This window comes from Micromonospora sp. NPDC005305 (assembly GCF_040607315.1).
Taxonomy (GTDB): Bacteria; Actinomycetota; Actinomycetes; order Mycobacteriales; family Micromonosporaceae; genus Micromonospora.
Window position 1 is genome coordinate 351,845 of sequence record NZ_JBEXGL010000001.1, and the last position, 57,247, is coordinate 409,091.

At 73.8% G+C, this 57,247-nt stretch carries 52 protein-coding genes, 1 tRNA gene and 1 other RNA gene (2 of these 54 cut by a window edge); 38 read left to right on the forward strand and 16 right to left on the reverse strand.

The annotated features are described in order from the left end of the window. The 5 genes from manA to efeB form a co-directional block, all read left to right on the forward strand. On the forward strand, positions 1 to 608 hold the 3' portion of the coding sequence (manA, locus tag ABZS80_RS01680; protein WP_355053941.1) for a mannose-6-phosphate isomerase, class I. It extends 544 nt beyond the left edge of the window; only the last 608 of its 1,152 coding nucleotides appear in the window; the start codon falls outside the window, past its left edge; it ends in the stop codon at positions 606 to 608. 300 nt (positions 609 to 908) lie between these two features. Beyond that, the gene (gene ahcY / locus ABZS80_RS01685) at positions 909 to 2,408 is read left to right on the forward strand and encodes an adenosylhomocysteinase (RefSeq protein WP_355053942.1); all 1,500 of its coding nucleotides are present in this window, start codon (positions 909 to 911) and stop codon (positions 2,406 to 2,408) included. Positions 2,409 to 2,619: 211 nt separating this feature from the next. Then, positions 2,620 to 3,561, forward strand: coding sequence for an iron uptake transporter permease EfeU (gene efeU, locus ABZS80_RS01690; RefSeq protein WP_355053943.1), 942 nt, complete (start codon positions 2,620 to 2,622; stop codon positions 3,559 to 3,561). Between the two features lie 28 nt (positions 3,562 to 3,589). Continuing rightward, positions 3,590 to 4,720: an iron uptake system protein EfeO gene (gene efeO, locus ABZS80_RS01695; protein WP_355053944.1), complete on the forward strand. Its 1,131-nt coding sequence runs from the start codon at positions 3,590 to 3,592 to the stop codon at positions 4,718 to 4,720. A gap of 23 nt (positions 4,721 to 4,743) precedes the next feature. Further along, on the forward strand, positions 4,744 to 6,045 hold the full coding sequence (gene efeB, locus ABZS80_RS01700) for an iron uptake transporter deferrochelatase/peroxidase subunit (protein WP_355053945.1): 1,302 nt from the start codon (positions 4,744 to 4,746) through the stop codon (positions 6,043 to 6,045). 5 nt (positions 6,046 to 6,050) lie between these two features. Here efeB and ABZS80_RS01705 read toward each other — a convergent pair whose 3' ends face one another. Continuing rightward, positions 6,051 to 7,019, reverse strand: coding sequence for an RDD family protein (locus ABZS80_RS01705; RefSeq protein WP_355053946.1), 969 nt, complete (start codon positions 7,017 to 7,019; stop codon positions 6,051 to 6,053). 41 nt (positions 7,020 to 7,060) lie between these two features. Between ABZS80_RS01705 and ABZS80_RS01710 the strand changes: the two genes are divergently transcribed. Next, entirely contained in the window at positions 7,061 to 8,014 is a 954-nt protein-coding gene (locus ABZS80_RS01710; RefSeq protein ID WP_355053947.1) for a stage II sporulation protein M, read from the forward strand. Here ABZS80_RS01710 and ABZS80_RS01715 read toward each other — a convergent pair. Genes ABZS80_RS01715 through ABZS80_RS01735 form a run of 5 tightly spaced genes read right to left on the reverse strand, consistent with a single transcriptional unit; the run spans position 7,992 to position 13,030 of the window. Further along, positions 7,992 to 9,302, reverse strand: coding sequence for a DUF58 domain-containing protein (locus tag ABZS80_RS01715; RefSeq protein WP_355053948.1), 1,311 nt, complete (start codon positions 9,300 to 9,302; stop codon positions 7,992 to 7,994). The genes ABZS80_RS01710 and ABZS80_RS01715 overlap by 23 nt on opposite strands. Next, the gene (locus ABZS80_RS01720; RefSeq protein WP_151463966.1) at positions 9,299 to 10,288 is read right to left on the reverse strand and encodes a MoxR family ATPase; all 990 of its coding nucleotides are present in this window, start codon (positions 10,286 to 10,288) and stop codon (positions 9,299 to 9,301) included. The genes ABZS80_RS01715 and ABZS80_RS01720 overlap by 4 nt, the downstream gene beginning before the upstream one ends. After that, a complete protein-coding gene (locus ABZS80_RS01725; protein ID WP_355053949.1) occupies positions 10,285 to 11,574 on the reverse strand; it encodes a DUF4350 domain-containing protein in 1,290 nt (429 codons plus the stop codon). Before ABZS80_RS01725 ends, ABZS80_RS01720 begins: the two co-directional genes overlap by 4 nt. Next, positions 11,571 to 12,200 (reverse strand): DUF4129 domain-containing protein, encoded by a 630-nt coding sequence (locus ABZS80_RS01730; protein WP_355053950.1) that lies wholly within the window; start codon positions 12,198 to 12,200, stop codon positions 11,571 to 11,573. The genes ABZS80_RS01725 and ABZS80_RS01730 overlap by 4 nt, the downstream gene beginning before the upstream one ends. Beyond that, entirely contained in the window at positions 12,197 to 13,030 is an 834-nt protein-coding gene (locus ABZS80_RS01735) for a hypothetical protein (RefSeq protein ID WP_355053951.1), read from the reverse strand. The genes ABZS80_RS01730 and ABZS80_RS01735 overlap by 4 nt, the downstream gene beginning before the upstream one ends. Positions 13,031 to 13,238: 208 nt before the next feature. Here ABZS80_RS01735 and mtrA point away from each other — a divergent pair, with 208 nt between their 5' ends. From mtrA to raiA, 5 genes are all read left to right on the forward strand, one after another. Then, positions 13,239 to 13,928: an MtrAB system response regulator MtrA gene (gene mtrA, locus ABZS80_RS01740; RefSeq protein WP_046564340.1), complete on the forward strand. Its 690-nt coding sequence runs from the start codon at positions 13,239 to 13,241 to the stop codon at positions 13,926 to 13,928. Between the two features lie 79 nt (positions 13,929 to 14,007). Further along, on the forward strand, positions 14,008 to 15,696 hold the full coding sequence (mtrB, locus tag ABZS80_RS01745) for an MtrAB system histidine kinase MtrB (protein WP_355054190.1): 1,689 nt from the start codon (positions 14,008 to 14,010) through the stop codon (positions 15,694 to 15,696). A gap of 23 nt (positions 15,697 to 15,719) precedes the next feature. Continuing rightward, on the forward strand, positions 15,720 to 17,519 hold the full coding sequence (locus ABZS80_RS01750; RefSeq protein WP_355054191.1) for an LpqB family beta-propeller domain-containing protein: 1,800 nt from the start codon (positions 15,720 to 15,722) through the stop codon (positions 17,517 to 17,519). Positions 17,520 to 17,526: 7 nt separating this feature from the next. Next, positions 17,527 to 18,222 carry a ComF family protein gene (locus ABZS80_RS01755; RefSeq protein ID WP_355053952.1) on the forward strand — a complete coding sequence of 232 codons (696 nt, stop codon included), beginning with the start codon at positions 17,527 to 17,529 and terminating at the stop codon, positions 18,220 to 18,222. A gap of 251 nt (positions 18,223 to 18,473) precedes the next feature. Further along, entirely contained in the window at positions 18,474 to 19,124 is a 651-nt protein-coding gene (gene raiA, locus ABZS80_RS01760; protein ID WP_355053953.1) for a ribosome-associated translation inhibitor RaiA, read from the forward strand. A 60-nt stretch (positions 19,125 to 19,184) separates the two neighbouring features. Here the strand turns inward: raiA and ABZS80_RS01765 are convergent, their stop codons facing one another. Next, positions 19,185 to 20,291 carry a GNAT family N-acetyltransferase gene (locus ABZS80_RS01765; protein WP_355053954.1) on the reverse strand — a complete coding sequence of 369 codons (1,107 nt, stop codon included), beginning with the start codon at positions 20,289 to 20,291 and terminating at the stop codon, positions 19,185 to 19,187. After that, positions 20,288 to 21,454 carry a GNAT family N-acetyltransferase gene (locus ABZS80_RS01770; protein ID WP_355053955.1) on the reverse strand — a complete coding sequence of 389 codons (1,167 nt, stop codon included), beginning with the start codon at positions 21,452 to 21,454 and terminating at the stop codon, positions 20,288 to 20,290. Before ABZS80_RS01770 ends, ABZS80_RS01765 begins: the two co-directional genes overlap by 4 nt. Positions 21,455 to 21,614: 160 nt before the next feature. Between ABZS80_RS01770 and secA the strand changes: the two genes are divergently transcribed. After that, entirely contained in the window at positions 21,615 to 24,524 is a 2,910-nt protein-coding gene (secA, locus tag ABZS80_RS01775) for a preprotein translocase subunit SecA (RefSeq protein WP_355053956.1), read from the forward strand. 233 nt (positions 24,525 to 24,757) lie between these two features. Here secA and ABZS80_RS01780 read toward each other — a convergent pair whose 3' ends face one another. Together ABZS80_RS01780 and ABZS80_RS01785 are read right to left on the reverse strand one after the other, a co-directional pair. Continuing rightward, positions 24,758 to 25,429 (reverse strand): Rv3235 family protein, encoded by a 672-nt coding sequence (locus ABZS80_RS01780; protein WP_355054192.1) that lies wholly within the window; start codon positions 25,427 to 25,429, stop codon positions 24,758 to 24,760. Between the two features lie 102 nt (positions 25,430 to 25,531). Further along, positions 25,532 to 25,759 (reverse strand): helix-turn-helix domain-containing protein, encoded by a 228-nt coding sequence (locus ABZS80_RS01785; protein WP_355053957.1) that lies wholly within the window; start codon positions 25,757 to 25,759, stop codon positions 25,532 to 25,534. A 207-nt stretch (positions 25,760 to 25,966) separates the two neighbouring features. Here ABZS80_RS01785 and ABZS80_RS01790 point away from each other — a divergent pair, with 207 nt between their 5' ends. Then, entirely contained in the window at positions 25,967 to 26,476 is a 510-nt protein-coding gene (locus ABZS80_RS01790) for a hypothetical protein (RefSeq protein WP_151464289.1), read from the forward strand. A 6-nt stretch (positions 26,477 to 26,482) separates the two neighbouring features. Here ABZS80_RS01790 and ABZS80_RS01795 read toward each other — a convergent pair whose 3' ends face one another. Beyond that, positions 26,483 to 27,493, reverse strand: a complete 1,011-nt coding sequence (locus ABZS80_RS01795) for a hypothetical protein (RefSeq protein WP_355053958.1) — start codon at positions 27,491 to 27,493, stop codon at positions 26,483 to 26,485. 417 nt (positions 27,494 to 27,910) lie between these two features. Between ABZS80_RS01795 and pruA the strand changes: the two genes are divergently transcribed. The 10 genes from pruA (at position 27,911) to ABZS80_RS01845 (ending at position 36,546) form a co-directional block, all read left to right on the forward strand. Next, positions 27,911 to 29,539: an L-glutamate gamma-semialdehyde dehydrogenase gene (gene pruA / locus ABZS80_RS01800; RefSeq protein WP_355053959.1), complete on the forward strand. Its 1,629-nt coding sequence runs from the start codon at positions 27,911 to 27,913 to the stop codon at positions 29,537 to 29,539. Positions 29,540 to 29,715: 176 nt separating this feature from the next. Next, a complete protein-coding gene (locus ABZS80_RS01805; RefSeq protein WP_355053960.1) occupies positions 29,716 to 30,231 on the forward strand; it encodes a helix-turn-helix transcriptional regulator in 516 nt (171 codons plus the stop codon). Positions 30,232 to 30,276: 45 nt separating this feature from the next. Further along, positions 30,277 to 31,398 (forward strand): peptide chain release factor 2, encoded by a 1,122-nt coding sequence (prfB, locus tag ABZS80_RS01810; protein WP_151464292.1) that lies wholly within the window; start codon positions 30,277 to 30,279, stop codon positions 31,396 to 31,398. Between the two features lie 118 nt (positions 31,399 to 31,516). Beyond that, positions 31,517 to 32,197, forward strand: a complete 681-nt coding sequence (ftsE, locus tag ABZS80_RS01815; protein ID WP_151464293.1) for a cell division ATP-binding protein FtsE — start codon at positions 31,517 to 31,519, stop codon at positions 32,195 to 32,197. A gap of 65 nt (positions 32,198 to 32,262) precedes the next feature. After that, entirely contained in the window at positions 32,263 to 33,138 is an 876-nt protein-coding gene (ftsX, locus tag ABZS80_RS01820) for a permease-like cell division protein FtsX (RefSeq protein ID WP_355053961.1), read from the forward strand. 109 nt (positions 33,139 to 33,247) lie between these two features. Further along, the gene (smpB, locus tag ABZS80_RS01825) at positions 33,248 to 33,727 is read left to right on the forward strand and encodes an SsrA-binding protein SmpB (RefSeq protein ID WP_355053962.1); all 480 of its coding nucleotides are present in this window, start codon (positions 33,248 to 33,250) and stop codon (positions 33,725 to 33,727) included. A gap of 104 nt (positions 33,728 to 33,831) precedes the next feature. After that, positions 33,832 to 34,207, forward strand: a transfer-messenger RNA (tmRNA) gene (gene ssrA / locus ABZS80_RS01830). Positions 34,208 to 34,288: 81 nt separating this feature from the next. Then, a complete protein-coding gene (locus ABZS80_RS01835) occupies positions 34,289 to 34,951 on the forward strand; it encodes a hypothetical protein (RefSeq protein ID WP_355053963.1) in 663 nt (220 codons plus the stop codon). 117 nt (positions 34,952 to 35,068) lie between these two features. Next, positions 35,069 to 35,521, forward strand: coding sequence for a hypothetical protein (locus tag ABZS80_RS01840; RefSeq protein ID WP_355053964.1), 453 nt, complete (start codon positions 35,069 to 35,071; stop codon positions 35,519 to 35,521). A gap of 41 nt (positions 35,522 to 35,562) precedes the next feature. Next, positions 35,563 to 36,546 (forward strand): hypothetical protein, encoded by a 984-nt coding sequence (locus ABZS80_RS01845; protein ID WP_355053965.1) that lies wholly within the window; start codon positions 35,563 to 35,565, stop codon positions 36,544 to 36,546. 3 nt (positions 36,547 to 36,549) lie between these two features. On the opposite strand, the gene mdlC is transcribed toward ABZS80_RS01845, so the two are convergent. Together mdlC and ABZS80_RS01855 are read right to left on the reverse strand one after the other, a co-directional pair. Further along, on the reverse strand, positions 36,550 to 38,145 hold the full coding sequence (mdlC, locus tag ABZS80_RS01850; protein ID WP_355053966.1) for a benzoylformate decarboxylase: 1,596 nt from the start codon (positions 38,143 to 38,145) through the stop codon (positions 36,550 to 36,552). Positions 38,146 to 38,255: 110 nt separating this feature from the next. After that, entirely contained in the window at positions 38,256 to 39,059 is an 804-nt protein-coding gene (locus ABZS80_RS01855; RefSeq protein ID WP_355053967.1) for an S-methyl-5'-thioadenosine phosphorylase, read from the reverse strand. Positions 39,060 to 39,190: 131 nt separating this feature from the next. Here ABZS80_RS01855 and ABZS80_RS01860 point away from each other — a divergent pair, with 131 nt between their 5' ends. The 4 genes from ABZS80_RS01860 (at position 39,191) to ABZS80_RS01875 (ending at position 41,764) form a co-directional block, all read left to right on the forward strand. Beyond that, the gene (locus tag ABZS80_RS01860; protein WP_091259972.1) at positions 39,191 to 39,781 is read left to right on the forward strand and encodes a YqgE/AlgH family protein; all 591 of its coding nucleotides are present in this window, start codon (positions 39,191 to 39,193) and stop codon (positions 39,779 to 39,781) included. An 89-nt stretch (positions 39,782 to 39,870) separates the two neighbouring features. Then, positions 39,871 to 39,943 (forward strand) — tRNA-Ala (locus ABZS80_RS01865). A 133-nt stretch (positions 39,944 to 40,076) separates the two neighbouring features. Further along, positions 40,077 to 41,384, forward strand: coding sequence for a low temperature requirement protein A (locus ABZS80_RS01870; RefSeq protein WP_355053968.1), 1,308 nt, complete (start codon positions 40,077 to 40,079; stop codon positions 41,382 to 41,384). A gap of 38 nt (positions 41,385 to 41,422) precedes the next feature. Next, positions 41,423 to 41,764, forward strand: coding sequence for a VOC family protein (locus ABZS80_RS01875; protein ID WP_355053969.1), 342 nt, complete (start codon positions 41,423 to 41,425; stop codon positions 41,762 to 41,764). Positions 41,765 to 41,782: 18 nt separating this feature from the next. Here ABZS80_RS01875 and ABZS80_RS01880 read toward each other — a convergent pair whose 3' ends face one another. Then, on the reverse strand, positions 41,783 to 44,011 hold the full coding sequence (locus ABZS80_RS01880) for a DUF4153 domain-containing protein (protein WP_355053970.1): 2,229 nt from the start codon (positions 44,009 to 44,011) through the stop codon (positions 41,783 to 41,785). 175 nt (positions 44,012 to 44,186) lie between these two features. Between ABZS80_RS01880 and ABZS80_RS01885 the strand changes: the two genes are divergently transcribed. Beyond that, complete coding sequence (locus ABZS80_RS01885; RefSeq protein WP_355053971.1) at positions 44,187 to 45,116, forward strand: lytic polysaccharide monooxygenase; 930 nt, start codon at positions 44,187 to 44,189, stop codon at positions 45,114 to 45,116. A gap of 10 nt (positions 45,117 to 45,126) precedes the next feature. Here ABZS80_RS01885 and mgrA read toward each other — a convergent pair whose 3' ends face one another. Beyond that, entirely contained in the window at positions 45,127 to 46,116 is a 990-nt protein-coding gene (gene mgrA, locus ABZS80_RS01890) for an L-glyceraldehyde 3-phosphate reductase (protein ID WP_355053972.1), read from the reverse strand. A gap of 95 nt (positions 46,117 to 46,211) precedes the next feature. Here mgrA and ABZS80_RS01895 point away from each other — a divergent pair, with 95 nt between their 5' ends. From ABZS80_RS01895 to ABZS80_RS01935, 9 genes are all read left to right on the forward strand, one after another. Then, on the forward strand, positions 46,212 to 47,180 hold the full coding sequence (locus tag ABZS80_RS01895; RefSeq protein WP_355053973.1) for an aldo/keto reductase: 969 nt from the start codon (positions 46,212 to 46,214) through the stop codon (positions 47,178 to 47,180). Positions 47,181 to 47,185: 5 nt separating this feature from the next. Further along, complete coding sequence (locus ABZS80_RS01900; protein WP_355053974.1) at positions 47,186 to 47,683, forward strand: hemerythrin domain-containing protein; 498 nt, start codon at positions 47,186 to 47,188, stop codon at positions 47,681 to 47,683. 57 nt (positions 47,684 to 47,740) lie between these two features. Further along, positions 47,741 to 48,991, forward strand: coding sequence for a histidine kinase (locus ABZS80_RS01905; RefSeq protein WP_355053975.1), 1,251 nt, complete (start codon positions 47,741 to 47,743; stop codon positions 48,989 to 48,991). Continuing rightward, positions 48,988 to 49,638: a response regulator transcription factor gene (locus ABZS80_RS01910; protein ID WP_355053976.1), complete on the forward strand. Its 651-nt coding sequence runs from the start codon at positions 48,988 to 48,990 to the stop codon at positions 49,636 to 49,638. The genes ABZS80_RS01905 and ABZS80_RS01910 overlap by 4 nt, the downstream gene beginning before the upstream one ends. Positions 49,639 to 49,713: 75 nt before the next feature. Next, positions 49,714 to 50,748: a hypothetical protein gene (locus ABZS80_RS01915; RefSeq protein WP_355053977.1), complete on the forward strand. Its 1,035-nt coding sequence runs from the start codon at positions 49,714 to 49,716 to the stop codon at positions 50,746 to 50,748. An 87-nt stretch (positions 50,749 to 50,835) separates the two neighbouring features. Beyond that, positions 50,836 to 52,272: a magnesium chelatase gene (locus tag ABZS80_RS01920; RefSeq protein ID WP_355053978.1), complete on the forward strand. Its 1,437-nt coding sequence runs from the start codon at positions 50,836 to 50,838 to the stop codon at positions 52,270 to 52,272. 2 nt (positions 52,273 to 52,274) lie between these two features. Next, the gene (locus ABZS80_RS01925) at positions 52,275 to 54,227 is read left to right on the forward strand and encodes a VWA domain-containing protein (protein ID WP_355053979.1); all 1,953 of its coding nucleotides are present in this window, start codon (positions 52,275 to 52,277) and stop codon (positions 54,225 to 54,227) included. A gap of 697 nt (positions 54,228 to 54,924) precedes the next feature. Then, on the forward strand, positions 54,925 to 55,467 hold the full coding sequence (locus ABZS80_RS01930) for a hypothetical protein (RefSeq protein ID WP_355054193.1): 543 nt from the start codon (positions 54,925 to 54,927) through the stop codon (positions 55,465 to 55,467). 201 nt (positions 55,468 to 55,668) lie between these two features. Beyond that, positions 55,669 to 56,145, forward strand: coding sequence for a hypothetical protein (locus tag ABZS80_RS01935; RefSeq protein WP_355054194.1), 477 nt, complete (start codon positions 55,669 to 55,671; stop codon positions 56,143 to 56,145). A 47-nt stretch (positions 56,146 to 56,192) separates the two neighbouring features. Here ABZS80_RS01935 and ABZS80_RS01940 read toward each other — a convergent pair whose 3' ends face one another. Further along, positions 56,193 to 57,185, reverse strand: a complete 993-nt coding sequence (locus tag ABZS80_RS01940) for a helix-turn-helix domain-containing protein (protein ID WP_355053980.1) — start codon at positions 57,183 to 57,185, stop codon at positions 56,193 to 56,195. Between the two features lie 52 nt (positions 57,186 to 57,237). Here ABZS80_RS01940 and ABZS80_RS01945 point away from each other — a divergent pair, with 52 nt between their 5' ends. Beyond that, positions 57,238 to 57,247: the beginning of an MFS transporter gene (locus ABZS80_RS01945; RefSeq protein ID WP_355053981.1), read on the forward strand. It continues 1,286 nt past the right edge of the window; only the first 10 of its 1,296 coding nucleotides appear in the window; the start codon lies at positions 57,238 to 57,240; the stop codon falls past the right edge of the window.

Here is a 57,247-nt window from a genome sequence, read left to right on the forward strand (position 1 = left end):
GGCCGGCGGCGGAGCGGGCCGGGCTGGTGGCGGACGTGCTGGCCGCGGAGGTCGCCGGGCCGGACGCCGACCTGGCCCGGGCCCTGGCGGCCGACTACCCGGCCGACCCGGGCGTGGTGGTGGCGCTGCTGCTGCACCACGTCCGGCTGGCGCCGGGCGAGGCGATCTGGATGCCGGCCGGCAACATGCACGCCTACCTGCGGGGCACGGGCGTGGAGATCATGGCGGCGAGCGACAACGTGCTGCGCGGTGGGCTCACCCCGAAGCGCGTGGACGTGGACGAGCTGCTGCGGGTGCTGCGCTTCGAGGTGCTCGACGAGCCGGTGGTCCGGCCGGAGCCGGTGGCGCCCGGGGTGGTGACCTGGCCGGTGCCGGTGGAGGACTTCGCCCTGCACCGGGTCGAGGTGACGCCGGGCGGCCCGGAGGTGCGGCTGCCGCTGCCCGGCCCGCGGGTGGTGCTCTGCCGCGCCGGCGAGCTCGTCGTCGACGACGGGGTGGGTCGCGTCACCCTGACGGCCGGCCGGGCGGCGATCGGCGCGGCGGTGGGTGGCCCGCTGGTGCTCGGCGGCGACGGCGAGGCGTTCGTCGCCACCGCCGGCGTGCGCTGACCCTGATCCAGGCCCCGCAGAAGTCCGACTTTCCCGAAATGGCTTGACGGGGTCGTGACGCGGTGTGACTCTATGGGTACGCAGCGTTGTCGCGACGAAGGTCTCGGTAACGCGCGGGGGAACCAAACCGGGGGGATGCACGGGGCGGCCGGGCCGTGAGCGGAAAGTCCGTTCACGACCGACCGCCCCGTGCGCTGTCCGCCGACCGGGCCACCGTCTTGTCGGCCAACCGGGCAGGGGAGGAGAAATCCACGCGCGTAAGGTGGAAGGCTGCGCAGTCTTCGTTCGACAGGAGCTTCCATGACCAGCACCCTCCCGGCGGCCCCCCGTGGCGCGTCGTCCGGAGCCCGGCCGAGCACCCTCGCCGAGGGCGACTACAAGGTGGCGGATCTGTCGCTCGCCGCGTTCGGGCGTAAGGAGATCCGGCTCGCCGAGCACGAGATGCCCGGGCTGATGGCGATCCGTCGCGAGTTCGCCGAGGCCCAGCCGCTCGCCGGCGCCCGCATCACCGGCTCGCTGCACATGACCATCCAGACCGCCGTCCTGATCGAGACCCTGGTCGCGCTCGGCGCGCAGGTCCGCTGGGCGTCCTGCAACATCTTCTCCACCCAGGACCACGCCGCCGCCGCGATCGTCGTCGGCCCGGAGGGCACCCCCGAGGCCCCGGCCGGTGTCCCGGTCTACGCCTGGAAGGGCGAGAGCCTGGAGGAATACTGGTGGTGCACCGAGCAGGTGCTCACCTGGCCCGACGGGCAGGGCCCGAACATGATCCTCGACGACGGCGGCGACGCCACCCTGCTCGTGCACAAGGGCGCCGAGTTCGAGAAGGCCGGCGTCGTGCCGCCGGTCGAGTCGGCCGACTCCGAGGAATACGCGGTGATCCTCCAGCTGCTGCACCGCTCGCTCGCCGAGGACGGCCAGCGCTGGACCCGGATCGCCGCCGGCATCAAGGGCGTGACCGAGGAGACCACCACCGGCGTGCACCGGCTCTACGAGATGCACCGGGCCGGCACCCTGCTCTTCCCGGCCATCAACGTCAACGACTCGGTGACCAAGAGCAAGTTCGACAACAAGTACGGCTGCCGCCACTCGCTCATCGACGGCATCAACCGCGCCACCGACGTGCTCATCGGCGGCAAGATGGCCGTCGTCATGGGCTACGGCGACGTGGGCAAGGGCTGCGCCGAGTCCCTGCGCGGCCAGGGCGCCCGGGTCGTGGTGACCGAGGTCGACCCGATCTGCGCCCTGCAGGCGGCGATGGACGGCTACCAGGTGGCCACCCTGGACGACGTGGTCGAGCAGGCCGACATCTTCATCACGGCCACCGGCTGCTTCGACGTCATCACCCACGAGCACATGGCCCGGATGAAACACCAGGCCATCGTCGGCAACATCGGCCACTTCGACAACGAGATCGACATGGCCGGCCTGTCGAAGCGCTCCGACGTGACGCGGGAGAACATCAAGCCGCAGGTCGACGTGTGGCGCTTCGAGGACGGCCACGCCATCATCGTGCTCTCCGAGGGCCGCCTGCTGAACCTCGGCAACGCCACCGGCCACCCGAGCTTCGTGATGTCGAACTCGTTCGCCAACCAGACCATCGCCCAGATCGAGCTCTTCACCAAGACCGACGAATACCCGGTCGGCGTGTACGTGCTCCCCAAGCACCTGGACGAGAAGGTCGCCCGGCTGCACCTGGGCGCGCTCGGCGCCAAGCTGAGCACGCTCACCAAGGAGCAGGCCGCCTACCTTGGCGTGTCCCAGGAGGGCCCGTTCAAGCCGGAGCACTACCGCTACTGAGTCCACGCCCGGAGGGGATCGGTGCCGGCCGCCGCGCGGCCGTCCCGGTCCCCTTCGCGTACGCGGGGGAAAGCCGCGGTGATCTGCGTGTGTCGGGCTGCGGACGGTCCGGGTGACATGGCCATGAACGACTTGACGACCGGCCCGATCAGGAGGAAGGTATGGCTGCCCTAAGTTAGCTGAGGCGTGCCTTACCGACTACGGAGTACCGATGTTCGCCACGTACCTGATCGGCCTGCGCGAGGGCCTGGAAGCGACCCTGGTGGTCAGCATCCTGGTCGCCTTCCTCGTGAAGTCGCAACGGCGTGACCGGCTGCCGCAGGTGTGGGCCGGTGTCGGCCTGGCCGTGGTGCTCTCCGTCGTCTTCGGCTGGCTGATCGAGTACACCTCGACCTCGCTGCTGGCCCGCTCCGAGGACCGCGAGCTGTTCGAGGCCGTCACCTCGGTGGCCGCCGTGGTCTTCGTGACCTGGATGATCTTCTGGATGCGCACGGCCGCCCGCACGATCGCCGGCGAGTTGCGCGGCAAGCTCACCGACGCGCTCGCCGTCGGCTCCCTCGCGGTCGCCGGCATGGCCTTCCTCGCGGTGATCCGGGAGGGCCTGGAGACCGCGCTCATCTTCTACTCCGCCGCGCAGAGCGCGGCCGGCGGCACCGGCGCCGGCGCGCTGCTCTCCCTGGCCGGTGGCGTGGCCACCGCCGTGGTGATCGGCTTCCTGCTCTACCGCAGCGCCCTGAAGATCAACCTGAGCAAGTTCTTCACCTGGACGGGCGCGCTGCTCATCCTGGTCGCCGCCGGCATCCTCAAGTACGGCGTGCACGACTTCCAGGAGGCCGGCGTGCTGCCCGGCCTGAACAACCAGGCCTTCGACATCTCCTCGACGCTCGACCCGAACGCCTGGTACGGCGCGCTCCTCGCGGGCATGTTCAACATCACCGCCGCGCCGACCGTGCTGGAGATGATCGCCTGGGTTGCCTACGCGGTCCCGGTGCTCGTCCTCTTCCTGCGCAAGCCGGCCACCCCGGCCCGCCCCGCCGCCCCGCCGGCCACCGCCGGCGCGCCCGCGCCGACCCCGGCCGGCGACGCCGTGAGCACGCCGGCCGAGCCGGCCGACACCGAGGCTTCCACCGACACCGCGCCCCAGCGCGCCTGACCCGCCCGTTTCCGAGGAGACACCACCGATGCGTACCACTCGATTCGTCGTGCCCGCCGCCGCCGGGGTGCTCGCCGTCGCCGGACTGGCCGGGTGCGGGGGCGGTGACGACTCCGACGCCAAGGCCGGCGGCCCGATCGCCGTCAAGGCCACCGACAGCGCCTGCGAGGTCGACAGCACCGAGGTCGAGGCCGGGCAGGTGACCTTCAAGGTGACCAACTCCGGGTCCAAGGTCAACGAGTTCTACGTCTACGCCGCCGGCGACCGGGTGATGGGCGAGGTGGAGAACATCGCCCCCGGTCTGAGCCGCGAGCTGCGCGTCGAACTGCCCGCCGGCACGTACGAGACCGCCTGCAAGCCCGGCATGAGCGGCCGCGGCATCCGGGGCGCGCTGAAGGTCAGCGGCACGGTCGCGACCGTCGCCCCCGACGCCGCGCTCAGCCAGGCCACCGCCAGCTACCAGCGTTACGTGCAGAGCCAGACCGCCGCCCTGCTCACCAAGACCGAGGAGTTCGTGGCCGCGGTCAAGGCCAACGACGTGGCCCGGGCCAAGGAGCTGTACCCGGTGGCCCGCACCTACTGGGAGCGGATCGAGCCGGTCGCGGAGAGCTTCGGCGACCTCGACCCGAAGATCGACGGCCGCGAGGAGGTCGTCGAGGAGGGCATGCAGTTCACCGGCTTCCACCGGATCGAGAAGGACCTGTGGACGACCGGCGACGTCAGCAAGGACGGCGCCATCGCCGACCAGCTCCTCGTCGACGTGAAGGCGATCGTGGCCAAGGCCAACGCCGAGAAGCTCACGCCGCTCCAGCTCGCCAACGGCGCCAAGGCGCTCCTCGACGAGGTCGCCAGCGGCAAGATCACCGGCGAGGAGGAGCGGTACTCGCACACCGACCTCTGGGACTTCAACGCCAACCTGGAGGGCTCGAAGGCCGCCATCGCCGCGCTGCGCCCCGCCCTGGAGCAGCGCTCGCCCGACCTGGTCAAGCAGCTCGACACCGAGTTCGCGGCCGTCGAGACCGCCCTCGGCAAGCACCGGGCCGGCGACGGCTGGAAGCTGCACACCCAGCTCAGCAAGACCGAGCTCAAGGAACTGTCGGACAGCATCAACGCCCTGGCCGAGCCGATCAGCAAGGTGGCCGCGGTCGTCGCCCGCTGACGACCGGGTCCGGAGGTGACGTGATGAGCGAACCGAGCACCGACGACGCGACCCGCCGGACCGGGCTGTCCCGGCGCCGGGCCATCACCCTGGCCGGAGCCGGCGCGGCCGGCGTCGCCGGGGTGGCGGTCGGCGCAGGCGCCCTGTTCGGCGGCGGCGACCAGGCGTCCGCCACCGAGACAGCGGCCGGCGCGGTCCCGTTCCACGGCGAGCACCAGGCCGGCATCACCACCCCCGCCCAGGACCGGCTGCACTTCGTCGCGTTCGACGTCATCACCAAGGACCGGGCCCGGCTGGTCGCGCTGCTCCAGGAGTGGACCGCCGCCGCGGCCCGGATGACCGCCGGCAAGGACGCCGGGCTGATCGGCGCGGTCGACGGCGTGCCGGAGGCCCCGCCGGACGACACCGGCGAGGCGCTCGGGCTGCCCCCGTCGCAGCTCACCATCACCGTCGGATTCGGCCCGACGCTGTTCCGCGACGCCCAGGGCCGGGACCGGTTCGGCATCGCCGACAAGCGGCCCGCCGCCCTGGCCGACCTGCCGCACTTCGCCGGTGACGCGCTCAAGCCGGAACTCTCCGGCGGCGACATCTGCGTCCAGGCCTGCGCCAACGACCCGCAGGTGGCGGTGCACGCCATCCGCAACCTGGCCCGGATCGGCATGGGCGTGGTCAGCGTCCGCTGGTCCCAGCTCGGCTTCGGGCGTACGTCGTCGACGTCGCGGGGGCAGGCCACCGCCCGCAACCTGTTCGGCTTCAAGGACGGCACCGCGAACCTCAAGGCCGAGGAGACCGACCTGCTCCGCGAGCAGCTGTGGGCGCAGCCCGGCGACGGCGCCGACTGGATGACCGGCGGGTCCTACTTGGTCACCCGCAAGATCCGGATGCTGGTCGAGACCTGGGACCGCAGCCCCCTCGCTGAGCAGGAGATGATCGTCGGGCGGACCAAGGGCGCCGGCGCGCCGCTCGGCAAGCGCGCCGAGTTCGACGAGCCGGACTTCGCCGCCAAGGGCGACGACGGCGAGCCGGTCATCGCCGAGACCGCGCACGTCCGGCTCGCCCACCCCGACCAGAACGACGGCGCCCGCCTGCTGCGCCGCGGCTACAACTTCGTGGACGGCTCGGACGGGCTGGGCCGGCTCGACGCCGGGCTCTTCTTCATCGCCTACCAGCGGGACCCGCGCAAGCAGTTCGTGCCGATCCAGACCCGGCTCGCCCGCAACGACGCCATGAACGAATACCTGCGGCACGTCTCCAGCGGCCTGTTCGCCTGCCCGCCCGGCGTCCGCGACGCCGCCGACTGGTGGGGCCGCGCGCTCTTCTCCTGACCGGGTCAGCGCCGGACGTCGACCGAGGTGGGCTGTCCGCGTACCGGACCGGGCTGGCTCGGGACGGCGGGTGACGGCGCGGCGGGCCGCAGCACGGCCGGTGCCGGCGCGCTGGCCGGCGCGGGCGCCAGCTCGGGCCAGAGCGTGGCGGTGACCGCCCGCGCGCGGCCCAGCCGGTACGCGGCCCGGCGGCCCCGCTCGGCCAGCACGGCGGCCAGGTACGCCGACTCGGGCGCGGCCCACGGCGGGGGCGGCGAGGTGACCGCCGCGACCTCCGCCCACAGCTCCCGGCCCAGCCGGAACCGGTCCGGCTGAGCGAGCTGGTGCAACCGGCCCAGATACTGCCGGACGGCCAGCGCGAGCCCATCGTCCACCCGGGTCAGGTCGAGGGTGCCCGCCCAGCCGAGCAGCGGGGGCACGGGCTGCGGTGCCGGCCGCCACCCCCCGGCGCCCCGGGTGTGCACCACCAGCGTTCCGGCCACCAGATCGCCCAGCCGCCGCCCGCGCGGGTCGGTCAGCATCACGGTCACGCTCGCCGCCCAGCTCAGCAGCGGCAGCACCAGCCCCGGCCACTCCACCGCCACGCCCACCAGCGCGCGGGTCAGCGACTGGCCGACCCCGACCGGGCCGCCGTCGGCGCGGACCACCCGCAGCCCCACGGCCAGCTTGCCCACCGTCCGGCCGCCGACGAAGCGCTCCATCAGCACCGGGTAGCCGACCAGCACCAGCACCAGCAGCACGAGCTGCATCCCGCCGGCCAGCGCGGCGTCCATGATGTCCCCGGGCAGGCTGAGCACCAGCACCGACAGCACCGCGCCGAGCAGCAGCGCCACCGCGAGCTGGACCACCAGGTCGATCAGCAGGGCGAGCACCCGCGAGCCGAGCCGGGCCGCCCGGACGTCCAGCTCCACCGCCTCGCCGCTGACCAGACCGGCGTCGGCCCACGGTGCCGGTGGGGGAGGTTGCGCGCGCACTCCGACAGTGAACACTATGGGCGCCGGACGGGGGAGGACGAGTGGATCTCGACGCGTACGTGGCCGAGCACGGCGCCGAGTGGCGGCGGCTGGAGCAGCTGACCGGCCGGCGCAGGCTGGACGCGGCGGAAGTGGACGAGCTGGTGGCGCTCTACCAGCGCGCCGCCACCCACCTCTCCGCGCTGCGCAGCCGGGCCCCGGAACCGGCGCTGGTCGGCCGTCTCTCCCACCTGGTGCTCGGGGCGCGGGCCCGGATCACCGGCCGTCCCCGGGCCTCCTGGGCGGCGGTGGGCCGGTTCCTCGTCGCCGACCTGCCGGCCGCCCTCTACCGGGCCTGGCCCTGGTGGTGCGCGGTGGCCACCGCGTTCAGCGCGCTCACGGCCTTCCTCATCTGGTTCGTCGCCGGCCACCCGGACACCGCCGCCGCGTTCATCGGGGCCGAGGCGGCCCGGCAGCTCGTCGACTCCGGCTTCGCCGGCTACTACACCGAGTTCACCGCGCCGACCTTCGCGTTCCACCTGTGGACGCACAACGCCTGGCTGGCCGCGCAGTGCCTGGCCGCCGGGGTGCTGGTGGTGCCGGTGCTCTGGCTGCTGTGGCAGAACGCGCTCAACGTCGGCGTGGTCGGCGGGGTGATGGTCTCCTACGGCCGCGCCGACGTGTTCTTCGGCATGATCACCCCGCACGGGCTGCTCGAACTCACCGGCATCTTCGTGGCCGCCGGGGTCGGGTTGCGGACGGCCTGGGCCTGGATCGCGCCGCCGGCCCAGCTGAGCCGCGGCCGGGCCGTCGCCGAGGCGGGTCGCTCGGCCATCGTGGTCGCCGCCGGCCTGGTCGGGCTCTTCGCGGTCTCCGCGCTGCTGGAGGCGTTCGTGACCCCGGCGCCGCTGCCGGTCGCCGTCCGGGTGGCGATCGGCGCCGTGGTCTGGCTGGCCTTCCTGGCGTACGCGCTGCTGCTCGGCGGGCGGGCCGTCAGAGCTGGCCGAGGGACTTGAGCCGCAGGTAGGTGTCGGCGACCGCCGGGGCGAGCCGGTCGGCGGGCGCGTCGACCACGGTCACGCCGTGCCGGGACAGGGCGGCCCGGACGCGGTCCCGCTCGGCGAGGGCCCGCCAGGCCGCCGCGGCGGCGTACGCGTCGTCGGGGGTCGCGGGCGGGGCGGTGGTGAGCCCGGCCAGCACCGGATCGTGGCTGGCCGCGAGCACCACCCGGTGCCGGGCGGCCAGCCGCGGCAGCACCGGCAGCAGGCCCTCGCCGAGTGCCCCCGCCTCCAGGGCGGTGAAGAGCACCACGAGGCTGCGCTGCCGTTCCCGGCGCAGCACCTCACCGGCGATCAGTTCGAAGTCGGTCTCCACGAGCGCCGGCTGGATCGGCGCGACGGCGTCCACCAGCCGGGCGAGCAGCGCCGGCCGGCCGCTGCCGGTGACCCGGGCCCGGACCGCCGTGTCGGCGGCGAGCAGGTCGACCCGGTCGCCGGCCCGGGCGGCCAGCGCCGTGAGCAGCAGCGCCGCGTCGATCGCGGTGTCCAGCCGGGGCTCGTCGCCGAGCCGGACCGCCGAGGTGCGCCCGGTGTCCAGCACGCACACCAGCCGCCGGTCCCGCTCCGGGCGCCAGGTGCGGACCAGCACGTCGGAGCGGCGGGCGCTGGCCCGCCAGTCGATGGAGCGGACGTCGTCGCCGACCACGTACTCGCGGAGCGTGTCGAACTCGGTGCCGTGGCCGCGTCCCCGGGTCACCTGGACGCCGTCGATGATCCGCAGCCGGGCCAGCTTCTCGGGCAGGTGCCGCCGCGAGTCGAAGCGGGGCAGCACCCGCAGCGTCCACGGTGGTGTGGCCGGGTGGCCGGCGCGTTGCCGGAAGGCCAGCCGCAGCGGCCCGAGGGAGCGTACGGTCAGCGCCACCGCCGGCCGGTCGCCGCGCCGGGCCGGGGTGAGCCGGACCGGCAGGGTGGCCGTGCCGCCCGGCGCGACGGTGAGCACCCGCGCGGCGGGGACGTCGGGCCGCGCCCCGGCCGAGGGCACCCAGGCGTCGCGCACCTGGGCGTGCAGGGTGCGGGCGGAGGTGTTCGCCAGGTGCAGGGTGACCGTGGCGGTGCCGCCGAGCCGGACCGCGCGGTCCCCGGCGCGGGTGGCGGTGAGCCCGTGCAGCGGCGCCGCGAGGGCCCAGTCGAGGGCGACCAGCAGCAGCACCGCCGCGGTCAGCACGGCGACGCCGAGGAACGGCGCCGGCCAGGCCGGCAGGGTGGCCGCGCTCGCCGCGAGCAGCAGACCCGCCCGCCAGGTCATCGCGGTGTCGGCACGGTGGCCAGCACCGCGTCCAGCACGGCGTCCACGGTGACGCCCTCCAGCTCCACCTCGGGGCGCAGCCGCAGCCGGTGCCGCAGGGTGGGCCGGGCGACCGCCTTCACGTCGTCCGGGGTGACGTGGTCCCGGCCGGCCAGCCAGGACCACGCCTTGGCGGTGCCCAGCAGGGCGGTGGCGCCCCGGGGCGAGGCGCCCAGCTCCAGCGCCGGGGCGACCCGGGTGCCCCGGCACAGGTCCACGATGTAGCCGAGCACGGGCTCGGCCACGTGCACCGCCTGCACCGCCGTCCGGGCGGCGGCCAGGTCGGCGGCGGTGGCCACCGGGCGTACGCCGGCGGCGCGCAGGTCGCGCGGGTCGAAGCCGGCGTGGTGCGCGCGGAGCACGCCCAGCTCCTCGTCCCGCCCGGGCAGCGGCACGGTCAGCTTGAGCAGGAACCGGTCGAGCTGCGCCTCGGGCAGCGGGTAGGTGCCCTCGTACTCGACGGGGTTCTGGGTGGCCGCCACGATGAACGGGTCGGGCAGCGGGCGGCGCTCGCCCTCGACGGTGACCTGCCGCTCCTCCATGACCTCCAGCAGCGCCGACTGGGTCTTCGGCGGGGTGCGGTTGATCTCGTCGGCGAGGAGCAGGTTGGTGAAGACCGGCCCCTCCCGGAAGGTGAAGGCGGCGGTGCGCGGGTCGAAGATCAGCGACCCGGTCACGTCGCCGGGCATCAGGTCGGGGGTGAACTGCACCCGCTTGGACTCCAGGTCCAGCGCGCTCGCCACGGTGCGCACCAGCAGGGTCTTGGCGACCCCGGGCACGCCCTCCAGCAGCACGTGCCCCCGGCAGAGCAGCGCGATGACCAGGCCGGTGACGACGGCGTCCTGGCCGACGACGGCCTTGGCCACCTCGGCCCGCAGCCGGTGCAGGGCGGCGCGGGCATCGGGCTGCGCGGTGGGCGACGCGGCGGCGATGACGGGTCCGGTCACCGTGGGTCTCCTTCGGTCGGGTGGGGGGCCAGGGTACGGGTCAGGGCGTCCAGGTCGCGGGCCAGCGCCAGCAGCTCCCGGTCGTCCTCCGGGGCAGCGCCGTGCAGCAGCTCGGCCACCCGCTCCGGGTCGGCCCCGGCGTGCGCGGCGACCCGGGCGGCCACCTCGTCGGGCGGCGTGTCCGGGGGCAGGTTGAGCCGGGGCAGCAGCCGGTCCAGCGCGGCGGCGCGCAGCGTCGCGGCGGTGGTGTCCCGGGCGCCGGCGCGGCGGTAGAGGCGGGCCCGGCCGAGCACCGTCTCGGCGGCCCGGACCGTGACCGGCAGCGGCTCCGGCACGGGCGGGCCGAGCCGGCGGGCCCGCCACAGCACCAGCAGGAGCCCGGCCACGGCGAGCTGGGCGAGTATCGCCCAGAACCAGGGCGGGAACGCGTCCCAGAGCGGGTTGTCCCGGTTCGGCGGCGGGTCGGCCCGGTCGTCGCGGCCGCCGGTCCGCCGGGGCACCGGCGTTCCGCCGTCGTCCGGGGTCGGCGACCAGCTCCGGCCGGTCGGTGCCGGCGCGGGGCCGGGCAGGTCGAGCCAGACCAGCGGGCGGTTGCCGCCGAGCAGGCCGGTGGCGAGGGCGCGGTTGCCCCACTCGTCGATGCGGTCGTTGCGGAACGGGTCGCTGGCGCCGACCACCACCACCTCGGTGCCCCAGGTGATCCGCCGCAGCGCGCCCGCGTAGCAGCGGTCGGTGCCGGACGGCCCGGCGTAGCGCTGGCCGTCGACGGCGGCGGTGCCGGCGCGCAGCGCCTCGGGCAGCCGGCAGGGCGCGCCGTCGGCGTCGGGCGGCACGGCCCGGGTCGCCCACCGGCGGTCGGTCGGTTCGAGCGGCAGGCCCACCCCGGTCAGCACCCGGCGGGACGGCTCGACCAGCACGAGCCGGCTGCCGGGCGGCAGCACGGTCAGGGCGGCCAGGGTGTCCGGGTGCACCAGGTCCGGAGCGGGCACGAAGAGGGTGGTGGGGCCCGCTCCGGCGGCCCGCAGGGCGTGCAGCGTGTCGGTCTCCCGGCGGATCGGCACCCCCTGCGCGCGCAGCGCGTCGGCCAGCCGGCTGCCCCCGTCGTCACCGGCGGCGACCGGAGCGAGGAAACCCGGGTCGTCCGGGTCGGGCTGGTCCACGGCGTGCAGGACCAGCGTGGTCACGATCAGCAGCACCGCCAGCCCGATCGGGACCAGCAGCCGGTGCCACCGGCGGCGGGGCGCGGGCGGGGCCGCCGGCCGGGCCGGGTCGAGGGTGGCGGTCACCGGGGCTCTCCCTCGGCGGCCAGCTCGCGGCGCAGGTCGGCGGCGAGATCCCGCATCCGGTGGTCGTGCGCGGCGGTGGCCGGGCGCTGGGCGTACCAGAGGTCCGAGAAGATCGATCCGGCGGTGTGCAGGGTGGGCCGCACCTCGGGCCGGACCCGGGCCACGGCCGTGGTCAGCTCGGTGACGGTCAGCCCCGGGCGAGGCTCCACCAGTTGCCGCGCCACCAGCAGGCGGACCATCTCGCGCAGCCGTTCCCGGACCGCCTCGGCGTACCGGCCCTCGGCGGCGAGCCGGTCGGCGAGGCCCGCCTGGGCGGCCGTCGCCGGCTCGGCCGACCGGGGCGTGGGCACCGGCACCGCGGGCGCGTCCCGTCGGGTCCGGCGCCGCCGCCGGGGCAGCCGCAGTCTCGGCAACCGCAGCTTCGGCCGCCGCAGCCGGGGCAGGCGCAGCCAGAGCCGGGGGAGCCGAGGCCGGCCGATCCGGGGCAGCCGGCGGGGCACCCAGGCCGGGAAGAAGTACCAGGCCAGCGCGACCAGCAGCGCTCCGGCCAGCAGGAGCAGGGCGGCCAGCGGCAGCGGTACGGCGTCCCCCAGCGCGGCGACCGTCTCGGTCCACCACCGGCTCACCGGGGCACCGCCAGCAGGACGGGCTCCGGGGCCGGGTTCCGAGAGAGCCGGATGTCCAGCCCTTCGGTGCGCATCCGGGTCTCCAGGTGCAGCACCGCGTCCAGGCAGGCCAGCGCCGGGTACGCGACCGCGTTCACGGCCACCCACGCGACGATGGCGACCGGCAGCGCCCAGGCGGAGACGTCGAACAGGCCCAGCAGCCCGAGACCGTGGTAGACGCCCAGCCCGATGCCGAGCCGGATCAGCCACCAACCCAGGTAGCCGAGCAGCCGGATGGCGGCGGCCCGCCCACCGACCCGGACCGCCAGCCGCAGCGCCCGCCCCGGCGCCCGGTACGCCGGAACCCGGTCCACCACGAGCACCGGCACCACGGCGCCGAGCAGCCCGTACGCGACGAACCAGGCCGGCCCGGCCAGCCCGGCGAGCAGGACCGTGCAGCCGACCACGGCTCCGGCCAGCAGGGTGGGCCCCCAGCGGGCGTCCGCCAGCAGCTCGCGTGGCCCGGTGCGGCGGCCCAGCAGGGCGGCCCCGGCGGCCCGGGCGGCCGGGTTGCCGAGCAGCGCGATGATCATGGCCTCGGTGCCGGCGCCGAGGGCGAGCAGCAGCCAGTACCACCCGAACCGGTCCGGGTCGGGCCACCACTCGGGCGGCCGCGCGCCGGCCAGCACCCGCAGCGGATGCAGCAGGGCCTGCTCGCCGAGGGCCAGCAGGACGGCGAGCGGGACGAGCACCCGCGCCTGGTCGCGCAGCAGCAGGACGGCCGAGTCGAGCAGTTCGCCGACGGTCAGCGGGCGGCGCGGGAGCACCGCGGTCGGGCCGACGTCGGGCACGGGTACTCCTGGCGGGCGGGAGGTGGCGGGCGGCGACACACCCGAGGGATCATGGTTGCACGGCGCGTCCGCGTCCGGTGGACCCGTCCGCCCAGGCGCGCCACGCGGGCGACCACGCCGTCAGCTGTGGTGCCGGACCGCCCTCGGCGCTACGGTGCCGTGAAGACGCCGAACCTCTTCAACGAACGGGGATGGAACGATAAACCCCATGAGAGCCCGGGTACTGGTGGTCGACGACGACCCCGCACTCGCCGAGATGCTCGGCATCGTCCTGCGCAGCGAGGGCTTCGTGCCGTCCTTCGTGGCGGACGGAGAACGGGCACTGGCCGCGTTCCGGGACAGCCGGCCCGACATCGTCCTGCTCGACCTGATGCTCCCCGGCATGAGCGGCATCGACGTGGCCCGGGCCATCCGGGGCGAGTCCGGCGTGCCGATCGTGATGCTGACCGCCAAGAGCGACACCGTCGACGTGGTGCTCGGGCTGGAGTCCGGCGCCGACGACTACGTGGTCAAGCCGTTCAAGCCCAAGGAGCTGGTGGCCCGGATGCGGGCCCGGCTGCGCCGGGGCGAGGACGTGGCGCCGGAGCTGCTCACCATCGGCCCGCCCGGCAACCAGATCACCATCGACGTGCCGGCGCACACGGTCAGCCGGGACGGCGAGGAGGTCAAGCTGACCCCGCTGGAGTTCGACCTGCTGGTCGCGCTCGCCCGCAAGCCGCGCCAGGTCTTCACCCGCGAGGTGCTGCTGGAGCAGGTCTGGGGCTACCGGCACGCCGCCGACACCCGCCTGGTCAACGTGCACGTGCAGCGGCTCCGCGCCAAGATCGAGCCGGATCCGGAGCGACCCGAAATCATCCTCACCGTGCGAGGCGTGGGTTACAAGGCGGGCACCGGATAGCCTGGTCAGCACTGTGGTGACCTCCCCGCCCCCCGACTCGCCGACCGTCGCGTCCCGCCGCCTCCGCGCCGCGCGGGCGCTGTGGCGTGTCCTGGCGGGCCGCACGGCCCGGTTCGCCGCCGGGGCCCACCAGACCTGGCGGAGGTCGCTCCAGCTTCGTGTGGTGACCATCACACTGGTGGCGTCCAGTCTGCTGGTGGGCGGTTTCGCGTACCTGATCGCGGACAAGCTCACCAACATCCTGCTGGAGAACGCCGAGACCGACGTCCTGCTGCGCCTGCAGAACGGCAGCGACTACGCCTCGAAGCAGTTCAACCTCTACAGCCAGCCGCAGGAGGCCCAGCTCCAGGACACCATCGACGGCACGGTCAACTACCTGGCCGGCGGTGACCCGGCGCAGACCAGCGGCGTCGTCGTGGCCATCACGGCCGACAGCTTCGCCGGCTTCATCGAGGCGCGCACCTCGCCGGACGTGCAGGTGCGACCGCTGATCAGCGCGGAGCTGCGGGCGTCGGTGGCGGCCGGGAACGTCGCCCACCAGGTCCGCACCGGCACGCTCGACGGTGAGCGCACCAAATTTCTGGTCTACGGCTCCCCGGTGCCGACCCGGTTCGGGCAGCTGGAGCTCTACTACCTCGTACCCCTGACCCGGCAGGACGCCACGGCGGCCGACGCCCGGGCCACCGTGGTCGCCACCGGCGTGGCCCTCGTGCTGCTGCTCGGCCTGCTGGCCGCCCTGGTCACCCGCCTGGTGGTGACCCCGGTACGGGTGGCCGCCCGGACCGCCCAGCGGCTCTCCGCGGGCCTCCTCGACCAGCGGATGGTGGTCAACGGCGAGGACGACCTGGCCCTGCTCGCCGCCTCGTTCAACCAGATGGCCACCAACCTGCAACGGCAGATCCTCCGGCTGGAGGAGATGTCGCGGCTGCAACGCCGTTTCACCTCCGACGTCTCCCACGAGCTGCGCACGCCGCTGACCACGGTGCGGATGGCCGCCGACCTGATCTTCGCCGAGCGGGACGACTTCGACCCGGCGGTGGCGCGCAGCGCCGAGCTGCTCCAGGCCGAGCTGGACCGGTTCGAGGAGCTGCTCACCGACCTGCTGGAGATCAGCCGCTTCGACGCCGGCTTCGCGATGCTCGACAGCGAGCCGACCGACCTGGTGCCGGTGGTGCACCGGGTGACCGAGCGGCTGGCCGGGCTGGCCGAGCGGGTCGGGGTGGCCATCGAGCTGGACCTTCCGGACAGCCCGGTGATCGCCGAGGTCGACCCCCGCCGGGTCGAGCGGGTCCTGCGCAACCTCGTCGGCAACGCGGTCGAGCACGGCGAGGCCAAGCCCGTGCGGATCACCCTGGGCATGGACCAGAGCGCGGTGGCGATCACCGTGCGGGACCACGGCGTCGGCCTCAAGCCGGGCGAGGAGAAGCTGGTCTTCAACCGGTTCTGGCGGGCCGACCCGTCCCGGGCCCGACAGACGGGCGGCACCGGGCTGGGCCTGTCGATCAGCCTGGAGGACGCCCGGCTGCACGGCGGCTGGCTGGAGGCGTGGGGCGCGCCGGGGCAGGGGGCCCAGTTCCGGCTGACCCTGCCGGCCCGCGCCGGGGACCGGCTGACCACCTCACCGCTGCGGCTCGTGCCGGCCGACGCCACCCTGCCGTTCGGCGGTCCGCGCGACGGCGGCCCGCTCGCCATCGGGCCGGGCAGCGGCGCGGGCGCGCTGGCCATCGGGCCGGCGGAATCCGGTGACCGGGCCGAGGTGGCACCATGAGCGCCAGGAGTGAGCTGGGCGCCGTGCGGCGGCGGGTGCTGGTCGCGCTGCTGGTCGGTGTGCTGCTTCCCGCCGGGCTGGCCGGTTGCGGGATCCCGCGGGAGACCGAGGTGCAGGTCGACGGCTCGGGCCCGGCCGCCGAGGCGGGTGCCCTCAACGGCAGCCCCGCGCGGCCGCCCACCCCCGGCGACAGCAACGAGCCCGGTCCGTTCATCGAGAACTACCTGCGGGCCGCCGCCGCCGGCGAGCGCGAGCAGGCGTACGCGCGGGCCAAACAGTTCGTCGCGGACGAGGCGAAGATCCTGCTGCGCGAGAAGCAGCAGAGCAGCGAGATCGAACTGACCGTGGTGCGGCTGCGGGAGAAGCCTGAGGTCACCCCGCCGAACAACCAGGGCACCAGCAAGGTGACACTCAAGGTGCAACAGGTCGGCGTGCTGGGCGCCGACGGCAGCCTGTCCCCGCCGGTGGCCAGCGAGACCGAGTACGTGTTCCAGCTGCGCCGGGCCGAGCCGGCCGGCGGCGGGCTGCTCATCACGGACCTGCCGAACGTGCTGCTGATCAGCGACGACGCGCTGCGCGGGTACTACCCGTCGCGCACCATCTACTTCTGGAACGCGGACCAGTCACGCCTGGTGCCGGAGCTGCGCTACCTGCCCTCGTCGGTGCCGGCCGAGCGGCGGATCACCGACGTGGTGAAGTGGCTGACCGGTGGCCCGTCCGACTGGCTGGCCCCGGGGGTCACCCGGCTTCCCGACGACACCCGGCCGATCAACAACGCCACGGGCTCGGACGGGCACTGGGAGGTCAACCTGCGCATGCCGGGGGCCGACGACAAGCGGCTCGCCCTGCTCGCCACCCAGCTCGCCTGGTCGCTGCCCGACCTGAACGGTCAGCTCGACCTGAAGATCCAGAACCAGAAGCGGCGCACCGTCGACCTCCAGCAGGAGCGGACGGCGCACGTCGCGTACCCGACCGGGGAAGCCCCGGCGCGGTTCAGCGTCTACGACGGCGCCATCCGGCCGCTCGCCATCGGCAACGAGCCAAGAGCCGCCGTCCCGCTGGAGCCGGCCGACAACAAGAACGTGGTCTCCGCGGCAATCACCCGCGCGGGCGACCAGGTGATGGCCGCGCTTGCGGTGACCGGGGCGGACCGCCGGCAGCGGCTCAAGGTCGGCTCCGGCGCGGACCCGGTGCAGATGCCCGCCACCAGCAGCCAGACGTACGCCTCGCTGGGCCGACCCACCTGGCTCCGCTCGCTGGACGAGCGGCACCCGGCCGGCCTCGTGGCGGCCGACGGCAAGCTCTACCGCTTCGACGGCTCGGCCGCGATGAGCCCGGTCGCGCTGAACATCACCGGCCCGGTCGTGGCGGTCGCCGGGTCTCTCGACGGACACCGGATCGCCCTGGTCAGCGGGGGCGTGCTCTACGTCGCCGCGGTGAGTGTCGACGGCGGCGTGGTCAGCGTGGGTCAACCTCGCCGGCTGGCCACCCTGCTGACCGGCATCACCGCGGTGGACTGGCTCGCGGAGAACGACCTGGTCCTGGCCGGCAAAGAGGCGGACCGGCGGCCGGCGATCCACCAGATCACCGTCGACGGCGCTGAGGAGACCGCGCTCGAGCGGGACATCGGCGCCGAGGTGACCCTGTTGGCCGCGTACCCGGGCGGGGCGGTCGGCGGGCTGCCGTCGCTGTCGTACATGTACGAGGCGAACCGGGCGGCCTACCGGAACAACCCGTTCGACACCATCAAGCGGGAGCAGGTGCTGGACGTGCCCTCGGGCAGCCGGGCGACCAACCCGACCGCGCCCTTCTTCCTCTACTGAGGCGCCGGTGCCGGGGCTGGGCGGACTCTGGTCGGACCTGACCGACCTGGTGCTGCCGGCCGGGTGCGCCGGCTGCGGGGAGCGCGTGCCGGGCCTGCGACAGGGCTTCTGCCCGGGCTGCGTGCGGGACCTGGAGGCGCTGACCCCGGCGCCGACCCGACCCGACCCGACCCCGGCCGGCCTGCCGCCCTGCGCCGCCCTCGGCCCGTACGCGGGCGCGCTGCGCAACGGGCTGCTGGCGTACAAGGAGCGGGGCCGGCACGGGCTGGCCCGGCCGCTGGGCGCGCTGCTGGCCGAGGTGGTCGCCGCGGCGGTCGGCCCGCGTGGTCCGGTGACCCTGGTGGCGGTGCCGGACACCGCCCGGGCGGCCCGGGCCCGGTACGGCGACCACCTGGACCGGCTGACCCGCCACGCGGCGGCCCGGCTGGGCGCGGCCGGCTGGCCGGTACGCGTGCTCCGGCCGCTGCGCGCGCTGCCCCGGCCCGACTCGGTGGCGCTGGACAGCGCCGGGCGGGCCGCCGCGGCCGAGGCGGCGTTCCGGCTGCGCCGGACCGGCGGGGTGGCCGGTCCCGTGGTGCTGCTGGACGACATCGTCACCACGGGGGCCACGCTGGCGGCGGTGAGCCGTGTTCTGCGCGACGCGGGAATGCCGCCAAAGGTCGCGGCCGTGCTCGCCGCAACGCAAAAGCGGCACCATGCGTAACGCTCCGTGTTTCCGTTTCACCCCATGGTGTATGAGCTGTTAAATTTCGCGGCCTCTGCCGGCAACTGGGGGTGACTGGTGGCCGAACAGGAGTTAGCGTTTTCGTGTCGGGGGTAGGAGGGTTGCCAACCTTCCCCCGGCATTGGAAGGAGGCGTAGCCGTACACCATCGGTCGACGCCGGACGGGGTTCTCCCAGGGCGCGTCGACCGGAAGATCCGGACCGAACGACCGTCCGAACAAGGGAGGTCACGTGGACATCGTGGTCAAGGGCCGTAACGTCGAAGTGCCGGACCATTACCGGGTGCACGTAGCCGAAAAGCTCGCGAAGATCGAACGCTACGACCACAAGCTCATTCGCGTGGACGTCGAGTTGTTCCACGAGCGCAATCCGCGCCAGGCCGATCATTGCCAGCGGGTGGAGATCACCTGCGTGACGCGCGGCCCGGTGATCCGGGCCGAGGCCTGCACGAATGATTTCTACAGCGCGCTGGACGCGGCCATCGCCAAGCTGGACACCCGCTTCCGCCGGGCGGCCGACCGCCGCCGCGTGCACCGCGGCCGGCACGCGCCGCTCTCGGTCGCCGCCGCCACCGCGGACCTGCCGGTGACCGACCTGGAAGGGCCCGGCCTGGCGGCGTTGAACGGGCACGCGACGGCCACCGCCGTCGCGGAACGGCCCGACGAGGGTGGCTACGAGGAACCCGACGACCAGCCGTGGCACATCGCGCGGGCGAAGGTGCACCCCGCCGAGCCGATGACGGTCGACGACGCGCTGTTCCAGATGGAACTCGTCGGCCACGACTTCTACCTGTTCCAGGACAAGGAGTCGGGCCGCCCGAGCGTGGTCTACCGCCGGCACGCCTACGACTACGGGATCATCTCGCTCGACACCGGACCCTGACCACCCCGCGGGACGACACCGGCCGGAAGCCGTGGTGGGCGACCACCGCGGCTTCCGCCGTCAGCCGGCGCGGTCGCCCGGCAGCCGGCCGAAGATGAACGAGTCGATCCGGGTGCCGTCCGGGCCGGGGAGCCGGCCCCGCAGCAGCCCTTCCCGGCCGAAGCCGGCCTTCTCCAGCACCCGCTGCGAGGCGAGGTTCTCGGGCCGCGTGCCGGCCCAGAGCCGGGCCAGCCCGATCTCGAACGCCCAGCCGGCGACGAGGCCCACCGCCCGGGTGGCCAGCCCCCGGCCGCGCGCCTCGGGCAGCATGCTGTAGCCGAGCATGGCCTGGCCGGTGCTCGGTTCGTCGTACACCAGCGCGCAGCCGCCCACCACGGCGCCGGTGGCCGCGTCGAGGATGGCGAGGTCGGCCGCGCGGCCGGCCAGCCACTGGCTCTCCGCGCGGCGGCACCGCCGCTCGATCGACTCCCGCGTCGGCGGGGCCGGCGGCACCCGGTTCGCCACCACCTCCGGCAGCGTGTGCAGCCGGTACACCACCTCGGCGTCCGCCGGCCCGACCGGGCGCAGCGTCACCACGCCGTCGGTGAGCCGGCCGTCGGGCAGGTCCGGCAGCAGCCGGACGGTCGGACCGGGCGGGTCGTCGGCGAGGCGTACCCAGACGGCCAGGTCGTGGCGACCGTCCCGGCCCTGGCCGGCCGACCGGCGTACCCCCTCGTGCCGGAACCCGGCGGCCAGCGCCACCCGCTGGCTCGCCGCGTTCTCCTCCTGCGTGAGCAGTTCGAGCCGGACGGCGCCGGCGGCGAAGGCCGCCTCGGCCAGCGCGCGGGTGGCGGCCGTGGCGACGCCCCGGCCGCGCGCCCACGGCGCGACCCAGTAGCCGATCTCCGCCTGGCCGCGCTCCGCCACCGGGTGGCTGAGGCCGGCCGCGCCGATCAACCGGTCGGTGGCCGGGTCGGCGATCACGTACGCCGCGCCGCCGGTGGCCCAGGCCGCCGGTGCGCCCTCGGTGATCCACCACCGGGCGCTCTCCTCGGTGTACGGGTCGGGCAGGCCGGGCAGGAACCGCTGGGTGAGCGGGTCGGCGCAGGCGGCAGCCGTGTCCGTCGCGTCGGTGAGCCGGTTCCGCCGCAGCCGCACCCCGTACGCCTCGATGGTCTCGGGCGTCACGTGAGGTCCTGCGGGAGCAGCCCGCCGACCCAGACGTCCTGCCGTTCCCCGCGGTGCTGGACCCCGCCGCGGAGCGTGCCCTCGACGGTGAAGCCGGCCTTCTCGGCGGCCCGGCGCGACGCGGTGTTGCCGACATTGGCCCGCCACTCGATGCGGGCCAGGCCGAGCGTGGTGAAGCCCCAGGCGCAGAGCGCGGCCAGCGCGGCCGGCAGGTAGCCCCGGCCCCGGGCGTGCGGCGCGGTCATGAAGCCCACGTCGGCGACGAGCGGGTCGCCGGGGGAGATGCGCAGGTCGATCGAGGCGACGTACCGATCGTCCGGGTCGGCGACGGCGTAGGCCGCCCCCTTGCCCCGGGCCCAGGACGCCTCGGCGATGTCCCGCAGGTAGCCCTCGGCGTGCTGCCGCTGGTAGGGGTGCGGCACCGTGGTCCAGCGGATGCTCTCCTCGTCGCGGCAGGTGGTCACGAGCGCGTCGATGTCGCGCTCCTCGAATGCGCGCAGCTGCAGCTCGGTGTCGCCCGCGGTGGCGAACAGGACCGGCTGGGGCCGCGCGAAGACGGCGGCCCGGCGGGCCTCCAGGGTGTCCGGGCCGTGGCGGAGGGGCTCACCCGGTGCCCCCAGCTCGTGCGGCAGGAGGGAGCCGATCCAGCCCTCCGGGCGGCCGTCGACCGAGGGGTGGGCCAGCCGCAGCTCGCCCTCGACCCGGAAGCCGGCCCGGAGCGCGACCAGCCGGGAGGCGTGGTTGCCGACCTCCGCCTGCCAGGTCACCCGGCGCAGCTTGAGCGCGTCGAAGACCCAGCGGGCGACCGCCCGGGTGGCGCGGACTGCCACGCCCCGGCCGCGGGCCCAGGGCGCGGTCCAGTAGCCCACCTCGGCGGAGTCCAGGCCGCGGTCGACGGAGACGAGGCCGCAGGAGGCGAGCAGCTCGCCGGTCTGCGCGTCGCAGACCGCGAACGGCGCCCCGGTGCCCTCCGCCCAGGCCGTCCCGCTGATCGTGGTCACGAATCCGAGGGCGTGTTCCGGCAGGTACGGGCGAGGTACGGTGGTCCAGCGCTGAATGTCCGGGTCCTGGCAGGCGCGGTGCACCGCGTCGGCGTCCTCCGCCCGCCAGGGTCGCAGCAGCAGGCCGTCCTCGATGATCTCCACAGGCTCCACCCGAGCCATCGTGCCGGATCGTTCGCGTACGGCGTAACCCGATTACCGCCGGTCAGCGCGCCCGCTCGGCGTTATGTCGGGTTCGCGGCTCCGGACCGCAGCCACCAGTGACCATCGCCGCGCCGGAGCGCCTACGATGGTTCGAGACTGTCTAGGGGAGCGTTGATCCGTGTCGATTCTGGAAAAGGTCCTTAGCGCGGGCGCGGGCCGTATGGTGCGTCGGCTCAAGGCCATCGCCGCCGCCGTCAACTCGATCGAGGACGACTACGTCGACCTCAGCGACGACGAGCTGCGGGACATGACCGACCAGTTCAGGGAGCGGCTCGCCGACGGCGAGACTCTCGACGACCTGCTGCCCGAGGCGTTCGCGGTGTGCCGGGAGGCCGCCGCCCGGGTGCTCGGCCAGCGGCCCTACGACGTCCAGGTGATGGGCGGCGCGGCGCTGCACTTCGGCAACATCGCCGAGATGAAGACCGGTGAGGGCAAGACCCTGACCTCGGTCATGCCGGTCTACCTGAACGCGCTCGCCGGCAAGGGCGTGCACGTGATCACGGTGAACGACTACCTGGCCGAGCGCGACGCCGCCTGGATGGGCCGGGTGCACGAGTTCCTCGGCCTCAGCGTGGGCGTGGTGCTGCCCAACCGGCCGGCCACCGAGCACCGCGCGGCCTACGAGTGCGACATCACCTACGGCACCAACAACGAGTTCGGCTTCGACTACCTGCGCGACAACATGGCGTGGTCGAAGGAGGAGCTGGTCCAGCGCGGCCACTTCTTCGCCGTGGTCGACGAGGTCGACTCGATCCTCATCGACGAGGCGCGGACCCCGCTGATCATCTCCGGCCCGGCCGAGCACTCCGCCCGCTGGTACCAGGAGTTCGCCTCCGTGGTGGCCCGGCTCCAGCCCGGCACCGACGGTGAGGGCGACTACGAGGTCGACCACGCCAAGCGCACCATCGCCATCACCGAGCGCGGTGTCGCCAAGATCGAGGACCGGCTCGGCATCGACAACCTCTACGAGTCGGTCAACACCCCGCTCGTCGGCTACATGAACAACGCGATCAAGGCCAAGGAGCTCTACAAGCGCGACAAGGACTACATCGTCAGCGACGGCGAGGTCCTCATCGTCGACGAGTTCACCGGCCGCATCCTGCACGGCCGCCGCTACAACGAGGGCATGCACCAGGCGATCGAGGCCAAGGAGGGGGTGGAGATCAAGCAGGAGAACCAGACCCTGGCCACCATCACCCTCCAGAACTACTTCCGCCTCTACGAGAAGCTCTCCGGCATGACCGGCACGGCCCAGACCGAGGCGAGCGAGTTCAACAAGGTCTACAAGGTCGGCGTCGTGACCATCCCGACGCACCGGCCGATGGTCCGCCTCGACCGGGCGGACGTCATCTACAAGACCGAGAAGGCCAAGTTCAACGCCGTGGTCGAGGACATCGCCGAGCGGCACGAGCACGGCCAGCCGGTGCTGGTCGGCACGGTCTCCGTGGAGAACTCGGAGATCCTCTCCCACCTGCTGCGCCGCCGCGGCATCCCGCACTCGGTGCTCAACGCGAAGTTCCACGCCAAGGAAGCGGAGATCGTCGCCCAGGCCGGGCGCAAGGGCGCGGTCACCGTCGCCACCAACATGGCCGGCCGCGGCACCGACATCCTGCTCGGCGGCAACCCCGAGTTCCTCGCCGCCAACGAGCTGCGGCAGCGCGGCCTCGACCCGGTCGAGCAGCCCGAGGAGTACGCCAAGGCGATGGAGGAGGTCCTGCCCACCTGGAAGCAGGCCTGCGACGTCGAGGCGGAGGAGGTCGCCGCGGCCGGCGGCCTCTACGTGCTGGGCACCGAGCGGCACGAGTCGCGCCGGATCGACAACCAGCTGCGCGGTCGCGCCGGCCGGCAGGGTGACCCGGGCGAGTCCCGCTTCTACCTGTCGCTGCAGGACGACCTGATGAAGCGCTTCCGGGCCGGTGCCGTCGAGGCGGTGATGGACCGCTTCAACATCCCGGAGGACGTGCCCATCGAGTCGAAGATGGTCACCCGCCAGATCAAGAGCGCCCAGGCCCAGATCGAGGGCCAGAACGCCGAGATCCGGAAGAACGTCCTCAAGTACGACGAGGTGCTCAACAAGCAGCGCCAGGTGATCTACGCCGAGCGCCTCCGGGTGCTCAACGGCGAGGACCTCTCCGAGCAGGTCCGCAACATGATCGACGACGTGGTCGCTGCGTACGTGGTGGGCGCGACCAGCGAGGGCTACGCCGAGGACTGGGACCTCGAGCAGCTCTGGTCCAACCTCAAGCAGCTCTACCCGGTGGGCATCACCATTGACGAGCTGGAGGAGGAGCTGGGCTCCCGGGCCGGCCTCGACCAGGACTTCCTGCTCGCCCGCCTCAAGGAGGACGCGAACGCCGCGTACGACCGGCGCGAGGAGCAGCTCGGCGAGGAGGCCGTACGCCAGCTCGAGCGGATGGTCCTGCTCCAGGTGATCGACCGCAAGTGGCGCGAGCACCTCTACGAGATGGACTACCTCCAGGAGGGCATCAGCCTGCGGGCGTACGCCCAGCGCGACCCGGTCATCGAGTACCAGCGCGAGGGCTTCGACATGTTCGCCACCATGATGGACGGCATCAAGGAGGAGACGGTCGGCTTCCTCTACAACCTGGAGGTGCAGGTCGAGGAGCCGACGCCGGAGGCCGAGGAGGAGGAGGTCCAGCTGCTGGAGAAGCCGGTGGAGATCCGCGCCAAGGGTCTCAACCGCACGCCGCAGCAGCAGGGCCTGCAGTATTCGGCTCCCGCGGTCGACGGCGAGGCCGGCCGTGGCGCGCCGGTGCTCGAGCGCGCCGAGGAGCAGGCGCCGGCGCTCGGCATCGGCCGGTCCGAGACGTCGGAGCGTCCCGCCGCCTCCACCCCGCGCCGGACGGCCGGGATGAGCGGCCAGGCGGTCGCGGCGAGCACGGCCCGGCGGGCCGCTCCCGGCCAGGTCGACGGCGGCGGCGAGGGCCCGTCCCGCAACGCGCCCTGCCCGTGCGGTTCCGGCCGCAAGTACAAGCGCTGCCACGGCGCCCCCAACGGCGGCAACTGACCCGCCCCGCACCAGCCCCGACGGGCCCCGGCCGGATGGCCGGGGCCCGTCCGCGTCCCGCCCGCCCCAACTCCCGCGATCCGGCACGCCGGCGGCGATCCCATGATCGACTCCAGCTCGGCGAGGTGGCGGTGTCGGAGGGGCTGGGATGCCGCCACTTCGGCGAGGTGGAGTTGATCACTGCGTAGGTCGGCTTCGCGCCCGGGCGCCGAGCTGATGTCGGTCGGGGTCGGTCAGAGGACGTCGAGGACGGTGCAGAGCCAGGTGCCGCGGCGGTGTTCCAGGCGCAGCGCGATGGCCCAGCTCGCGCCGCCGGTGCCGGCCAGCACGGCGGCGGCCTCGACCGCGCCCGCGCGGGGCTCGCTGACCCGCAGCCGCCGGAGCTGGAGGACCGGTCGGGCGGTGCGGCGGCGTGCCGGGCCGACCCGGCGGGCGGCGCGGGCCAGCTCGGCGGTCACCCGGGCGGTCGCCTCGGGGAGGCAGAGCGGCCGGAGCTGCCCGGGCGGGCGGTAACCGTTGACGATCTCCAGGAAGGTGCGGACGAAGCGGTGCGCCGCTCGGGCCGCCTCGGGGGTCGCGGTGACCAGCGCCGCAGGCGGCGGGCCGTCCGAGCGCCCCGGCCCGGCCGGCAGCGGCCGGACGTCGGCGCCCCTGCCGGCCGCCCTGTCCCGGACCCGTCCGGCGGACAGCCCGATGGACCGGTCGGGGGCCCGGCCGGCGGGCCGGTCGGGATCCCGGCGGCGGGGGTCGAAGAGGTCGAGCGCGAGCTGGTCGGCATTGCCCCACGCATCGGCTGAGGCGTCGCCCCAGACCGGATCCTGGTCGATGCACGGCGGGTCGAGTGGCGGGGCGGGCCGGAGCCGGACGGGGGGACGCGGTGCCAGCGGGCGGCGGGTGTCGACCATCCTCAACCCCTGTTCCTTGCGTTTGCCTTCGTTTGCCTTCGATGATTGCTCATTCTCGGGCAGGGCAACGCCAACCGTCAATGCCGGTGCGGCATTGTGCGGTCACTCCACGTCGCGGTCGGTGAGCGGGTTGCCGCGTACCCACTCGGCGGTCTCGGCGTACTTCCGCTGGATGTACTCCTCCAGTTGAGCGCGCTCCACGCGCCACTGCCCCCGGCCACCGATCTTGATCGCGGGCAGTTCTCCGCTGCGCACCATGTGGTAGACCTGCGAGTCCGAGACGTTCAGCTCGGCGGCCACGTCGGACAGCAGCAGGAACCTCGGCTCCACGGCGACCCCCGGGGTTGGCTACGTTTGCTTCAGTTTGCCATCACGACCCCGATCGCCCAGGCCCGGCCGGGCGAATCCGGCCGGGGGACACACCGGCGTGGAACTTCTCCGCGACGGGTGCGAGGTGTATGACGGTCACGGCGTACGGCATGATCGGCGCCCGGAGCCGGCGTCCGCCGGCCGGCGGCTGAGGGCGGGGAGAGACCGGTGACCGACGAGCTTGTCCGGGTGTACGTGCCGGCGACCGTCCCCATGCTGGCCCGGCTGCGCGAGGAGGGCCTGGCCGGCGAGGAGGCGCACGCCGTCACCCCGGAGCTGCGGGAGTGGTACGCCGAGGGCGACGAGGAGGAGCTGGAGTACGTCGCCTTCACCCGGGCCGCCCAGGAGGCCCTGCTGCTGCTCCGGGCCGATCCGGGCGCACCCCGCCGGCGGGTCGTCGTCTCGGTGGACCTGCCGGCCCGCGCGGTCGGCCGGGCGGGCGGCGAGCTGGGCTCCAGCGTGGTGCGGCTCTCCGGGCCGGTGCCGGTGAAGTCCGTCGCCGCGATCCACGTGGACGGCGGGGACGCGGTCGACGACGTGGCGGCCGCCGCCGAGGTGGTGGCCGAGGCGCAGGCCGGCGACCCGGACGCCCAGTTCACCGTCGACGGGGCCGAGGACCACGAGCTGGAGTGGTACGACGTGACCGAGCTGGACCTGCTGCTGCGCGACGCCGGCTGACGGGCCTCAGGAGTCGGACTCGTCCTCGTCCTCCACGGCGCGCGGGCCGAGGGTGCGGCCGAACAGGACGAGCGCGGTGAGCGCCCCCACGAACAGCACCCAGATGCCGTTGTCCACCCGCGAGGTGCCGAGCGCCGTCTGTGCCACCTCGTCCGCCTCGCTGAGCGCGGCGGCCAGGTCGAGCAGCCCGCGCCCCCCGACCCGGATGATCACTTCGGTGAGCAGCAGGAGCAGCCCCGCGCCGGCTCCGGCCACGAGGTACGCCGGCCAGCGCAGCGCCGCGACGGCCGCGTCCCGCCGCTCGGCGCGGCGGCGGGCCCAGGCCAGGTAGAGGTACGCCACCAGGCCGGCGACAAGCCCGGCGAGCAGGGACTCGGTTCGGGACACCCACTTCGCGGCGTCGAGCACCGACTGCTGGGTGTCCCCGGCGCCGAACAGGTCGGAGAGCGGGTCCCGGGCCCGGCTGAACAGCACCACGAAGACCTGCGCGGCCAGCGTGGCGGCGGCGACCCCGCCGACCACCCGGGCGTTGCGCGCACCGGCCGCCGCGCCACCGATGATCGCCGCGGCGACGGTGGTGCCGGCGATGGTGTTGGTGGTCGCGTTGTCGGCGTACGTCAGGTTGACCGCGAGGGCGGCGGCGAGCCCGACCAGCAGGCCGGCGCCGACGGCGACGAGGAAGCGCAAGGTGACCCGGTCCAGCCGGTTGGTCGCCGCCAGGGCGACCGCGGCGCCGGCGACCAGCGCGGCCGTGATCACGCCCGGCAGGGCGTACGCGGAGAGGCTGAGCGCGGTGACCCCGGCCGCCGCCGAGGTGATGGCGGCCCGGGTGGACCAGAGCATGGCGGCCAGCCAGGCGAGCGACAGCACGGCCAGCACCAGGGCACCGGGCGCGTGGGCGAGGCGGCCACCGGCGGTCGGCGCGTCCGACGGGGATCCGGCCGGCGTCCCGACCGTCGGCTCGGTGGCGGGCTGGTCCGGCTCCGCGGCCGTGGAGCTGCCGGGCTGCTTGCTCATCGTCTCCCTCTCGACGGACGCCGGATCGGCCGCGACGGCCGGGCAGGTCACCGGTCATCCAGCGTACGCGGCGCTCCGGGGCCCCCTCCCGGCCACGCCGGCCGACGTGGTCCATCCGGGGTGAGCTGGCCGGGTGGTGACGGATCGCAGGCAAGGGGTCGGGCTGACTGAGGATTCGTCGGAAAGGGTGGCTTGTCGCCTACGGACCGGTGTGGGGCCGTGCGTCCGGGTGCGCCGGCCCGGGGCGGCCCGAACCGGGGCGGTGGAGGTGGGGTCGGGTCCCTCGCATGGAAGAATTGGCCGAGGTCCCGCCGCCGCGACCGGTACCCCGCGCGCGGCGCCCGGCAGCCCGGCCACCCGGCCGGCGCCCGCGGGTCCGGTTTCGCCACCGCCGTCGAGATCGCACAGGAGCCTGTGATGGACGCCGTGTTCTCCGTACCCGAGCCGCGCAACGAGCCGGTAAACACCTACGAGCCCGGCAGCGCCGAGCGGGAGCGGCTCCAGCGGCGGCTGGCCGACCTGGCCGCCGAGCGGATCGACCTGCCGATGACCATCGCCGGCGAGCAGCGGATGGCCGCCGGCGACCCGATCGACGTGGTCCAGCCGCACAAGCACGCCCACGTGCTCGGCGTGACCGGCCACGCCACCCAGGACGACGCGCGCGCCGCGGTGAAGGCCGCCAAGGACGCCGCGCCGATGTGGCGGGCGCTGCCGTTCGAGGAGCGCGCCGCGATCTTCCTGCGCGCCGCCGACCTGCTCTCCGGTCCGTGGCGGGACACCCTCAACGCCGCCACCATGCTGGGCCAGTCCAAGACCGTGGTCCAGGCCGAGATCGACGCGGCCTGCGAGCTGATCGACTTCCTCCGGTTCAACGTCTACTTCGCCCGCAAGCTCCTGGCCGAGCAGCCGATGTCCTCGCCGGGCGTGTGGAACCGCTTCGACCACCGGCCCCTGGAGGGCTTCGTCTACGCGGTCACCCCGTTCAACTTCACCGCGATCGCCGGCAACCTGCCCTCCGCTCCGGCGCTGCTCGGCAACACCGTGGTCTGGAAGCCGGGCCCGACCCAGCAGTTCGCCGCCCACTTCACCATGCGGCTGTTCGAGGCGGCCGGCCTGCCGCCCGGCGTGATCAACATGGTCACCGGGCGCGGCGAGGAGGTCTCCGACGTCGTGCTCGCCGACCCGGACCTGGCCGGCATCCACTTCACCGGCTCCACCAAGGTCTTCCAGCACCTCTGGAAGACCGTCGGCGACAACATCGCCCGCTACCGGGGCTACCCGCGGCTGGTCGGCGAGACCGGCGGCAAGGACTTCGTGGTCGCGCACACCAGCGCCGACGTGGACGCCCTGCACACCGCGCTGATCCGGGGCGCCTACGAGTACCAGGGCCAGAAGTGCTCGGCCGCCTCGCGGGCGTACATCCCCCGGTCCATCTGGGAGGGCGGGCTGCGCGACCGGCTGGCCGCCACCGCCGACTCGCTCACCTACGGCGACGTCACCGACTTCAGCAACTTCGGCGGCGCCGTGATCGACGACAAGGCGTTCGGCCGGCACGCCGCCGCGCTGGAGCTGATCAAGGGCGACGACAGCTGCAAGATCCTGGCCGGCGGCACCGCCGACGACTCGGTGGGCTACTTCGTCCGGCCGACCCTCTTCGAGTGCTCGGACGCCGCGCACGAGACCTTCACCACCGAGTACTTCGGCCCGATCCTCGGCGTGCACGTCTTCGACGACGCCCGCTTCGACGAGGTGGTCCACCAGGCCGAGTCGATCGCGCCCTACGCGCTGACCGGGTCGATCTTCGCGACCGACCGCCGGGTGGTCGACCAGGTGGCGGAGAAGATGCGGTACGCGGCCGGCAACTTCTACATCAACGACAAGCCGACCGGCGCGGTGGTCGGGCAGCAGCCGTTCGGCGGCGCCCGGGCAAGCGGCACCAACGACAAGGCCGGCTCCTGGCACAACCTGGTCCGCTGGATGTCCCCGCGGACGATCAAGGAGACCTTCGTCCCGCCGACCGAGCACGGCTACCCGCACATGGGCTGACCTGCGCAGGGTCGCCGGTGGCGCACCCAGCGTCACCGGCGACCGGCCGGCCGGGGGAGGACCGCGACGTCCCCGGCGGACTGTCGTCGGCCGACAGTGCACATCGGACCAGCCAACAGGTGGCGAAAACGGCAAATCCTGGACGCCAGGTCCGACAAAGTGGCAGCTTAGAGGGCATGGCGGAATCCGGAGTCAACCCGACGGCGGCGGCCCTGCTGGGTCTGCTGCACGACGGCCCGATGACAGGCGGTCAACTGATGGCCGCCGCCGAGCGCCGGCTGGCGCCGTACTGGTCGATGACCCGCAGCCAGGTCTACCGCGAACTTCCGGTCCTGGCCGAGAAGGGTCTGGTGCGGCTCGGCAAGCCCGGGCCGCGGTTGAGCCAGCCGTACGCGATCACGGCGGCCGGAAAACGGACATTCTCCCGCTGGCTCGCGGAGAACCCGGGCCGGGACACCATCCGTAACCCGGTAGCGCTACGGATGGCCTTCGGCAACCTGCACTCGGCGAGCCAGCTCAAGAACCTCTACGCGTCGGCGAACGAGTACCACACCGAGGCCCTGGCAGCGGTGCGCGAGCAGGTCAAGAACGCCAAGAAGGAAGGCGACGACTACGACGCCAGCGCGCTGGAGTTCGCCGTCGCCTACCACCGGGCGGCGCTGTCCTGGCTCAAGAGCGCCCCGGTCGGCTGACCACCTGCCGCAGCTCGGGCGATGTAGGCAGTAGTCTTGTCTGTCGTGACCGCTGCCGATTACGCCGAACAGCTCAAGGAACTCGACGCCACCCTGCGCAACATCGAGGCCGTGCTCGACCTCGACAAGCTGCGCGAGCAGAAGGCCCGCCTGGAGCAGGAGGCCTCCGCGCCGGACCTGTGGGACGACCAGGCCAAGGCGCAGCAGGTGACGTCGCAGCTGTCGTACGTCAACGGCGAGATCTCCAAGCTCGGCAGCCTCCGCTCCGGGCTCGACGACGCCGGGGTGCTGCTGGAGCTGGCCCAGGCCGAGTCCGACCCCGGCACCCTCGCCGAGGTCGAGTCGGAGATCACGGGGCTGACCAAGGCCATCCAGGAGATGGAGGTCCGCACCCTGCTGTCCGGCGAGTACGACTCCCGGGAGGCGCTGGTCGCCATCCGGGCCGGCGCCGGCGGCGTGGACGCGGCGGACTTCGCCGAGATGCTGCTCCGCATGTACCTGCGCTGGGCCGAGCGGCACGGCTACCCGACCGAGGTCTACGAGACCTCGTACGCCGAGGAGGCGGGCCTCAAGTCGGCCACCTTCACGGTCAAGGTGCCCTACGCGTTCGGCACGCTGAGCGTGGAGTCCGGCACCCATCGGCTGGTCCGGATCAGCCCGTTCGACAACCAGGGCCGCCGGCAGACCAGCTTCGCCGGTGTCGAGGTGCTGCCCGTGGTGGAGCAGACCGACCACATCGAGATCCCCGAGAACGAGATGCGGATCGACGTCTACCGCTCCTCCGGCCCGGGCGGCCAGAGCGTCAACACCACCGACTCGGCCGTCCGGATCACCCACATCCCGACCGGCATCGTGGTCACCTGCCAGAACGAGAAGTCCCAGCTGCAGAACAAGGCCTCGGCGCTGCGGGTGCTCCAGGCCCGGCTGCTGGAGCGCAAGCGGCAGGAGGAGCAGGCCAAGCTCCAGGGCCTGAAGACCGACGCCGCTGGCTCCTGGGGCGACCAGATGCGCTCGTACGTTCTGCACCCTTATCAGATGGTGAAGGATCTGCGGACCGAGCAGGAGACGGGCAATCCGTCCGCGGTCTTCGACGGCGAGCTCGACAGCTTCATCGAGGCGGGTATCCGCTGGCGGAAGCAGCAGCAGCTCACGGCTGACGGTGCGTGATCGATCTCGGACGCAGCGCGTCATCGATCTCTGTTTGACCGGCTGAATCGATGACGCGACTCGCTTCTAAGGGGCGGGGGGCTTGGCTCTCCGGTTACACCGCGTAGACTCTCGACCCGTGATTCAGCTTGAGCAAGTGACGAAGACGTACCCGAAGGCGTCCCGGCCTTCGCTCGACAACGTGTCCGTCTCGATCGAGAAGGGCGAGTTCGTCTTCTTCATCGGTCCATCCGGCTCCGGCAAGTCCACGATCATCAAGATGCTGCTGCACGAGGTCACCCCCAACAAGGGGCGGGTCATCGTCAACGGCAAGGACGTCACGTCGATGCGTTCCTGGAAGCGACCCCACTTCCGGCGTTCCATCGGCTGCGTCTTCCAGGACTTCCGTCTCCTGCCGAACCGCACCGCCTACGAGAACGTGGCGTTCGCGTTGGAGGTGATCGGCAAGACCAAGGCGGTTGCCCGCCGGGTCGTGCCCGAGGTGCTGGAGCTGGTCGGTCTCGGTGGGAAGGAGCACCGCTACCCCCACGAGCTCTCCGGTGGTGAGCAGCAGCGTGTCGCGGTGGCCCGGGCGTTCGTGAACCGGCCGCTGATCCTGCTGGCGGACGAGCCCACCGGAAACCTGGACCCGGACACCTCGATCGAGATCATGCGCCTGTTGGACCGGATCAACCGCACCGGCACGACCGTCGTGATGGTCACGCACGACTCCAACATCGTGAACCAGATGCGCCGCCGCGTCGTCGAGATCGAGAGCGGCCGCATCGTGCGCGACCAGGCCCGCGGCGTCTACGGCTGAGCGGCTGACGCCCCTCAGCCCCTGACGACGAACACCTCACGCCGGAGAGCCGGAGGAATTTCCCGATGCGGATGAAATACGTCCTGTCCGAGGTACTGGTCGGACTGTGGCGCAACGTCACCATGACCCTCGCCATGATCATCACCATGGCGGTGTCGCTGTTCATGCTGGGCGGCAGCGGCCTTCTGTACCAGAAGGTCGGTGACATGAAGGACCTCTACTACGAGAACGTCGAGGTCTCGATCTTCCTGAAGGCCGACGCCAACGAGCAGCAGCGCACCGACCTGCAGACCAAGCTCGACGCCGACCCGCTGATCAAGAACGTCGATTACGTCGACAAGGCGGAGGCGTACAAGCGCTTCCAGCAGATGTACGCCGACGCCCCCGACCTGGTGAACGCGGTCAAGCCGGACCAGCTCCCCGAGTCGTTCCGGCTCAAGCTGAACGACCCGGAGCAGTACAAGCAGATCTACGACGAGTACAAGACCTCCGAGGGCATCGACACGATCGTCGACCAGAGCAAACTGCTCGACAAGGTCTTCGGCGTGCTCACCGGCTTCCAGAACGGCGCGCTGGCCATCGCGATCGTCATGGCGATCGCCGCCCTGCTGCTGGTCGCGAACACCATCCAGGTGGCCGCGTACAGCAAGCGGCGTGAGGTCGCGGTCATGAAGCTGGTCGGCGCCTCCAACTGGTTCATCCAGGCGCCGTTCGTGCTGGAGGCGGTGGTCGCCGGTCTGATCGGCTCGGTCCTCGGCCTCGTCGCGCTGATCGTGTTGAAGACACTCGCGGCGGGGAGTTCGATGGCGGCCCTGGAGGGCCTCATCACCCCGATCTCCTGGTCCGAGATCTTCCTGACGTTCCCGCTGATGGCCGCCGTCGGTGGCGTGGTCAGCGCGGTCACCGCCTGGGTCACGCTCCGCTTCTACCTGCGGGTCTAGTTACCGGTACGGCTCTCCGAGGGCCCTCCCGCGCGGAATAAACCGCGCGGGAGGGTCCTTGTCATTCGGGTAGCATGATCTAGCTCCGGACCGGAAGGGGGTGGCGCCGATGCCACGGGAAAAGGGTCGCAAGGTGGTCGCCTCCAACAAGAAGGCCCGGCACGACTACGCCATCCTCGACACGTACGAGGCGGGCATGTCGTTGACCGGCACCGAGGTCAAGTCGCTGCGGGCCGGGCGGGCGTCGCTGGTCGACGCGTTCGCCCAGGAACGCGACGGCGAGCTCTACCTGCACGGCATGCACATCCCGGAGTACACGCAGGGCACCTGGACCAACCACGAGCCCCGGCGGATCCGGAAGCTGCTGCTCAAGCGGCTGGAGATCGACCGGCTGGTCGGCAAGACCAGGGAGAGCGGTCTCACCATGGTGCCGCTGCAGGTCTACTTCTCCGACGGCTGGGCGAAGGTGGAGATCGGCCTGGCCCGGGGTAAGAAGTCGTACGACAAGCGCCAGGACCTGGCCAAGCGGGACGCCGACCGGGAGATCGCCCGGGTGGTGGGCCGGCGCGGCAAGGGCATGGCTGAGTGAAAACTCCGGTTTGTCCGGATGCCGGCTTCCGGCCGGCCTCGGAATGAATCCGGTTGCGCCAGGCGTTAGGCTTGGTGTTGCTGCCGACAGGGGCAGCCCGTCGAGGGGGTGACTGGTTTCGACTTCGTACGTTGCGGCAGGGGAAGCGAGCCGAGGAAGCCGACGTCGTCTCGAGAATCGTTCGTCGGAAACCAATAAGCGCCAAGAACAATCGCGCTGACTTCGCTCTCGCCGCCTGAGGCGAGTAGTGAGTCTGTCGGCCTGGGAGCGCCTTCGACCCAGTTAGCCGGCATCAGCTAGAAGGCTGGCCAACCGGACCCGGTCGCGGGGTCCGTGCGGCGAGATCAATCAGCGACTGGGCCCGTCACACCGACTCGCTCGCGTGATCGGAGGGGCCGAGTAGAGGCACAGCGAGCTGCGCTCGGAGAAGCCCTGACAAGGCGGCGAAGGACCCGGGTTCGATTCCCGGCACCTCCACCACCTGACCTGTGCGCCCCGGTCCACGGACCGGGGCGCACAGTCGTCTCCGGGCCTCCTGCGCCGGCGCTCTAGGCTCCGCCTGTGACGAACGAGCGGATCCGTCTCTCCGTCGGCGCCGCCTCCGGCCAACGCGCGACGGCCGCTGCGGTGGGGGTCCTGTTCACGGCCCTCGGCGCCGCCTTCGTGCTGCTGCCGCTGGTGGCCGAGGGCCTGCTGCGCCGGGTAACCGGCTTCGGCGACCCGGTCCCCTCGTACGACCAGGTCCGGGACCTGCCGCCCGAGCTGCTCCCGCCCGACCTGCGCGACAGCGCCGCCGCCACGCCCGCCCCGCTGCGCTACGCCGGGCTCTGCGGGCTCCCGTTCGCGCTGCTCGGGCTCTACCTGGTGCTGCGGGTGCTGCGCACGGCCGCCTGGCTGGACGGGACCCGGGCGTCGGTCCGGGGCGCGCTCGGCACCCGTACCGTCGACCTGGCCACCGCCGAGGTGCGCGGCGGCACGATCGCCCACCGGCCCGGCGACGACGGCGTGGTGCGGGTGCCCAGCCTGATCGCCCGGGACCGCGACAGCGGCCGGCGGGTCACCATCCCGTTGCAGGGTCCGGGGTTGGGCGACCTTCCCCCGTCGGAGCTGCGGGCGCTGGCCGAGGCGATCACCGCGGGCCGGCCGGACCGGGGCCGGGACGCCGAGGCGCACGCCCTCGCCGGCCGGCTGCGCCACATGGCGGGGAATCCGCTGGGGCGGTAGAGGTGGCTGTGACTGCTGGGGCGGATGGGGCAGATGAGGCATCCACCCCTCCTGGACAGCTCGGGAAGCCGGGTTCACCATCGCTGTACGCGGTAGCGCAGCAGCGCGGGAGGTGCCATGGCCACCAATCCGATCCAGCAGCCGTCCACGGTCACCGCCGTGCCCCGTCCCCGGTCCGCGCCCCCCGGCGACCTGCGGAGCCTCGCCCGTGCGCTCGCCACGACGCCGGCCGAGCCGCGCTGGCGGGAGCACATGGTCGGCCGGCTCGGCCCGGTCCGGCGGGGCTTCGCCGAGCACGTCCGGCTCACCGAGGGCCCGGCCGGCCTCTACGCCGAACTGCTCCACGAGGCGCCCCGGCTGGACCGCGGCGTACGCCTGCTGGCCGGCGAGCACACCGCCATCGCGGCGGCCATCGCCGCGCTCCAACACGCGGTGCGGCTGCCCTCGGTGCCCGCCGAGGAACTGCGGGAACAGGCCCGGAACCTCCTGCGGGCGCTCGACCGGCACCGGCAGCGCGGCGCGGATCTGCTCTGGGAGGCGTACCAGGCCGACCTGGGCGGGGAGGACTGACCCGCAGGGAACCGACCGGGGCAGGGCCGCGTCCAACCCGCATGCGTCGCTCTCTCGCCCTGCTCGGCCTACCGCTCCTGGTGCTGGCCGGCTGCGCCGCGCCCGGCGCCGACCCGGCCGGCCCGCCGGCCTCCGGCCCGAGCGGTGCCTCGGTTTCCGACCCCGACCACCGCTGGGAGGCGTTCGACCAGCGGGCCACCGAGGTGGCCGACGCGTGGCGCCCCGGGCCCGCGTGGCGCAGCGGGTACGTCCCGCTCGACGAGGCCACCGTGCTGGCCGGCGACCCCGGCTTCGACGACGAGACGAAGCAGGCGTTCCTCAACGGCTGGTACCGGGACCAGATCGCCTTCCCGACCGCCCGGCCCGCGGACGGGACGATCCGCTTCCCCGACGGCACGCTGCGCGTCCCGCTGGTCAGCGCCGCCGAGGCGTACGCCCAGCTGGACCAGGGCGACCCGCCCCCCTGCGAGGGCCGGCCGAGCTCGCCGGGGCCGGGGCGGCCCAAGGGCGGTCCGACCATCGAGCCCGGCCCGGACGGTTGGGTCGCCACCCAGGCGCCCAGCCCGTGCGTGCCGCTGACGGTCACCGGGGTGACGTTGGGCAGCGCGTCGGTGCGTACCAGCCGGGGTGCGGCCACCGTGCCGGCCTGGCTGTTCACCGTGGAGGGCCTCCGGGTGCCGGTGGCCCGCGTCGCCGTGGCGCCCAGCGCGGTCGGGACCGCGCCGGAGGGGATCGCGCCGAGCCGCCCGGCCGACGACGGTGTCGTGGCGGCGACCGACCTGCGGGCGGTGGACGGGAACCGGATCGACTACCGGGTCGGCACGGGCGCCTGCGACGGGCCACCGACCCCGCTGGTGCTGGAGCGGGACGACGTCGTGGTGCTCGGGGCCGGGGTGGTCCGCTCGACCGGGGCGTGCACCATGCAGCTGGTGATGAAGCCGCTGACCGTCACGCTGAAGGCACCCCTGGGCAATCGGGCGGTGCTCGACGTGGCCAGCGGCACCCCGCTCGTCGTACGCCGCTGACCGCTACAGGATCCGCGGCACGTCGGTGCTGATCGCCACCGGCAGCACGGTCGGCCGGTCGGCGGCGAGCGCGGCGGCCAGCGCCGCGCCGAGCCCGTCCAGCGACTCCACCACCTCCGCCGCGCAGCCGTAGCCGCGCGCCACCGCGGTCACGTCCAGCCCCGGCAGGTCCAGCGCCGGCACCCCGGGCGTGTGCTTCAGGTCGGCGAACGCCTTGAGGATCGCGTACTGCCGGTTGACCGGGACCACGACGGCGAGCGGCAGGCCGAGTTGCGCCGCGGTCCACAACGCCTGCACCGAGTAGTGGAACGAGCCGTCGCCGATCACCGCGACCACCGGCCGGCCGCGCCCGCTGTCCCGCTCGGCCAGCGCGATGCCCACCGCCGCCGGCAGGCCGAACCCGAGGCCCCCGCTGGCCATGGTGAAGTAGGACCGGGGCCGGGCGATCCGCAGCCGGCGGCGCAGCGCGGACAGGTTGGACGGTGACTCCTGCACGAGCACGCCGTCGACCGGCCACTGCCCGGCCAGCGCGGCGAAGAGGGCGTCGGCGCTGGGCGGGTCGGCCGACCCGGCCGGCGCCGGGGCGTTCCGGGCCGGTGGCCTGGGCCGGTCCGCCGGGGGCAGCAGCTCCACCAGCCCGCCCATGGTCAGCCCGGCATCGCCGAGCAGGCTCTCCCCGACCGGGGCCCGGGCCGCCTCGTCCGGGTCGTCGGTGACGTGCAGCAGCCGGGCGTCGCCGGGCAGGTAGTCGCCCGGCACGTGCGGGTAGTAGCGGAACACCGGGGCGCCGACCACCAGCACCGTGTCGTGGCCGCGCAACGCCTCGGCCAGCGGGCCGATCGCGTACGGCAGGACGCCCCGGAAGTGCGGGTGGTCCTCGGGGAAGACGGCCCGCTCCGGCGCCGGGGCGGCCCAGACCGGCGCGGCCAACCGCTCGGCCAACGCCACGGCGACCGGCCAGGCGCCGGCCCGGTCCACCGCCGCGCCGAGCACCAGCACCGGAGCGCGGGAAGCGGCCAGCGTGGCGGCGAAGCCGCGCAGCCGGTCCGGGTCCGGCGCGATCCGGGTGGCCACCGTCCGCACCTGTGGCGGCGGGTCGGCGGGCCGGTCCCAGTCGTCCATCGGCAGGGAGAGGAAGACCGGCCCGGTCGGTGGCTGCACCGCCGAGGCGTACGCCCGCATGAAGGCCGCCGGGATGTCCTGCGCACGCGCCGGCTCGTGGGCCCACTTGACGTACGGGTGGGCCAGCTCGACCGCGCGGGGGTTGGCCAGCCGGGGCTCGATGAGCAGCATCTCCCGGGTCTGCTGGCCGGCCGTGACGATCAGCGGCGTCCGGTTGTACCAGGCGGTGACCAGGTTGCCCATGGCGTTGCCCAGGCCCGGGGCGGTGTGCAGGTTGACGTGCGCGGGACGGCCGGTGGCCTGCGCGTAGCCGTCGGCCATGGCCATCGCCGACGCCTCCTGCAACGCGTGCACGTAGCGGAAGTCGGCCGGGAAGTCCGTCAGGAACGGCTCCTCGGTGGAGCCGGGATTGCCGAAGACGGTGGTCAGGCCCAGCGCGCGGAGCAGGTCGTAGGTCGTGTCGCGGACCGTTGCCATCGCCGGCTTGCCTCCCGTCCCCCGCGCGTGCCGGGGACGGCCCGGTGATCAGCTCCCCGACCAGCCGAATCTATCGGGCCGAGGGCGACTTTTCGGGCGCTTCCCGCCGCTCAGGGCAGCGGGAACGGGAGCTTGATCCCCTCCAGCGCCCGCCCGCAGGGGCAGTCCCGCTCGGCGGGCAGCGCGGCGACCGCGTCCAACAGCACCCCGCGCAGCCGGTCCGTGTTCTCCGCGAAGACCCGGAAGACCTCCTCCTGGGTGACCGACCCGCCCGCCTCCACGCCGGCGTCCAGGTCGGTGACCAGGGCGATCGAGGTGTAGCAGAGGGCCAGCTCGCGGGCGAGCACCGCCTCCGGGTGACCGGTCATGTTGACCACCGTGCCGCCGATCGAGGCGAACCAGCGCGACTCCGCCCGGGTGGAGAAGCGCGGCCCCTCGACCACCACCACCGTCCCGCCGTCCACGGTGGGCACCCCGCGCGCGGCCGCCGCGTCGAGCAGCGTTCGCCGCCCGGCCGGGCAGTACGGGTCGGCGAAGGACACGTGCACGGCGCCCTGGTCGTAGTAGGTCTGGACACGCCCGCTGGTGCGGTCGACGAGCTGGTCCGGCACCACGAACGTGCCCGGGCCCAGCTCCGGCCGGAGCCCGCCGACCGCGCAGGGCGCCAGCACCTGGCGTACGCCCAGCGACCGCAGCGCCCAGAGGTTGGCCCGGTAGGGGATCAGGTGCGGCGGGTAGCGGTGGTCGCGCCCGTGCCGGGGCAGGAACGCCACCCGCCGGCCGGCCACCTCGGCGATCGTGACCGGATCCGACGGCGCGCCGTACGGCGTCTCCAGCACGTGCTCGGTGGCGCCGTCGAGGAGGGCGTAGAGGCCCGACCCGCCGATCACCGCCAGTTCGGCCGTAGCCGCCATCCGACCCTCCCTGGATCCCACACGATCACCCGCCGGTCAGACCTTAGCCAGCGGGCGGACCGCAGGCTATGGTGCCTTGCATGGCGTTGACAGCGCGGCTGGTCGCGGCGTACGGCTGACGGGTGTCGGACATGCAGGGTGAGGGACAGGCGATCGGTGGCCGAGCCATGGATTCCATGACCGGGCGGCTGCTGGTCGCGACGCCTGCGCTGAAGGACCCGAACTTCGATCGGACCGTCGTGCTGCTGGTCGCCCACGAACCCGGCGGCGCCCTCGGCGTGGTGCTGAACCGGGCCACCGAGGTGCCGGTGGCCGACGTCCTCGGCGACTGGAGCGACCTCGCCCGGCATCCCGCGGTGCTCTTCGAGGGCGGCCCGGTGCAGCCCGACTCGGCGATCTGCCTGGCCCGGATGCGCCACCCGATCAAGCCGGTGAAGGGCTTCCACCGGGTCTCCGGCGCGGTCGGCACCATCGACCTCTCGGTCGACCCGGAGAAGCTGCGCGACGCCGTCGGCGGGATCCGGGTCTTCGCCGGTTACTCGGGCTGGGGCGCCGGGCAGCTGGAGCGGGAGATCGAGGACGGGTCCTGGTTCGTGCTCGACGCCCTCCCCGGCGACGCCTTCGTCGACCGCCCGGACGACCTCTGGCCGATGGTGCTGCGGCGACAGGGCGGCATGATGGCAGCGGTCGCCCACTTCCCGCCGGATGTGGCCCTGAACTGAGCGACCGGCCGGGGGACCCCCGCGAGATGACCATGCCAACCGGCGTGTGTATAGTTCTCTCCGTGCCCGGGCGACCGGGCCGACCGCAAGGGGCCGTGGCGCAGCTGGTAGCGCACCACACTGGCAGTGTGGGGGTCAGGGGTTCGAGTCCCCTCGGCTCCACCCTTCGCGATCAGGGCGTTCGTCAGACATGACGGACGCCCTTCGTCATTCCGGACACTGATCCCACTCGCGGCAGGGCCCTCACCTCGGCGAATCGTGCCCACAGCGGCATGGCCGCTGCGAGACTCGATCGATGGGTGGCAGGTGGTGGCACGAGCGCCTGGGACCCGCCGCCCCGGTCGCCCCCGGAGCCCGCGTGGGGCGCTTCGAGTTCTTCTTCGACCTCGTGTTCGTCTTCTCGTTCTTCATCATCACCCGGGCCACCGCCGTGAGCATCACCGGCGCCAACCTGCTGCATGGGCTGCTGGTGCTCGCCGTGCTCTGGTGGGTCTGGGTGGTGCACACGGTGGTCGCGACCCGCGTCCGGCTCGGCGTGGGTTTCGTCCCCGCGCTCATGGTCGTCGCGATGGCCGCGCTCTTCTGCTTCTCGCTCTCGCTGCCGCAGGCGTTCGGTGACCCGCGGCAGACGGCCGCCGGCCCGGTGGTCGTCGCGGTCAGCTACCTGGTGATCCGCGCCGTCCACCTGCTGCTGTACTGGCACGTCGCCCAGGACCGACCCGACGAGCGCCGGCTGTTGCTGAGGTATTCGCCCGAGCTGGCGTTGAGCACGCTCCTGCTGCTGGCCGCCGCGCTGGTCCCACCGATGATCGAGAACCCGGGGCGGGCCCTGATGGCGCGCGACGGGCTCTGGCTGGCCGTGGTCCTGCTCCAGTACAGCAGCGGCCTGGTCGCCGGCGCGTGGGGCTGGGCGGTGACCTCCGCAGAGCACTGGACCGAACGGTACGACTTCATCCTCATCATCGCGCTGGGCGAGTCGATCATCTCCGTCGGCGTCGGCGGCAACCTCCTCGGCCAGCCGGTGACCTGGCCGGCGGTCGCCGCCGCGGTACTCGGCATCTTCTTCACCGCCGCCCTGTGGTGGGCGCACTTCGACGTGATCGCCCCCGCCGCCCGGATCGCCCAGCACGCCGCGCAGGGCCGCTCGCGGGTGGCCATGGCCCGGGACGCCTACGCCTACTGCCAACTGGTGATGATCGCCGGAATCATCCTGTTCGCCCTGGGCGCCGAGGAGATCGTGCGGCAGGTGGCGGACCCCTCGATCAGGCTCGCCGAGCCGACGCACGGCCCGGGCGTACCGATGCTGTTCGGCGGGGTGATCTGCTACCTCTGCGGCGGCATGCTCTTCCAACTGCGGACCCTGGGCACGCTCGCCTGGACCCGGGTCGGGACGGTGCTGGTGCTCGCGGCCGCCATCCCGGTCGCCCGGCACCTCCCCGGCCTGGCGGCGCTCGCCCTGCTGACCGCCATCTGCATGGGGTTGGTCGCCGTCGAGCTGGTGGTCATGGCCGGCGCCCGCCGAGCGCTGCTCGACGCCGTGTCCGAGGAACGGACCACCTACGAGAAGCACGAGGCCGGCTGGCGCGCCCGCTGGCACGAATGAGCCGGGAGGAGACACCGGTTGATCCCTAGCATGGCCGCATGACCGTAGAGCTGTTCGCGGGCGTCCCCGTCCGCGACTACCGCGCGGCGGCGGCCTGGTACGAGCGACTTCTCGGCGCCCCGCCCTCGTTCCTGCCCAACGACACCGAGGCGGTGTGGGAGCTCGCCGAGCACCGCTACGTGTACATCGAGGTGCGGCCCGGGCACGCCGGGCACGCCATGCACACCGTCTTCGTCGACGACTTCGACGCCCGTCTCGCGCAGATCGCCGATCGTGGCCTGACGCCGGCCGAGCGTGAGACCTACGACAACGGGGTCCGCAAGGCCATCTTCCGCGACCCGGACGGCAACGAGATCGGCTTCGGCGGCGGCCCCGACTGACCGGGGCCGCCGCCGGCGTCACCGGCGGGACTTGCGCAGGTCGAACTGGTCGGCCCGGCGGCAGTCCTTCGGGCCGCCGATCGCGCCCGGCCCGACCCGGTCGAGGGCCTGGCGGGCCCGGTGCCGGCCCAGGTTCCAGGCGTACCAGGGGCCGGACTCCTCCAGGTCGTCGGCGATCCAGCTCAGCGTGCAGCGGCGCACCGGGTCGGGGAGCCGGGTCAGCGCGGGCGTCGCGTCGGCGGAGAGCGCCCGTAGGTACCACGCGTCGATCTTGCCGGTCTGCTCGTAGCGGAGGATGTTGCGCTTCGCCGCGTAGTCCTCGGGGTTCAGGACGGCCAGGCCGAGCAGCATCGCCACGGCCAGCGCGACCGTGGTGCCCGGGATCCACCGGCCCTGCCACCGCACGCCGGCCGCCAGGATCATCAGGAAGACCACGCCGAGCAGCAGCTCGAACGCCATTACGAAGATCCGCTCGCCGGTGAAGCTGTAGACCTTCTGGTACGTCCACATCCGGGACAGCGCCGACACCACGATGACCATGCTGAGGGCGCTGAGCAGGCCCAGCAGGACGCGCAGCAGGTGGCGCTCGACCGGCCGCTCGCGGCTGGCCCAGCGGCTCACTCCGCCCAGCACGGCCAGGGTCAGCAGGGTGACGAAGAGGAGCTGCCAGAAGCCGCTGCGGGCGTACTCGGAGTTGCTCAGCCCGGCGACCTTCTGCACGTGCTCCTGGCCGCCGAAGAGCACGGTGAACTGCACGATCACGAAGCCGACGAAGAGCAGCGTCAGCGCGCCGATGGCCGGCGCCCACTCCAGCACGCCCAGCCGGCGAGTGCTCGGCCGGTCGACGGTGGACAGGTCGGGCGGGGCGGCCAGGGTGTAGACCGCCGCGACGGCGATCAGGCCACCGATCGCGGCCAGGAGGATCCAGCGGAACACCGTACCGATGTTGATCTCGGGGACGATCGCGTTGAGCACCTCGGAGAAGGCCGCGTCGGCCGAGGAGAGCAGGCTGCCGAAGACCAGCAGCACCAGCACGGTGGCGACCACCGAGCCGGTGACCTTGCGGACCGTCCCGGCCTCCGGTGAGGCGGTGACGTGCCGCCGCACCCAGGGCAGGCCGCGGAACGCCGCGAACGGCGTGGCGGCCAGGCCGAACAGGATCGAGCGCACCAGCCGGCCGCCGACGATCGCCAGGGTGGCGCACCCCAGCGCGCCGAGCACGCAGAACGTCACCAGCCACCAGGCGTTGCGGAACGCCAGCACGGCGAGCAGGACCAGCGCCGCAGCCGCCCACCCGCCGCGGATCAGCCGGTCGGCGCGGGGCAGGTCGGCGGTACGCCGACGCACCGCGACCAGCACGCCGAGGGTCAGCGTGAGCCAGCCCAGGAACCAGCCGATGCCGACCCGGCTCAGCGGCACGAAGAACGCGGTGCCGAGTGCGCCGGCCAGCACGGCGAGGGGGACGGCCCGGCCGGTTGCCTGCTTCGGGCCCGGCCAGCGTGCGCCGAGGAACGAGGTGCGGGGCGTACGGGGCCGGGGTGTCCAGCCGGGCGCGGGCGGGTAGCCCCAGGGCTGCGCCCCGTACCCGGGGTGCGGTGGCGCGGCGGCCGGCTGGGCCGGCACGCCGGCGGCCGGGGCGGAGGTGGCCGGGGCGGGTGCCGACGGTGCCGTCGTGGCGGTGGGGGCCGCTACGGCGGCCGGGGCCGCCGGCGCTGGATCGGGCGTCGGCTCCTGTCCGGCCTTCGTGACCGGTGCCGGCTCGGCCTGGACGGTCGGCGCCGGTTCGGGCCCGGCCTTCGCGGCCGGTGCCGGCTCGGCCTCGGCGGCGGGCGGTGCGGCCGGGATGGTGGCATCGCCGGCCGGGATCGCCGCAGCGGCGGTCGGAGTCTCGACGGCCGGCGGGGTCGCCTGAGTGGGCACGGTCGGCGGGGTGGCCTGGATGGGCACGCTCGGCGCGGGGACCAGCACCCGCGGGGCGGCCGGCTGCCCGGAGGCCGCCGGCTGTTCCTCGGTCGCCGGCACCAGCGGCACGAACAGCGCGTAGCCGCGGGTGCCGGGCGGCACGAGCACCGGGATCGCCCAGGCGGGCTGCCCCTCCGGACCCGGCCACGGCATCGCGGGTGGCGCGCCCGCCACGTCGGGCACGACGAGCAGGTGTGGCGTCACGTCGGCGGGGACGTCGCCGGCCGCGGACCCGGCCGCCGGGGCGGGTCGGGGCGCATCTGGCGTCTGTGGCGGCTCGGACACGGCTCGCTCCTTGATCGCGGGGTGCCGTCACTGTAGGGCCCCACCCCGCTCCGCCGCCGCCCCGACCGTTCGTTCGGTCAGCACACTCTGAGCCGGCCGTGGCGTCCGGCACACCGGCGCGCCGATCGAACCTTTGCCGGCCCGCGCCCGTACCAGTGCGCGGGAGGTCGATGACATGGCCGTACGCCGCACGCTCGCCGTGCTCGCCGCCGTCGCCGCGACCGTGCTGCTCACCGGCGTGCCGGCGAGCGCGCACGGCGCACCCACCAGCCCGTTGAGCCGGGCCGCGGCCTGCGGTCCGGAAGGTGGCCGGGCGGACACGCCGGCCTGCCGGGCCGCGATCGCCGAGGGCGCTGCCGTGCGGGAGTGGGACAACATCCGGGTGGCCCGGATCGACGGGCGGGACCGGGAGCGCATCCCCGACGGGGAGCTGTGCAGCGGAGGGCTGTCGGCGTACCGGGGGCTGGACCTGCCCCGGTCCGACTGGCCGGCCACCACGCTCACGGCCGGGGCCCGGCACACCTTCCGCTACCGCACCACGATCCCGCACAAGGGCACGTTCCGGTTCTACGCCACCACCGACTCGTACGCGCCGACCCGCCGGCTGACCTGGGCGGACCTGGAGGAGAAGCCGTTCCTCACGGTCACCGACCCGCCGATGCGGGACGGCGCCTACCAGATGCCGGGGCGGCTGCCGGCGGGGCGCACCGGGCGGCACATCATCTACACGATCTGGCAGAACTCCAACACCCAGGACACCTACTACTCCTGCTCCGACGTGCTGTTCCGTGCGCCGTCCGGCGGTGCGGCGGCCACGCCGCGTACCAGGTCGGCGGCGTCGCCCTCGGCGAGCGCGGCGGCCCCGCGCGCCGTGCCGAGGGCCGCGACCGGCGACGCGGGCGGCGACCCGGCGGCGGGGGTGCCGGTGGCGGCGGTGACCGACACCCGCACGTTCCCCCGGCCGCTCGTGGTCGGCGCGGCGGCCGGGGTCACCGTGCTGCTCGTCGTCCTGGTGGCCATGCGGTTGCGGCGCGCCGGCACCGTGCCCGGCGGCCGGCCGTGCGGGGTCCGCAACCACCGCGCCGGCCGCCGCCGGATCTGGTGACCGCGGGGCGTCAGCCCAGGTGCCGGTCGATCTCGGCCAGCTCCTCGACGCCCAGGTCGAGGTTGTCCAGCGCGGCCACGTTCCCCTCCAGCTGGGCCACGCTGCTCGCCCCGATGATCAGGCTGGTCATGCGGGGGTCGCGCAGCGCCCAGACCAGCGCGAGCTGGGCCAGGCTCTGGCCGCGCCGCTCGGCGACCGCGGCGAGCCCGCGGATGGTGGCCATCCGCTCCTCGCTGAGGTCGCTCTCGTTGAGGAAGACGCTGGTGCGCACCCGGGAATCCTCGGGAATGCCGCCCAGGTAGCGGTCGGTGAGCAGGCCCTGCGCCAGCGGGCTGTAGGCGATGCAGCCCGCGCCGGCCTGCTCCAGCGTGTCGAGCAGCCGGTCGGCCTCGGTCCAGCGGTTGAGCATCGAGTACGACGGCTGGTTGATCAGCAGCGGGGTGCCCAGCTCGCGGAGGATCTCGGCGGCCCGGGCGGTCTGCTCCGAGTTGTAGTTGGAGATGCCGACGTAGAGCGCCTTGCCGGAGCGGACGATCGCGTCCAGCGCGCCCATCGTCTCCTCCAGCGGAGTGTCCGGGTCGAACCGGTGGGAGTAGAAGATGTCCACGTAATCGAGGCCCATCCGGCGCAGCGACTGGTCCAGCGACGAGACCAGGTACTTGCGCGAACCCCACTCGCCGTACGGGCCGGGCCACATCAGATAGCCGGCCTTGCTGGAGATGACCAGCTCGTCCCGGTACGGCTTGAGGTCGGTGGCGAGCAGCCGGCCGAAGTTCTCCTCGGCGGCGCCGGGCGGCGGGCCGTAGTTGTTGGCCAGGTCGAAGTGGGTGATCCCGAGGTCGAAGGCGCGCCGGACGATGTCCCGCTGCCGCTCGAACGGGCGGTCCGGCCCGAAGTTGTGCCACAGCCCGAGCGAGATGGCGGGCAGGCGCAGGCCGCTCCGGCCACTGCGCCGGTAGATCATCGAGTCGTAACGGTCTTCGCTGGCAAGGTAGGTCACCCTCCGACCCTAGTCCCGGGCCGGGCCCAGGTCGGGGCGGAGGTGGGCCGGCGGAACCGGCGTGCGGTCCCGCCCGCTTGGGTAGCTTCGAGTCCATGCGCTACGTCCCGCTCGACACCCCCAAGCCCATCTCGAAGATCGGCCTCGGCACGTGGCAGTTCGGCTCCCGGGAGTGGGGCTACGGCCCCGACTACGAACGCCGGGCGGCGCAGATCGTCCGGCGGGCGCTCGACCTGGGCGTCACCCTCTTCGACACCGCCGAGATCTACGGCTTCGGCCGCAGCGAGCGCATTCTCGGCGCGGCGCTCGGCGACGACCGGGCCAAGGTCGTGGTCGCCAGCAAGGTGTTCCCGGTGCTGCCGATCGCCCCCGTGGTGCAGCAGCGCGCGGTCGCCTCCGCGGCCCGGCTCGGCGTCGCCGGCATCGACCTCTACCAGGTGCACCAACCCCACCCGGTGGTCGCCGACACCACCACCATGCGCGGGATGCGCGCGCTCCAGGACGTCGGGCTGGTCGGCGAGGTCGGCGTCAGCAACTACACGCTGCGCCGCTGGCGGTTCGCCGAGGCCGCGCTGGGCCGCCGGGTGCTGAGCAACCAGGTCCGCTACAGCATGGTCGACCGCGGCCCCGAGGAGGACCTGATCCCGTACGCGGAGCAGGCCGGCCGGATCGTCATCGCGTACAGCCCGCTGGGGCAGGGCTTCCTCTCCGGCCGCTACGACGCGCGGCACCCGCCCACCGGGGCGGTCCGGCGGGCCAACCCGTACTTCCTGCCCGAGAACCTCGACCGGGGCACCGAACTGATGGCCACCCTGCGCGAGGTCGCCGACGCGCACGACGCCACACCCAGCCAGATCGCCCTGGCGTACCTGCTCCGCCACCCCACCGTGGTGGCCATCCCCGGCGCGTCGAGCGTCGAGCAGGTCGAGCGCAACGCGGCCGCCGCCGAGATCGACCTGGCCGACGACGAGCACGCCGCGCTGGCCACCGCCGCCCACGCGTTCCGCCCGGTCACCGGGCTGGCCGCCGTACCCAAGCTGATCCGCGCCCGCACCGGGAAGTGACCACCATGGACGACATCACCGCACTGATCCTCGACGACCACGCCGCCTTCCGCAGGGGCTTCGCCCGGCTGGACGACGCCCGGGACCCGGCCGAGCTGCTGGCCGTCTGGGCGGCGCTCGCCCTGCATCTGGACATCCACGCCGAGGCCGAGGAGGCCATCCTCTACCCGCACCTCGTCAAGCACGGCGACGACGGCGCGGAGGAGACGGAGGACGCCATCGGCGACCACAACAAGATCCGCGACGCCGTCGCCGAGTCGAAGCTCCACGAGGTGGGTTCGGACGCCTGGTGGGCAGCCGTGTGGCGGGCCCGCCGGGAGAACAGCGAGCACCTGGCCGAGGAGGAGGACGAGGCGCTGCCCGACTTCCGCCGGCACGCCAGCGTCGAGCTGCGGGCCGAGCTGGGGCAGCGCTGGCTGACCTTCTACGGCGAGCACAAGAACGGTCGCAACCTGCCGTTCCGCGACAAGGACCCGGAGAAGTACGTCCAGGACCACCGCTGACCGATCTCCCCGTCTCGGGGGAGTCGGCAGGCCGCTTCGGGGCGGCAGAATGACCGGGTGACGGTCCCGGGCGTGCTGGCGCCGCTGGTGCGCGCGAGCACCTGGCGGCGCGCCGTGTTCCTGCTCCTCGGCGGCGTGCTCGCCCTGCCGTACGCGTTCCTCGCGGCGGCGTTCGCGCAACTGCTCGGCAACGACGACGTGCCCCGCCCGCTCGGCGGCGGGCTGCTGCTGGTCGGCGCCGGGCTCGCCGCCGTGCCGGTGTTCCTCGCCGGCAGCCGGGCGCTGGAGATCGCCGCCGCCCGGGCGCTGCTCGCCGTCGACCTGCCCGACCCCGCCCCGGGCCACCGGATCGACCGGGAAACCCGGCTGCGCGCCGCGCTCTGGATCGCCCTGCATCTGCTCACCGGAGCGCTGGTGCTGTTCGCGGCGATCAGCGCGTTCCCCATGGCGCTGGTCTTCCTCGCCGGGCTGGCCGGCGTGGACACCGGCGCCGCCCGCGAGGGCGGCTTCGGACCGTTCGACCCGGACCATCCGGTCGTGGCGGGACTGGCCGGGCTGGCTCTGCTGGTCGCGCTCGGCTACGCGGTCGCCGGGCTGGGCGCGCTCGCCGCCTCGATGGCGCCGGTGCTGCTCGGCCCGGCCCAGGCCGAGCGGATCGCCACCCTGGAGGCCCGGTCCGCCCGGCTGGCCGAGCGCAACCGGCTGGCCCGCGAGCTGCACGACTCGGTGGGACACGCGCTGACCGTGGCGACCCTTCAGGCCGGGGCCGCCCGCGAGCTGCTCGACAGCGACCCCGAGTTCACCCGGCGGGCGCTGCGCGCCATCGAGGAGACGAGCCGCCGCGCGATGGACGAGCTGGACCACGTGCTCGGGCTGCTCCGGGAGACGGCGGACGGGCGGGCGCCCGCGCCCACCGCGCCGCAGGCCACCCTGGACGGGCTGGACCGGCTGGTCGCCGACACCCGGGCCGCCGGTCTGGCCGTGGAGTGCCGGGTCAGCGGGACGCTCGGCGGGCTGCCCGCCGTGGTGTCCCGGGAGGGGTACCGGATCGTGCAGGAGGGACTGACCAACGCGGCCCGGCACGGCCGGGGGCCGGTGCGCCTGCGGGTGGCCGTACCCGATGGTCGCCTGGAGATCGAGCTGGTGAACGGGCTGCGCGGCACGACCGGGCCGGGTGGCGGCGGGCGCGGGCTGGACGGCATGCGGGAGCGGGTGCTGCTGCTCGGCGGGCAGCTCACGGCCGGCCCGGAGGGCGACCGCTGGCGGGTCCGGGTCACCCTGCCGGCGCCGAGGGGGGAGACCCGGTGACCATCGACGTGCTGATCGTCGACGACGACGAGCTGGTCCGGGTCGGCCTGCGGGCGATCGTGGACGCTCAGCCGGACCTGCGGGTGGTCGGCGAGGCCGCGGACGGCGCCGAGGTGCCGTCGCTGGTGGCCCGGCTGCGCCCCCGGGTGGTGCTCATGGACGTCCGGATGCCGGCCATCGACGGCATCCAGGCCACCCGGCGGCTGCTGGCCGCCTCCGCCGACCCGCCCCGGGTGCTGGTCGTCACCACGTTCGCCAACGACGAGTACGTCTACGAGGCGCTGCGCGCCGGGGCGAGCGGCTTCCTGCTGAAACGGGCCCGCCCGGCCGAGGTGGTGGAGGCGATCCGGGTGGTGGCGGCCGGCGAGTCGCTGCTCTTCCCGGCGGCGATCCGCCGGCTCGTCGGCGCGTACGGCGGGCGGGGCGGCGACGGGCTGCGCGCCGCCCGGCTCACCGAGCGGGAGGGCGAGGTGCTGCGGCTGATGGCCGCCGGGCTCTCCAACCCCGAGATCGCCGACCGGCTCGTGGTCGGTGTGGAGACGGTCAAGACCCACGTCGGCAACGTGCTGGCCAAGCTCGGGGTGCGCGACCGCACCCAGGCGGTGATCGCCGCGTACGAGTCGGGTTTCGTGGTGCCGACCAGCTGACGGTCCCTCCCGTGGGGGAGGCTGTCCACCCCGGCGCGGGAGGGATCCGGGGGCCGGCCGGCCGACGCTGAGGGCATGACGACAACGACCGCATCCCCACCCCGTCGGGCCGCCCGGACGCGGCTCGACCTGACCGCCCCGCTCGCCGCCGCCTGGCTCGGCGGCTGGGGCGTCCTCGCCCTGCTCTCGACGCTGACCGGCGCGGGCTACCCGTTCGGCGCCAACGATCCCCACGGCGGCGACGCCGCCGGCCTGCTCCGGCTCGTGCCGGTCTCCGTCGGCCCGCCCCTGTTCGCGGCGGTGCTGCTGACCGCGGCTGTCGCCGCCCTCGCCATGACCGGTGCCGCCGGCCGGCCGTCCCGGCCGCTGCGCGTCCTGCTCACCGGATACGCCGCGGCCGTCGCCCTCGTGCTGGCGGTGGTGATTCCCGGAATGCGGGTGCTGGCCCTGCTCGGCTACGCCCCGATGCTGATCATCGGAGCTCCGTTCGGCTGGCCTCCCGTGGACTACGCCGAGGTCTTCGCCTGGCCGCTGTTCGCCCGCCTGGCCGCCCTCGCCGGTGGGATGCTGCTGGCCGGCGCGCTGCTCAGCTGGCGCCGCCGGACCGCCGAGGGGCCGCCGCCCGGCTGGACCGCGCCCGCCTCGGCCGCCCGCTGGGGCCGGTGGGCGGCCTGGACGGCGGCCGTCATCCCGGTGCTCTACGCGCTCACCCGGTTCGCCTGGCTGGCCGGCATCCCGCTGGGCATGTCCCGGGAGACGCTCGCCGAGATGCGGGCCGACGGTGCGACCTGGGCGGGCGCCGGGCTGGGCGCGTTCGCCGTGGTCGGCGCAGTGCTCACGCTCGGGCTGGTGGCCCGCTGGGGCGAGCGGTTCCCGCGCTGGCTGCCCGGACTGGCCGGCCGCCGGGTGCCGGTGCGCCTCGCGGTGATCCCGGCCGGCCTGGTCTCCCTCGCCGTGCTGGCGGCCAGCCTCGACCTGCTCGCCGCGCCGGAGTTCGCCGCCCTGATCCGCGAGGGCAACTCCGCCGCCCTGCCGATGGCCCTCTGGCCCGTCTGGGCGGTCGCACTGGCCGCCGCCGCGTACGCCTACCAGCTCCGCCGCCGGGACTGAGCGCCCGGAGGCCGGTCCCGGCACGGGGCGGGGCCGGCCTCCGGCGCTCTCCGGGCGGTGCCCGAGTTCTGAGCTAGCGTTGGTCGGGTGACTGCGCCCAACCAGGTTCCCCCGGCCCCGCCCGCCGAGCTGCCCGGCACGCTCGGCGAGCTGCGGGCCTCCGGCCATCGCCACCGCACGGTCAAGCAGGAACTCCGCGACAACCTCCTCGCCCGGATGCGGTCCGGCGAGGAGCGCTTCCCCGGCATCGTCGGCTACGAGGACACGGTGCTGCCCGAGGTCGAGCGGGCCCTGCTCGCCGGCCACGACATGGTGCTGCTCGGCGAGCGCGGTCAGGGCAAGACCCGGCTCATCCGCTCGCTCGGCGCGCTGCTCGACGAGTGGACCCCGGTGATCCCCGGCTCGGTGCTCAACGAGCACCCGATGCACCCGCTCACCCCGGCGTCCCGCGCTCTCGTCGCCGAGCGCGGCGACGACCTGCCGATCGGCTGGCTGCACCGCTCGATGCGCTACGGCGAGAAGCTCGCCACCCCGGACACCAGCGTCGGCGACCTGATCGGCGACGTCGACCCGATCCGGCTCGCCCAGGGGCGCACCCTCGGCGACCCGGAGACCATCCACTTCGGGCTGGTGCCGCGCACCAACCGGGGTGTCTTCGCCGTGAACGAGCTGCCCGACCTGGCCGAACGCATCCAGGTGGCGCTGCTCAACGTGCTGGAGGAGCGGGACATCCAGGTCCGCGGCTACCAGCTCCGGCTCCCGCTGGACCTGCTGCTGGTGGCCAGCGCCAACCCGGAGGACTACACCAACCGGGGCCGGATCATCACCCCGCTGAAGGACCGCTTCGGCGCGGAGATCCGCACCCACTACCCGCTCGACCTGGAGCTGGAGCTGGCCCTGATCCAGCAGGAGGCCGACCTGGTCGCCACCGTCCCCGAGCACGTGCTGGAGGTGCTCGCCCGGTTCGCCCGCGCCGTCCGGGAATCGCCGTCGGTCGACCCGCGCTCCGGCGTCTCCGCCCGGTTCGCCATCGCCGCCGCCGAGACCGTGGCCGCCGCCGCGCTGCGCCGTGCCGGCCTGCTCGGCGCCGCCACCCACGAGGCCCCGGTCGCCCGGGTCGGCGACGCCGTCTCGGTGACCTCGACGCTGCGCGGCAAGGTCGAGTTCGAGAGCGGCGAGGAGGGGCGGGAGATCGAGGTCCTCGGCCACCTGCTGCGGACCGCCACCGCCGAGACGTTCCGGGCCCGCCTGGCCGGGCTGGATCTCTCCGGGTTCACCGCGCTGGTCGCCGAGGGCACCGAGATCGAGACCGGCGAGCTGGTCTCCTCGGCCGAACTGCTCCGCCAGGTCGGCACGGTTCCCGGGCTGGCCAAGGTGCTCGACCGGCTCGGCCTCGGCGACGCGCCCACCCCCGAGGAGGCCGCCGCCGGCATCGAGTTCGTCCTCGAAGGGCTGCACCTCACCCGCCGGCTGGGCAAGGACGTCACCGAGTCCGGGCGCACCGTCTACGGCGGCCGGGGCTGACCGTGGCCGGCAACCGGTTCCGGTACGGGCAGTGGCGCGGCGGGCCCGACCCGCTCGCCCCGCCCTACGACGTACGCGCCGCCGTGGACGCGGTCGGCTCGGAGGTCCTCGCCGGCGGCAGCCTGCGGGAGGCGCTGCGCGACCTGCTGCGGCGCGGCCCGCAGGGGCGCGGCGGCCTGGACGACCTGGCCGCCCGCGCCCGCCGCCTGCGCCGGGAGGCGCTGCGCCGCGGCGACCTGGACGGCGCGGTGACCCGCGCTCAGGCGCTGCTCGACCAGGCCCTCGCCGCCGAGCGGGAGGAACTGCGCGGGCGCGACGGCGACGACGCCCGTTTCGCCGAGGCGGTGCTCGACAACCTGCCCCGCTCGACCGCCCGCGCCGTCGAGGAGCTGTCCGGGTACGACTGGGCCAGCGACGAGGCGCGCGCCAGCTACCAGCGGATCCTCGACGGGCTGCGCGGCGACGTGCTGGAGCAGCGCTTCGCCGGGCTGCGCGACGCCGCGCGGGCCGCCGGCGACCCGGCCACCCAGCGCCAGCTCGCCGAGATGATGCGCGACCTCAACGACCTGCTCGCCCGGCACGCCCGGTCGGAGGACACCACCGACGCGTTCGCCGAGTTCATGCGCCGGCACGGCGAGTTCTTCCCGGAGCAGCCGAAGGACGTCGACGAGCTGATCGACGTGCTGGCCCGCCGGTCGGCCGCCGGGGAGCGGCTCATGCGGTCGCTGTCCGACCGGCAGCGCGAGGAACTGGCCGGCCTCATGCGCCAGTCCCTCGGCGAGCAGCTGGCCGGGGAGCTGTCCCAGCTCGACGACCACCTGCGCTCGCTGCGCCCCGACCTGAACTGGCGCCGCGGCGAGCGGGTCCGGGGCGACCAGCAGCTCGGCTACGGCGAGGCCACCGGCGCGCTCGGCGAGATCGCCGAACTGGACGAGCTGCTCGACTCCCTCGACCAGGACCACCCCGGCGCCACCCTGGACGACGTCGACGTCGACGCGGTCGCCCGGACGCTCGGCCGGGATGCCGCCGACGACGTACGCCGGTTGCAGGAGCTGGAACGTGAGCTGCGCCGGCAGGGCTGGGTGACCCGGGACGCCGAAGGGCTGACGCTGAGCCCGAAGGCGCTGCGCCGGCTCGCCGGCACCGCCCTGCGGCGGGTCTTCGCCGACCTGACCGCCGGCCCGCGCGGCCAGCACGACCTGCGCTCCGCGGGCGCGGCCGGCGAGGTCAGCGGCGCCTCCCGCCAGTGGGAGTACGGCGACGAGCAGCCCCTCGACGTGGTGCGCACCCTCACCCGCGCGGTCCGCCGGGCCGGCCCCGGGGTGCCCGTGCAACTCGCCGTCGAGGACTTCGAGGTGATGGAGACCGAGCGGCGCGCGTCGGCGGCCGTGGCGCTCTGCGTCGACCTGTCGTACTCGATGATCTCCCAGGGGCGCTGGGGGCCGATGAAGCAGACGGCGCTGGCCCTGTCGCACCTCATGGCGACCCGCTTCCCGCAGGATGCCCTGCAGATCATCGGGTTCGGCCGGGAGGCCATGCCGCTGACCCAGCAGGAACTGGCCGCGGTGGAGCCCGACATGGAGCAGGGCACCAACCTCCAGCACGCGCTGCGGCTGGCCGGGCGGCACCTGCGCCGGCACCCGGGCGCCGAGCCGGTCGTGCTCGTGGTCACCGACGGCGAGCCCACCGCCCACCTCGACCCGTCCGACGGCGAGGCGTACTTCCACTGGCCGCCGCTGCCGGAAACCATCGAGGCGACCATCCGCGAGGTGGACAAGCTGACCGGGTACGGCGCCACGCTGAACCTGTTCATGCTCGGCGACGACCCGGGCCTGCGCCGGTTCGTGGACGCGGTGGCCCGGCGCTCCAAGGGCCGGATGTTCACCCCCGACCTCGACGACCTCGGCGAGTACGTCGTCTCCGACTACCTCCGCGCCCGCCACGGCCGCCGCTGACCCGGACATCCTGCCTTCCAGCCGTCGTGGGGCGGATCGTCCCGGCGCGGTGGCAGGTGCTCCACGACCGCCTTTGCTCTGCAGCCATGCGCGCAGCGGCCGTGGTGCGGAGGTGGTGCGTCCGTGGCTGCAGAGCAAGGGGGCCGCACAGGGCCCACCTGGCCGCCCTGGTCGGCGACGCGGCCACCTCGCGCCGATCCGGTTACGTCATCACGTTCGTAGCCGCCCGCCCAGGCCGCCTCGGTGTGGGGTGAGTGTCCGGTTCGTGCCCTACGCGGGCGGTGAGTGGAACGCTATGTGTGTCTCCCGGGTCCGGATACATCCATAGCGTTCCACCGACGGTCCCGACCTGGGCGCGGTGTCCGGTTGCGGGGGTGACCGGCGGCATCCCCGCGGTGGAATGGCCGGCCGGCCGGTGTCGTTGTATCCGGGTGAACGGCCGAGGACCACGCCCCGCCCTTGCGGGGTGACCCGCCCACAGCGACCGCCCGCCGAGGCGGGACTGCCCGGCCGGGAATGACGGTGGCCGGCCGGTCGTTGTACATGGTCCCGGCGCGACGTAGAGGCTCTGCCCCGCGCGCCGGATGATCCCCCAAGACTTTCCCCTTTTGAGCGCCTGACGGTGCTTGCGCACACCACCTTCAGCCGACCCCCGTCGGTGCGGGTGTGCGCCAACCCCCGAATGGAGCCATCCGTGATGAACACGATGCTGCATAAGAGTGTGCTGGGTATTGCTGGTCTGGCTTTCACCGGTGGTGTCTTCGCCGGTCCGATCGCCGCCCACGCTGCTGAGCCGGTGCATACCGCGCCGGTGGCGGTGAGTGTGCAGGGCGCCCAGTCGAAGATCGACCTGAACGACGAGCAGACCGCCAACGCGAAGGCGATCATCGCGGCGACGAAGAAGGCCGGTCTGCCCGAGCGGGCCGCGGTCATCTCCATCGCCACGAGCCTGCAGGAGTCGAAGCTGGAGAACCTGGGCCACCTCGGCGATAAGAATGACCACGACTCGCTGGGCCTGTTCCAGCAGCGCCCGACCAGCGGTTGGGGCAGCCCGGAGCAGATCACCAACCCCGAGTACTCCACCCTCGCCTTCCTCAAGGGCCTGAAGCAGGTCGACGGCTGGGAGAGCATGCCGCTGACCGACGCCGCGCAGACCGTGCAGGTGTCGGCCTACCCGGACGCCTACGCCCAGTGGGAGCAGCAGGCCACCGACATCGTCGCCCAGCACTGGAACAACTGACCCAAACAACGACCGCTGGCCGGCACCCCCAACACCGGGGGTGCCGGCCAGCGGCGTATCCGGATCTTGGCGAGTTGCCGTCAGCAGCGAACGGCAACTTGCCAAGATCGCGACACGTTGGAGGCCCCCATCCGGGTGAACACGGCGGGGTACCCGCGGTGGGGACGTCGCGGGCGGGGGTTGGATGCGGGCATGGACGAGGTGGACGCCGCGGCGTTGCGGCGGGCGTACGAGACGGTGCTCGCGGAGGTGGACGGGGGCGGGTTCGGGCCACCCCCGGACGGGGAGTTGAGCGCCGAGCAGATCGTGGCGCACCTCGCCGCCAACGACGAGCTGATGAGCGAGGCGACCGAGGCGGTGCTGGTCGGCTCGCCGTTCGCGTACTACGACCTGGAGACCATCCACCGGCCGCAGCTCGACGCGCTGGTCTCCGAGTGCGGCGGGCTGGACGGGCTGGCCGTCCTGCTCCGGGCCACCAGCCAGAAGCTCTGCGTCCTGGCCGAGCGGCTGGGCCCGGCCGCCGAAACCCCGGTCGACACCGTGCTGCGGGAGGGCTTCGACCTGGACGTGGACGAATCCCTGCCCTGGGGCCGGGCGCTCGACCTGCACACCCGCGTCCACCTTCCCCTGCACCTGGCCCAGCTCCGCGCCCTCCGCCGCCAGCCCCACCTCGCCTGACCGGCCCGAGCCGTCGGCAAGGCCGAGCCGCCGACACAACCGCCCGCTCAGGGGGTCGGGCGGAAGGTGCGGCGGTAGGCCGTCGGGGCGACGCCGACCCGGGAGTGGAAGTGCTGCCGCAGGGCGGCCGTGGTGCCGAACCCGGCGTGCCGGGCGATCTGGTCGACCGTCAGGTCCGTGGTCTCCAGCAGCACCCGGGCGTGCTCGGTGCGCTGCTGGAGCATCCACTGCGCCGGGCTGAGCCCGGTCTCGGAGCGGAAGTGCCGGGTGAAGGTGCGGACGCTCATCCGGGCGTGGGCGGCCAGCTCGCGCAGGGCGACGGGTTCGTGCAGCCGCTGCCGGGCCCACTCCCGGGTGGCCGCGGTGCCGGCTTCGGTGGCCCGGGGCACCGGGCGTTCGATGTACTGGGCCTGGCCGCCGTCGCGCCACGGCGGCACCACGCAGCGCCGGGCGGACCGGTTGGCCACCGCGCTGCCGTGGTCGGTGCGGATGACGTGCAGGCAGAGGTCGATGCCGGCGGCCACCCCGGCGGAGGTGAGCACGTCGCCGTCGTCGAGGAAGAGCACGTCCGGGTCCAGGTCCACGTGCGGGTGGAACCGGCGGAACCGGTCCGCGTACGCCCAGTGGGTGGTGGCGGGGCGGCCGTCGAGCAGGCCGGCGGCGGCCAGCACGAAGGCGCCCGTGCAGATGGACATGATCCGGGCGCCCCGGTCGTGGGCGGCGCGCAGCGCCGCCGCCACCTCCGGGTCCAGCGTCCCGTCGCTCAGGGGCGGGCCGTCGTGGATGCCGGGGACGAGCACCGTGTCGGCGGAGTCCAGCAGCTCCAGGCCGTGGTCGGGAACAACCTGGAAGCCGGCGGTGCTGCGGATGGGCCGTCCGCCCGGGGTGCAGACCTGGACGCGGTAGAGCGGCGTCAGGTCGCCGGTGCGGGCGGTGCCGAAGACCTGGGCCGGGGTGCCGAGGTCGAGGCCGACCACCCCGTCGAGGGCGAGCACCGCGATGCGGTGTGGCACGACAGTCATGGCCCGATTATTGCGCATGATGGCTTTCCGGCCACTCGTCGCGCCGGTCCGGCCCGCCGAGACTCGGAGCGTGACACGAC

Coding starts and splice junctions, on each gene's coding strand:
- ABZS80_RS01795 (WP_355053958.1), bottom strand. CDS start 27,493: ATGAGCAAGCAGCCCGGCAGCTCCACGGCCGCGGAGCCGGACCAGCCC.
- ahcY (WP_355053942.1), top strand. CDS start 909: ATGACCAGCACCCTCCCGGCGGCCCCCCGTGGCGCGTCGTCCGGAGCC.
- ftsX (WP_355053961.1), top strand. CDS start 32,263: ATGCGGATGAAATACGTCCTGTCCGAGGTACTGGTCGGACTGTGGCGC.
- ABZS80_RS01770 (WP_355053955.1), bottom strand. CDS start 21,454: ATGGCTCGGGTGGAGCCTGTGGAGATCATCGAGGACGGCCTGCTGCTG.
- mtrA (WP_046564340.1), top strand. CDS start 13,239: ATGAGAGCCCGGGTACTGGTGGTCGACGACGACCCCGCACTCGCCGAG.
- ABZS80_RS01780 (WP_355054192.1), bottom strand. CDS start 25,429: ATGGTCGACACCCGCCGCCCGCTGGCACCGCGTCCCCCCGTCCGGCTC.
- efeO (WP_355053944.1), top strand. CDS start 3,590: ATGCGTACCACTCGATTCGTCGTGCCCGCCGCCGCCGGGGTGCTCGCC.
- pruA (WP_355053959.1), top strand. CDS start 27,911: ATGGACGCCGTGTTCTCCGTACCCGAGCCGCGCAACGAGCCGGTAAAC.
- smpB (WP_355053962.1), top strand. CDS start 33,248: ATGCCACGGGAAAAGGGTCGCAAGGTGGTCGCCTCCAACAAGAAGGCC.
- ABZS80_RS01860 (WP_091259972.1), top strand. CDS start 39,191: ATGCAGGGTGAGGGACAGGCGATCGGTGGCCGAGCCATGGATTCCATG.
- efeB (WP_355053945.1), top strand. CDS start 4,744: ATGAGCGAACCGAGCACCGACGACGCGACCCGCCGGACCGGGCTGTCC.
- ABZS80_RS01870 (WP_355053968.1), top strand. CDS start 40,077: ATGGGTGGCAGGTGGTGGCACGAGCGCCTGGGACCCGCCGCCCCGGTC.
- ABZS80_RS01940 (WP_355053980.1), bottom strand. CDS start 57,185: ATGCGCAATAATCGGGCCATGACTGTCGTGCCACACCGCATCGCGGTG.
- ABZS80_RS01855 (WP_355053967.1), bottom strand. CDS start 39,059: ATGGCGGCTACGGCCGAACTGGCGGTGATCGGCGGGTCGGGCCTCTAC.
- ABZS80_RS01875 (WP_355053969.1), top strand. CDS start 41,423: ATGACCGTAGAGCTGTTCGCGGGCGTCCCCGTCCGCGACTACCGCGCG.
- ABZS80_RS01930 (WP_355054193.1), top strand. CDS start 54,925: ATGAACACGATGCTGCATAAGAGTGTGCTGGGTATTGCTGGTCTGGCT.
- ABZS80_RS01895 (WP_355053973.1), top strand. CDS start 46,212: ATGCGCTACGTCCCGCTCGACACCCCCAAGCCCATCTCGAAGATCGGC.
- ABZS80_RS01840 (WP_355053964.1), top strand. CDS start 35,069: ATGGCCACCAATCCGATCCAGCAGCCGTCCACGGTCACCGCCGTGCCC.
- ABZS80_RS01900 (WP_355053974.1), top strand. CDS start 47,186: ATGGACGACATCACCGCACTGATCCTCGACGACCACGCCGCCTTCCGC.
- ABZS80_RS01885 (WP_355053971.1), top strand. CDS start 44,187: ATGGCCGTACGCCGCACGCTCGCCGTGCTCGCCGCCGTCGCCGCGACC.
- efeU (WP_355053943.1), top strand. CDS start 2,620: ATGTTCGCCACGTACCTGATCGGCCTGCGCGAGGGCCTGGAAGCGACC.
- ABZS80_RS01715 (WP_355053948.1), bottom strand. CDS start 9,302: ATGACCTGGCGGGCGGGTCTGCTGCTCGCGGCGAGCGCGGCCACCCTG.
- ABZS80_RS01915 (WP_355053977.1), top strand. CDS start 49,714: ATGACGACAACGACCGCATCCCCACCCCGTCGGGCCGCCCGGACGCGG.
- ABZS80_RS01845 (WP_355053965.1), top strand. CDS start 35,563: ATGCGTCGCTCTCTCGCCCTGCTCGGCCTACCGCTCCTGGTGCTGGCC.
- ABZS80_RS01805 (WP_355053960.1), top strand. CDS start 29,716: ATGGCGGAATCCGGAGTCAACCCGACGGCGGCGGCCCTGCTGGGTCTG.
- mdlC (WP_355053966.1), bottom strand. CDS start 38,145: ATGGCAACGGTCCGCGACACGACCTACGACCTGCTCCGCGCGCTGGGC.